The following is a 55,346-nucleotide window of genomic DNA, read 5'->3' as shown; positions in this document are numbered from 1 at the left end:
CAGCACGTCGATCGTGCCCGCACTGGCGGCCTGTACCTTGTATGGTCCTTCGTAATTGGCATAGATGCCCGCCAGGCCGGCGGCATCGATGGACGGCGACGCCGCCGCGGGGATGCCTTCCAGCGCCGCCGGCACGGCCGGAATCGCGCGTGTGGCGGCCAGGGCCCGCAGCAGCACGCCTTCGGCGATGCGCAGCGGCCCGTAGGTGGTGCCGGCCCCCGTCAGCAGCAGGGCCATGCGCTGGTCGGGCAGCACGAAGAACTCGGTCGAGAAGAAACTCGTGCCGCCGTTCTTCTGCCAGGCCTTGATGCCGACACTGTCCAGGCCGGGCTGCCGCACCGAGTCCCAGCCCAGGCCCCAGCGCCATTCGGGACAGGGGTTGATGCGCAGGCCCGTGGTCTGGTCGGTGCCCATTTCCTGGATGGCTGCCTGCGATACCAGGCGCCTGCCCTGGTGCATGCCCAGGTCCAGGAACATCTGCGCCAGCCGCATCATGTCGCCGGGCGTGGAGGCCAGGCCGCCGGTGGCGTAGGCCGATACGAATTCCTGCCCCATGCGCCGCCCTTCGTAGACAGGGTGCACGAAACTGCCTTCGGGGAAGGCCTGTACCGGGTAGGCGGAATGGCCCATGCCCAGGGGTTCGAGGATCTCGCGCCGGACGAACTCGGCGTACGGCTGGCCCGTGACCGCGGCCACCAGGTTCTCGACCATCGTGAAGCCGTCGTTGCAATAGACGGCCAGTTCCCCCGGCTGGTGCTTCAGGTGGAAGTAGGCCAGGCCGTCCTCGGTGTCTTGCGCGTAGCCGGCGATGGGCTCGAACGCGAAGATGTTGCGCCAATTGGTGCCGGGCAGCCCGGACGAATGGCTGAGCAGATGGCGCAGCGTGATCTGGCCGTACTCGCTGGACAGCATCGAGAAGCCGGGCAGATAACGGGCGATGGGCGCGTCCAGCGCCAGCTTGCCCCGGTCGCACAGCACCATGGCGGCCAGCGCGGCCAGCACCTTGCTGACCGAGCCGATATTGAAGCGGGAATCGATGGTGGCGGCGACGTTGCCCTGGGGATCCGCGACGCCGAAGGCTTCCTGCCAGATCACGCCTTCGCTGGTCATCAGCGCGACCGAGACCGCGGTGGCCTGATTCTTCTGCACGGCCTGGCGGATGGCGTCCCGCCCCCACTGGATGGCCTCGGACAGCCGGCCGGCGTCGGGCTTGGGGTCGTCGCCGCCGCAGCCGGGCAGAGCATGGAGCAGGGCGCCGGCGCCGGCGAACTGTATCCAGTGGCGGCGCGAGGGGGAAAGCAGGGGGGCGGCCGTGGCCGGTTGCGCCCCGGTGGGGCAATCCAGATTCAGTTTCTTTGAATGCATCTCGATTACCCCCAGGTGGCCGACTATCGGGAAAATGATTCTATCCCGGCTCGACCGTACGGAGGGGGTGTGTATGTCTTATATAAGATATAAGACAGTTGCGGCTCGCCGCCGCTAGTCCTACAATCCCGGCGATCGCCCTCAATCCCTTCATACCGGGACACCTCCAATGCTTGAATCCTACCGTCAACACGTTGCCGAGCGGGCCGCGCTTGGCATCCCCCCGCTGCCGCTGTCCGCGCAGCAGACCGCCGATCTGATCGAACTGATCAAGAACCCGCCCAAGGGCGAGGAACAGACGCTGCTGGATCTGCTGACCCACCGCGTGCCCGCCGGCGTGGACGATGCCGCCAAGGTCAAGGCCTCCTACCTGGCCGCCGTCGCCCTGGGCAAGGAAGCCTGCCCGCTGATCGATCGCGCCAAGGCCACCGAGCTGCTGGGCACCATGCTGGGCGGCTACAACATCAGCGCGCTGATCGAGCTGCTGGACGACGCGCAGGTCGGCACCATCGCCGCTGACGGCCTGAAGAAGACCCTGCTGATGTTCGACGCCTTCCACGACGTCAAGGAAAAGGCCGACAAGGGCAATGCCAACGCCAAGGCCGTGCTGCAAAGCTGGGCCGATGCCGAGTGGTTCACCAGCCGCCCCGAGGTGCCGCAAAGCCTGACGGTGACCGTGTTCAAGGTGACCGGCGAAACCAACACCGACGACCTGTCGCCGGCTCCCGACGCCTGGAGCCGCCCCGACATTCCGCTGCATGCGCTGGCCATGCTCAAGAACCCGCGGCCTGGCATCGAGCCGCAGGAACCGGGCAAGGTCGGTCCGCTCAAGCTCATCAACGAACTGAAGGGCAAGGGCCACCCGGTCGCCTACGTCGGCGACGTGGTCGGTACCGGCTCCTCGCGCAAGTCGGCCACCAACTCCGTGCTGTGGTGGACCGGCGAAGACATCCCCTTCGTGCCGAACAAACGCTTCGGCGGCGTCTGTCTGGGCGGCAAGATCGCTCCCATCTTCTACAACACCATGGAAGATGCGGGTGCGCTGCCGGTCGAGCTGGACGTCTCCAAGATGGAGATGGGCGACGTCATCGAACTGCGCCCCTATGAAGGCAAGGCCCTGAAGAACGGCGAAGTGGTCTCCGAGTTCGAGATCAAGTCCGACGTGCTGTTCGACGAAGTGCGCGCCGGCGGCCGCATTCCGCTGATCATCGGCCGCGGCCTGACCGCCAAGGCGCGCGAGGCCCTGGGCCTGCCGCCCTCGACCCTGTTCCGCCTGCCCAAGAACCCGGCCGACACCGGCAAGGGCTACACGCTGGCCCAGAAGATGGTCGGCCGCGCCTGCGGCCTGCCGGAAGGCAAGGGCATCCGCCCGGGAACCTACTGCGAGCCGCGCATGACCTCGGTCGGCAGCCAGGACACCACCGGCCCCATGACCCGCGACGAGCTGAAGGACCTGGCCTGCCTGGGCTTCTCGGCCGACCTGGTGATGCAGTCGTTCTGCCACACCGCCGCCTATCCCAAGCCCGTGGACGTCAAGACGCACCACACGCTGCCCGAATTCATGAGCAATCGCGGCGGCATCTCGCTGCGTCCGGGCGACGGCGTCATCCACTCGTGGCTGAACCGCATGGTGCTGCCCGACACCGTCGGTACCGGCGGCGACTCGCACACCCGCTTCCCCATCGGCATCAGCTTCCCGGCCGGCTCGGGCCTGGTTGCCTTCGCCGCCGCCACCGGCGTCATGCCGCTGGACATGCCGGAATCCGTGCTGGTCCGCTTCAAGGGCAAGCTGCAGCCCGGCGTCACGCTGCGCGACCTGGTCAACGCCATTCCCTACTACGCGATCCAGCAGGGCCTGCTGACCGTCGAGAAGAAGGGCAAGAAGAACATCTTCTCGGGCCGCATCCTGGAAATCGAAGGACTGCCCGACCTGAAGGTGGAACAGGCCTTCGAACTGTCGGACGCCTCGGCCGAGCGTTCTGCCGCCGGCTGCACGGTGCGCCTGAACAAGGAACCGATCATCGAATACATCAACAGCAACATCACGCTGCTGAAGTGGATGATCGCCAACGGCTATGAAGACGAGCGCTCGATCGGCCGCCGCATCAAGGCCATGGAAGCCTGGCTGGCCAACCCGCAACTGCTGGAACCCGATGCCGACGCCGAATACGCCGCCGTCATCGAGATCGACCTGGCCGACGTGCACGAACCCCTGGTCGCGTGCCCGAACGACCCGGACGACGTCAAGACCCTGTCCGACGTGGCCGGCGCCAAGATCGACGAAGTGTTCATCGGCAGCTGCATGACCAACATCGGCCACTTCCGCGCGGCATCCAAGCTGCTCGAAGGCAAGCGCGACATCCCGGTCAAGCTGTGGGTCGCTCCGCCCACCAAGATGGACCAGCAGCAACTGACCGAGGAAGGCCACTACGGCGTCCTGGGTTCGGCCGGCGCCCGCATGGAAATGCCGGGCTGCTCGCTGTGCATGGGCAACCAGGCCCAGGTCCGCGAAGGTGCGACGGTGATGTCGACCAGCACCCGCAACTTCCCGAACCGCCTTGGCAAGAACTCCAACGTGTACCTGGGTTCCGCCGAGCTGGCCGCCATCTGCTCGCGCCTGGGCCGTATCCCGACCAAGGAAGAGTACATGGCCGAGACCGGCGTCCTGGCCGAGCACGAGAAGACCATCTACCGCTACATGAACTTCGACCAGATCCCTGATTTCAAGGATGTGGCCGATTCGGTCGGTGTGTGATCGCCACAGGTGATGATGGACGGCCCGTCGGGCTGTCCGGCAGTGCTGAAAAGCGCCCCGTATGGGGCGCTTTTTTCGTTCATGGCAAATCGGTGATGAGGGCGAAGAGGAGGTTTTGCGCAGCGTCGATCTGTGTGACGAAAGTGGGTGAGCTATCATTGCCTGGGCCCAATGATGTTCAAGAATATGCGCACTCAAGACTATCCCATCGATCGCAGCATAGGCTTCCTGCTCGGCAGGACCTTCCGCCGCCTGCGCCCGATCATGGAACAGCAGATCAACAGCGCCGGGATCTCGTATGGCATGTGGTTCTTTCTGCGCGCCCTGTGGGAAAAGGACGGCGTCAGCCAGCGCGAGATCGCCGAGATGGTGGGGCTGACCCAGCCCACCGCGTGGGCGGCGCTGCGCAAGCTCGAGGCGCAGAAGATGGTCACGCTGCAGCCCGACTCCGAGGACAAACGCAAGGTGCTGGTGTACCTGACCGAGAAGGGCAGGAGCCTGGAGGAAGTGCTGCTGCCTCGCGTCGAGAACATCAACGAGGTGGCCTTGCAGGGCATCAGCAAGACCGACCTCGCGACCTTCATGCGGGTGCTGGGCCGGATAGAGACCAATATCGGACCCGGGGAGTGAGGCCAGGCCCGAGGGCCTCGCGGGTCAGATGGCGTTGATGACGCCGCCGTCCACCTGCAGTGCCGTACCGTTGATGTACGAGGCCCGTTCGGAACAAAGAAAGGCGACGGCTCCCGCGATGTCCTCCGGCTGCCCGAAGCGGCCCACGGGAATGCCCGCCAGCTTGCCCGCCGTGTAGGCCTGGCTGTCCGCCGCCAGGTCCTGGCCGCCCTTGAAGCGGTCGGTCATGATGCGTCCGGGCACGATGGTGTTGAGCAGCACGCCGTCGCCGGCCACTTCCTTGGATAGGTACTTGAACAGTCCATTGACGCCCGGCCGGGTGGCCACCGAGGTCACCAGGTCGGGTATCGGTTCGCGCACCGCCCGCGACTGCACGGTGACCACGCGCCCCCAGCCGCGGGCCCGCATGCCAGGCAACGTGCGGGTCAACAATCTGAAGGCGGCGATGACCGACATTTCGAAGGCGTCGCGCAGGTCCTGTTCGGTGATGGCATCGAAGCCGCCGCGCTTGGGTGAGCCGCCGATGGAGACGAGGATGTCGATGCCGCCGTGCCGCCGTTCGGCAGCATCGACCAGCGCGTCGATGTCCCGCGCCGAGGTCAGGTCCGCGGGGATGGCGGTGACTTCGCCGCGCGCCGCGGCCCGGACTTTCTCGGCGGCCAGTTCCAATTGCTGGCGTCCACGCGCGCACATGACGACGTTCGCGCCCTGGCTGGCCAGTTCCATCGCACAGGCCTTGCCTATGCCCTTGCTCGAAGCCGTGATCAATGCCGTGCGTCCCGCGATTCCCAGATCCATGGTGTCATCCTTGCGATGGGGTGGTTGGCCGCGAGCCGGTCATGCCGACAGGCTGCGGTCCAGAAACGTGCGATCCCAGACGTCTTCCAGCCGCAGCGGCGGGCGCGAGCCGTCGGCATACAGGTCGATGACCCGTTGCACGCCGGCCGCGGACGGATGGGGTTGGCGCTGGAAGCGCCGGGAATAGAAGTCGTGCACGGCCAGCGCCTGCGCGTGGTCCAGGAAGCCCAGGTGACGCTGCACGCTGGCCAGGACCCGTTGCGGCTGGTCGTTGAACAGTTCGATGGTGCGCACGTAGGCGGTCACGGCTCGCTGCACGAGGTCGGGGTGCGCCCGGGCGTAGCGCCGGGTCGTGGCGACAATGGGACCCTGGAACTGCAGTTCCTCGCCCAGATCGGCCAGACGGTGCAGGCCGAAGGCGACCGAACCGGCGACGCCGTAGTCGGCGGTCAGCACACCGGCGGCGATGCGGTCATCCTGCAAGGCGCGGTAGATGGCGGGATAGGTACCCAGTTCCACCAGTTCCACGTCGGCGCGAGGCAACGCCCATTTGTCCAGCATGGCGGCGGCGCTGACGCCGGTCTGCCCGGCGGCGCTGAGTACGCCGATCTTCTGCCCCGCCAATTCACGCGGTCCGCCGATGCGGGCGGCGCCGAGCAGGTACATGGCGTTGGTCTGTTCGGCCGCCAGCAGGATGACCGGGTCATGGCCTTCGTAGACGGCCTGCACCAGCGGCACCGCGCCGAATTCGGCCAGGTCGTATTCCCCGGCGACGAGGCCGCGCACGCCCTCGGGCCCGGCGGTTTCCTCGCGCGCGATGACCAGCTCCAGTCCCTGTTCGCGGAAGACGCCGGCATCGCGGCCGATGACGCCCAGGCTTTGCGCCGTCGAGCGCAGGCCCAGCGCCAGCCGCACGGTGGGCAGCGGCGTCATCGTCCGGCTCCGTCGAAGATCGCGACCGCGCAGCCGGTGTCCCAGGCCTCGATCGGCTCGTAGGCCAGCGTACGGGGGCGACGGTCATGGGCCGCGCCCATGGCGGTCACCCACAGCCGCACTTCCCAGGCGCCGAAGCCCGCCTCGTCCAGCCGGGCGGGGGGAATGGACAGGATCGCGTCCAGGTCGCCCCGGTCCAGCATGGACAGAAACTCGCGGTCGAACGCCTCGTCCAGCCGATCGGCCTCGGCGGCGCCGGGCGCGTGGGACAGCCCGCCCGAGCCCAGCACGCCCACGCGCAGGCCGCTGGCGTCGATGGCGGCGCGGATGGCGCGGCCCAGCTCATGGCAGCGGGGCAGGGACATCAGCGGCGGTACCTGGCAGTTCATCATGACCCAGACGACGGGAACATCGAATGCCGGCGTGACCAGCGAGAGCGGAACGATGACGCTGTGTTCCAGCTCGGTCTGCGCGGCGCCCGCGGGTTCGATGCCCCGGCCATAGGCGTGCCGCATGATCAGGTCCGCCAGGCCCGGCGCCCCGGGAACGTCCATCCTGGGCATGCCCAGCCAGTCTTCCACCGGGCCGCTGTAGCGCTCGTTCAGCGAGACGCAGCAGGCGGGCATGTTGCCCATGAAGAAGTTGGAGAAATGATCCGGCGCGATCACCACCATCGCGTCCAGCCTGGCCGCGGAGGCCGCCGTCTTCAAGGCGGCCGCGGCATTGAGGAAGGCCTGCCGCTGCACGGCGGGGGCGGCCTGAGTGAAGGCGGCGATGCCGGGCGCATGGCTCATCGCCGCGGCGAATTCTAGGGATCCCATTCAAGCCTCGCTGTGGCCGTCGAGCCGGTAGTCGCTGGAGAAATGGCGCGCGCCCTTGAGCGGGGCCAGCGCGCGTTGATAGTCGGTGCGGGACAGGCCGGCCATGCGCGAGTACGGCGCGAGCAGCAGGGGGTGGACGCCCATCAGGTAGAGCCCGGCCAGATCCCCGCCGGCCAGGGCGTCGCGCTCCGCCTCGGTCAGGCCGGCATCCCGCAGCGCGGCGTGGGGGTCCGTGCGCAGCAGCGCGGCGCGGGGCTTGTCGTGCTTGAGTTCGAAGATCACTCTCTGGACCGCGTAAAGACTCATGGCGCCATCCCGAAATTAATTAGATAGCAATCTAAATTGTTTGGTGTATAGTGTCAATCAACATCGGAGCCGGGAGGTACCCGTGAGCGCGATTCACCCAGGTGGTCATCCGTGGCGGCTAGGCGCCAGCGAAAGCGCCGCCTTGTTGCGGGCCGGCCGGCTGACCAGCGTGAAGCTGGTCGAATCCGTCCTGGAGCGGATAGGGGCGGGCAATGCGGCGCTCAATGCCGTCGTCGCGCAGGTCGATGCGGAGTCCCTGCTGACCCAGGCCCGCGCCGCCGACCGGCGCTGCGCGGCGGGCAATCCCGGCGGCGCGCTCGACGGCATCCCGCTGACGGTCAAGGACAATCTCTGGGTGCGGGGGCTGCCGGCGACATGGGGCGTGGAGGCGCTGGCCGCCTTCGTTCCCGATCATGACGAACCGGTGGTGGCCCGCGTGCGCGAGGCGGGCGCGATCATATTGGGCAAGACCAACGTCCCGCCCATGGCCCTGGCGGCCACGACCGGCAATGGCGTGTACGGCCCGACGCGCAATCCCCTGGACCCGGCCATGACGCCGGGCGGCTCCAGCGGCGGTGCCGGCGCCGCGCTGGCGTCGGGCATGGGCGCGCTGGCGCTGGCGACCGACGCGGGCGGATCGATACGGCGGCCAGCGGCCTATACCGGCACCGTCGGCTTCAAGCCTTCGGCCGGCGTGGTGCTGTCGTCCTCCGGTTTTCCCCGCACGTCGCTGGATTTCCAGGTGGTCGGCCCCATGGCGCGGTCGGTGGAGGACTGTGCCCTGATGGCCACGGCGATCGCCGTCGACGCGTCGCGTTTTTCCGGAGCCGGGCAGGCGGCCCGGCCCGAGTCCTGGCTGCGCGCGCGGGCGCAGGCCCGGCGGGCGCGCATCGTGGCCGTCTTGCCGCCTGACCAGGGGCAGGAGCCCGTGGTCACGGCCGCGCTGAACGAATGCGTGGAGCGCCTGGCGCGCGCGGGCCATCGGGTCGTCTGGCAGCCGATGCCGTACTCGGTCGCGCAGGTCGACGCCTTCTGGCTGGAGCTCATTCCGCATGGCGTGCGCGCCGCCATCGGCGAACTCGGCCTGGACGAGTCCGCGCTGCCGGCCGCCCTGCGGGATCTCGCGCGGCGTTCGTCGGGCCCGTCGGCCGTGGACGTGTATCGCACCATCGCGCGCCTGCTCGATTGGCGGCAGCGCACGCGGGCGCTTTGGGCCGAGGCGGACGTGGTCCTGTCCCCGGCTTCTCCCTGTCTGGCGTGGCCGCTCGATGCGCCGTATCCGGCCACCATCGATGGCCTCGAGGCGTCGCCGCGGGCCGGCGCCCTGTACGCGACGTTCGCCAACGCGGCCGGGGCGCCGTCGATCTCGGTGCCTGTGCCGTGGCATGCCGGCATCGGCATGCAGTTGACCGGGGCGCCCGGCGATGACGCGCAACTGTTGGCCTGGGCGTGGGAATGCGAGCAGGCGATGTTGGCATGAACCGGTTTTGGTTTTTCTCTTAATAAAACGTTAGCTATCTAATCGATTGCGATGGCCAGCGTCTTGTCCGACAAGGAGGGGAAGGTGAGCGACAAGCAGGATGGTTCCGAACTCGTCCGCGGCGTGCCGCGAGGGTTGGAGCGGGGACTCAGGAACTACTGGTATCCCGTGATGCAAAGCGAGGAACTGCCCGCCGGCAAGCCGGTCGGCGTGCGGTGCCTGGACGAAGACCTGGTGGTGTTCCGCGACGGGGCCGGCGTGCCCGGAGTGTTGTTCGACCGGTGTCCGCACCGGTACGTGCGGCTCTCCAGCGGCCGGGTGCTGGATGGGCAGCTGCAGTGCGCCTACCACGGCCTGCGATTCGATGGCACGGGGGCGTGCACGCTGATTCCGTGGGACACGGAGGCCAGCGCCGGTCAGTTGGAGAAGGCGCGCGCCCGGTCCTATCCCTGTGCCGAACTGGGCGGCTACGTCTGGGCCTATATCGGGGACACCGACCGCTTCCCCGCGCCGCCCATCGAAACATGCGTGCCGGAAGAGCTCCTGCACCCCGACCGCTTCGTGCATTTCCGGCTACCCACCGAGGAATGGGACGCAAACTGGCTGTTGGTGATCGACGGCAGCGATGCCTATCACGCCGTCACGCTGCACATGGAGTCGCAGTATCACGAAGCCGTGGCGCGCTATCTGGGCGACGGGGAGGCGGGCGCCGCGCAGAAGCTGACGCCGCTGGAAGACCGACGGGTGAAGATCGTCGAGACCGACGGCCACGGCCTGCGCGGCATCTCCGTGGACCTGGAAGGGAACATGCTGGACCACGGACATGGCCTGGACAAGATCCAGGGCGAGCGCTTCAACCTGCCGGGCCTGGTGTCCAACGTGCTGCGGCCCAAGGCTGACGCCGCGCCCTATGTGTCGCGGCTGTTCCAGGTGCCCATCGACTATCACCGCACGCGGCTTTTCCGCTACGCGGCGTGGCGTGCCGACACGCCGGAAGCGCGCGAGCGGCTGGCGCAGCATTTCGAAAGCGTGGTCAAGCCCAGGCAGCTCAAGACCTCGGCCGAGGACCGCGAGATGGCGCGCGTGGCGGGCGATCTGGTGGAGTCCCGCGCGAACGAGATCCTGTTCGGCCCGGATCGAGACATGATCCGGATCAGGCGACGTATTGCGGCGGCGTTCGAGGCACAGCAGACTGACGGCCTTCGCGCGCCCGCCGACGAGCCGACGCCCGCGCCGGCCACTTTGGTGTTTCCGGTCTGAGCAGGGTAGTGGCGGTACCGTCTGGCGGCGGCGGTTCTGGTGGACCGCCGGCCGTGTCTTCCGAAGTGCACCCGGCTGCCCGCAGGGGAGCCGCATGGCGTCTAGCAGAGGTGGAGCATGAAGAAGCTTGTGGCAGTCCTGGGAATGGGAGTCGCGGCCGTGATGGCCTGTCCGGCGCATGCGCAGGGGCCTGACTATCCGGCACGAGCGGTAACGCTGGTAATGCCCTATAGCGCGGGGACTGGCATTGATACCGCCACGCGGGCGTTGGCCGAGAAGCTGCGCGCCGGCATGAAGGCGCCATTCATCGTGCAGAACAAGGTTGGCGCGGGAGGCAATATCGGCAGCGAGTTCGTCGCGCGATCGGCGCCGGACGGGTACACCTTGCTGGTGGTCGCCAATACGCTGGCCATGAACCCCAGCCTGTACAAGAACCTGCCCTACGATCCCGTCAAGGATTTCGCGTCCGTGGGCTTGTTGTTCAAGGGGGCGATGGTGCTCGTGGCATCCAGCAAGGTTCCGGCGCGCAATCTCTCGGAGTTCATCGCCGCCGCCGCGAAGGCGCCCGGCCAGTACAACTACGCGTCGTCCGGCGTTGGCACGCCGCAGCACCTGGCCATGGAACTGCTCAAGGAAGCGACGGGCATGAACATCGTGCACATTCCCCACAAGGGAGCGGGCGAGGCCGTGACGGCCATCGCCGGCGGACAGGTAGAAGTGGGTTTCGTACCCATCCAGTCGGCGCTGACGCAGATCGAGGCCGGCAAGATGCATGCCCTGGCGGTATCCAGCCCCGTGCGCCAGGCGGCCCTGCCCAACGTGGCGACCGTGGCCGAATCGGTGGGCAAGCCCTTCGACGTCGATCTCTGGTATGGGCTGTTCGCGCCGGCGGGTACGCCCCCGGCCATTGTCGACAGGCTGCATCGCCAGATGCAAGCGGCGTTGGCCGAGCCGGACATGCAGCAGAGCCTGAAGGCCCAGGGCATGACGAGCGCGGTCAGCACGCCGGCGGAGTTGAGCGCGCTGGTGCGCATGGACCTGGCACGCTGGACCCGCGTGATCGAGGCTCGAGGCATCGCAGCCAACTAATGCGCTTCTTCCACGCTTATCGTCTCAGTATGTGAGAAATTCCGTTGACGCCGGGTACCTGGCGCGGGATAGTTCGCCCAACAGGAATGAAACGCCATGGGTGGAACGAAACAATGGAATTGGGCGCATCGCTGCATCATCTGCATTTGACCTCGCCGGACCCGCAGCGGCTGGCGGATTTCTATGCCCGTACGCACGGGCTGGCCGCGCGCGTCGAAGACGGCCGCTGGGTGTGCGCGGCGCCGGGACGCACGCTCGTGCTGTCGGAAGGGCCGGCCAACCGGCTGGAACACGCGCTGTTCGGTTTCGCGGATGCCGGCCGCTGGCAGGCCTTCAAGGAACGGGTGGGCGCGCGGGCGACGATCGAGGTGCCGCCGCTGCCGGTGGCGTGCGATGAGGCACTGGCGGCGCGCGATCCCGACGGCAACCTGATCGTTTTCGCGCTGCGCCCCGGCACGCCGGCGGGCGTGCCGTCCCGCGACACGCTGCCCGGCGCTCATCTGCAGCACTTCGCGCTGCGTACCCTGGATCCCGCGCCGATGCTGGCCTTCTATGAGGGCGTGCTCGGCTTCACGCTGTCGGATCGCGTCCAGGACGACGAGGGCGTGCTGCGCGCCTGCTTCCTGCGCACGGAAAGCCTGCACCACGCGCTGGCGCTGTTCCGCGCCCCCGTGCGCTGCTTCGACCACCAGTCCTTCGAGACCATGTCGTGGGACGACATGAAGGCCTGGGGCGACCACATGGCCTCCATCCGCGAGACCATCGTCTGGGGCATCGGCCGCCATGGCCCGGGCAACGACGTGTTCTTCATGGTGCGCGACCCGGACGGCAACCTGGCCGAGATCTCGGCCGAGATCGAGGTCTGCCCGCCGGATCGTCCCGCGGGGGTGTGGGTGCACGAAGAGCGCACCCTCAACCTCTGGGGCAAGGCCATCATGCGCGATTGAGTCCATCGTGTCCGAACGCCTGCTGCGCATACTCGAGTCCTTCGACCTCAGCCGCCCGGTGCGCAAGCCGGCCCAGCTCATGGACGAGCTGGGCGTGTCGCGAGCCAGCATCTACCGGGACCTGAAGGCGCTGGAGGAAGCCGGCCTGCTCGAACGGGTGGCCGACCGGGGCTATGCGCTGGGACCGCTGATCGTCGAGCTGGATCGGCAGATCCGGCTGGCCGACCCGCTGCTGCAGGCATCCGGCACCTTGCTGCGCAAGCTGGCCGCGGAGACGGGCGGCACCGTGCTGCTGTGCCGCGTGCATGGCGACAAAGTCCTGTGCATCCACCAGGAGATGCCCTCGGATCCGGTCACGCCGGTCAGCTATGAGCGCGGCCGGGCGATGCCCTTGTACCGGGGCGCGACCTCCAAGGTGATCCTGGCGCACCTGCCCCGCGCCGAACTGGAGCGGTTGTGGAATCGGGACCGCGCCACCATCGTCGCGGCCGGCTTTCCGTCCGGCCTGCAGGGCTTCCTGGCCGAGCTCGAACCGCTGCGCGAGGCCAAGGCCTGCGTGACGCACAGCGAGGTCGACGCGGGCATGGCGGGCCTGGCGGTGGCGCTGCTGGACGGGCAGCGGGTGCTGGGCAGCCTCAGTGTCGTCATCCCGCTGGCCAGGCTGCCCGCCGCGCGCAGCAAGACCGTGCTGTCCAAGGTCTTCTCGGTCGCATCCTCCATCGAATCGACTCTCGAAAACGAACGTCTGCGGGCTCGCAGCAAAAGATAGCAATCATGCACGCAACCTCCCATTATCCGGTCATCGTCCTCGGTGCCGGCCCGACCGGCTTGACCCTCGCGAACCTGCTCGGAGGCTACGGCGTCCGCACGCTGCTGCTGGAACGCAATGCATCGACGGTGGATGAACCCCGCGCCGTGTCGATCGACGACGAGAGCCTGCGCACGGCCCAGGCGGCGGGTCTGATCGACGAGATCCTGCCGTCCATCGTCCAGGGCTACGGAGTCCATTACTTCTCGTGGTCGGGTCGCGAGTTCGCGCGCATCGAGCCGCAATCGACCGAATACGGCTATCCCAAGCGCAATGCCTTCCGGCAGGCCGTGCTGGCGGCGCAGTTGCGCGACGGGCTGCGGCGGTTTGCGCATGTCGAGACGAGGTTCCGGCACGAGCTGCGGCGCTTCGAGCAAATGGGCGACAAGGTGGTGCTGGAGATCGACCACGCCGGCACGCCGGTCACGCTGAGCTGCGACTGGCTGGTCGCGTGCGACGGCGGCCGCAGCGGCGTGCGCGAACAACTGGGGATTCCGCTGTCGGGCAACACCTTCGCCGAGAAGTGGCTGATCGTGGATCTGCTCGATCGCAAGACGCCTTTCCGCCATACGCGGACCTACTGCGATCCGGTCCGGCCGGCCATACGCCTGCCCGGCCCGCAGGGCACGGTGCGCTACGAGTTCATGCTGAAGGAGGGGGAGACCGCCGAGTACGTGCTGGACGAAGCCCGGCTGCGCGGCTGGATCCGTGAGCGCGAGCCGCTGGACGAGGACCTGCCCATCGCCCGCAAGGTGGTCTACACCTTCCATGCCCGCCTGGCCGAACGCTGGCGCGAGGGCCGGGTGCTGCTGGCGGGCGACGCCGCCCACCTGACGCCGCCGTTCGCGGGCCAGGGCATGAACAGCGGCGTGCGCGACGCCACGAACCTGGCGTGGAAGCTGCACGCCGTGGTGCGCGGGCTGTGCGGTCCGGCGTTGCTCGATACCTATGAGCAGGAACGCAAGCCCCACGCCTGGGCGCTGATCGAGATGGCGATACGCATCGGCCGCTACATGCAACCGAAGTCGCGGCTGGAAGCCATGGCCGCCCAATGGGCGCTCAAGCTGTGCAGCCTGTATCCGCCGGCGCGGGACTATGTCCTGCAACTGAAGTTCAAGCCCAAGCCGCGTTTCGGGGACGGTTTCTTCGTGCCCTGCCAGGCGCCGGACACGGCCATCAAGGCGGGGCAACTGATGCCGCAGCCTCGCGTGGAATGGCCCGGGGGCCGGCGGCGCCTGCTGGACGAGGCGCTCGGCCCCGGCTTTGCCTGCCTGTGCCGGGCGGGCCAGCCGCTGGATCCGGAGGTCGAAAGCTGGATGGCGTCGATGGGCGTGCGCCGGGTCGAACTGGTGCCCGCCGAGGATGACTTCCCCTGGCCCGAGACGCCGGAGCGCCTGGTCGTGCGGGACTGCGAAGGCGTCCTGGCGCGGGTGATGGCCGAGGCCGGCGCGCAGGCCATGCTGGTCCGGCCCGACCGCTATGTGCTTGCCTTCCTGTCGGGCGGCAAGGACGACGCGGCGCAACTGCGGGCGCTGCTGGCCCGCTACCGGGCGTAGCGGCGGGTTCCGCGCCCGGGGGAGCCGGGGCCTACCAGGCGATCTGGCTCATCGGATCGCCGTCTTCCTCGCGCCCCACCATCAGTTCTTCCGCGATCTGGTCCCGCACCCAGCGGTGCAGCGGACTCAGGTGCGTGCGGACGTGCCAGGCCATCGCGAACTCGAACTTGGGCAGCGTATAGGGCAGCGGATAGTTCTTGAGCGTGGACATCATGCCGCGCGCCAGCGAGGTCGGAAATACCGAGACGAAGTCCGTGTTGCGCAGCACGCGCTCGGCCACGAGAAAGCTCGGCACGGACACGACGGTCTGCCGCGACAGTCCCATTTCCTTCAGGATCTCGTCGGTGACGTCGTCGAACTCCCCGCCCAGGGGCAGCACGATGACGTGCCGCATGGCGACGAAGTCCTTGAGCGTCAGTTGCTTCTTCCGGTAGGGGTGATCCCAGCGCATGACGCAGACGAAGGTCTCGTCGTGCAGCGGGCGCACGTGCAGCCGGTCGGGAAAGGCCGAACGGCGCGAAATGACGAGGTCCACCTGGCCCGAGGCCATGTGCTGCTCGACGTCCGGCACCGTCGAGCGATTCGCGGTGACGAAGCCTATCTGCACGCCCGGCGCCATATCGGCCAGATTGCCGAACCACTTGGCCAGCCGGCACTGGGTCGCATCGTTGGTGCCGATCAGGATGCTGCCCTGCGCGGTCCTGGGATCGAAATGGTCAGGCTGGACGAGCGCCCGGAATCCGTCCAGCAGTTCGGACAGCCGGGGGGCAAGCTCCAGCGCGCGCGGCGTGGGCGTCATTCCGCGGGCGCCGGGGATCAGCAGCGGATCGTCGAACATGCGCCGCAGCCGCACCAACTGCGCGGATACGGCCGGCTGGCTGCTGTTGAGCTTGACCGCCGCCTTCGTGACGTTCAACTCGTTGAGCAGGGTCTCCAGGGTCAGGAGCAGGTTCAGGTCCACGCGGCCAACCATAATCCAATCCTTATGCCAACAATTCGACTTATTGATTTCAATTATGCCTTCAAAAGGCGCATTATTCCTACACGGTCAATCAAGCAATTAGCACATACCCTTGATTCAGGCTGAAAGATCAACGAGAAAAACGGAGTTCATCATGAAGACCTTTGCATATACCGCCCTGATTGCCGCTTCCCTTATCGGTGCCGCCGCCCATGCCGACCAGGGCAACAACTACGGCAACGATTTCCCCCCTCCCGGAATCTCGACCACGCATGAACTGACCCGCGCGCAAGTGCTGGCCGAGCTGGCCGAGGCCAAGGCCCATGGCGGCATCGTCTACGGCCAGGAAGGTTTCCCCTACGAAACGGCCCAGAAGGCCGCGCCGGTCAGCCGCGCCCAGGTGGTCGAAGAGCTCAAGCGCGCCGAACTGGCTCGCCGCGCGGGCGGCCCGGGCGAATACCCCAACAACCTGTAAGCCACGCCGCGTGCCGGCCGGGGCCGCATCCCCGGCCAGGCCGCGCGCCTGACCAGATCCTGGAGTTCCCGTCATGAAAGCCCAAGTTTCTTCCTTCGTCGCCGCGGCGTTGATCGGCCTGGCGGGCGTCTCGGCTCACGCCGCGTCCACCCCGCCGGACCTGCTGGGTTCGCCGGTCACCGTCGAAAGCGCCGAACGCGCCATCGCGTTGAACGACGGCACGCGCTACGTCAACGTGCAGTACGGCGAAACCGTGCGCTTCGACGTAGACGGCAAGAGTTTCGCCGTGAAGTTCAACGGCATCCGCGGCGCGTTCGACCTGAACGACCTGGCGCCCGCCGGCGTGCTGAACCACACCATCAGGGCCTACGTCAGTCCATCCCCCCTGGACGAGCGCGGCCTCTGATTCCCTCCCGCACCGCGCCATCCCACCCGGACGGCGCGTAGCCCGCAGGCCATACGCCTGCGGGCTTTTTTACGCCGGGCGGCTATTCGAAGCGATAGCCGATATTCGTCAGGAGCAGGGTGTCCGATTTCTTCACCCCCGGCTGCGGATTGCTCATGTACCGGTTCGACAGCGTGACCTTGAGCTCGATCTTCTTGGTGATGGACGTGGTGATGCCCGCGTCGAACTGGATGCGGTACTCGCCGCCGTGGCTGATGTTGGGGTAGAGCGCCAGGCGCTGGTTGAGCGAGGTCGTGTCCGAGATCATGTGGGTGGATTCTTCCCCCAGCAGCAGTTCGGTCGAGTTGCGGGTTTCGGTGGTGAAGCGCTCGTGGTTATACGCCAGGCCCGTGAAGAGGTCGAAGACGGTCTTCTCGGTCTTGATGATGTGCCGCCCGACACCGGCCGCGGCCACGCCGCGCATGTCCAGTTCCTGCAGCTTGTCGTGCTCGATGTCCAGCGAGCCGAAGCCGAAGGTCCGGTCGGTGATGTCGCGGTCGTACTTGCCGCCCATGCGCAGCAGGTTGGCGGTTTCGCTGCTGCTGCCGTTTTCCTTCTTGGTGCCGTAGAGCGCGGTCAGTGTGAAGTTCAGGCGGTCCCGGTCCGTGGCCCGCCCCGCGTTGGCGCCCAGGTTGAACGACGTGGAGTCGGTGTTGCCGGAAGCCAGGCTGGCGCCGGCGTTGATGGAGCCGCGCCACTTGCCGTCGGTCTTCAGCGGAGCCTGCGCCCAGGCTGGCGCGGCTGCGAGGGCGAGGGCGAGGGGGGCGATATGTCGGGTCTTGAACATCGATGCGTTCTCCTTATTGCACCTGGCCGCATGGCGGGCATGCGGCGGGACATCCTCAATGACGGGTTGCCATTCGGAGTGGGGTTGGACGAGTCCGCGGCCGGCAGCGGCGGGGGCTCGAGGGGAATGCGTCGCGAGACGCGGTCGGATACGGAAGCGCGGCGCGGCCGCGTTCCGGGTGGGGCGTGCCGCAAGCTGGGCGCGCCGCCTGGGCGACGATGCGCCCAGCCATCACCTTACACCGCGCATGTGGCCGGTGCCAACGTAGAATGGCGTGATCGCTCATTCCGGCGTATGCCTTTTCGTTTCATGGATGTCATCGTTTCGCTCTGGGACCGGCTGGTGGCGTGGTTCACCGCCTCCGATACTCCCGCCCAGCTGGTGGTGTCGCTGGTGGTGCTGCTTGCCGCCATGTTCGCCACGCGCGCCACCACGCGCTATTACCGGGGCAAGGGCTCGGGCTCGACCGAAGAGCGCCGCACCAGCTACCTGACCGTGCGCAACTCCATCGTCATCGTGACGATGCTGCTGATGCTGTTCATCTGGGGCGGCCAGCTGCGCCATTTCGCGCTGTCGGTGGCGGCGCTGGCGGCGGCGGTGGCCATCGCCAGCAAGGAATACGTGATGAGCGCCCTGGGCTCGCTGATGCGCGCGACCCAGCGGACCTACTCGGTGGGCGACGTGATCGAGATCAGCGGCATGAAGGGCGAGGTGCTGACCATCGATCTGTTCACCACCGCGCTGCTGGAGCAGACGTCGTCGGGCCTGGTCACGGGCCGGGTCTGCCGCTTCCCCAACATGATGCTGCTGCTCAACCCCGTGCGCACGATCTCGGCCATGGGCACCTTCGTGCTGGAGTCGGTGCGGGTGCCGCTGGAGCCGGGGGACGATATTCCCGCGGCCCAGGAGAGGCTGCTGCGGGCGGGCAGGGAGGTGTGCGAACCCTGGCTGGAACAGGCCGACGTGCACTTCCGCCATATCGAGGGCGCCTACCTGATCGCGCTGCCCGCCAGCGAGCCCCTGGCCGTGATCGAGCCCGTGGACCCCAAGCGGCTGGACGTGGTGCTGCGTTTTCCCTGCCCCAGCAACCGGCGCGTGCGCACGGGCCAGGAAGTGCTGGTCCACTACTACCGGCAGTTGCAGGACCAGGCGGCGAAGGGCTGAGCCCGGCGCTGTACACTGGCGCCTGTAGCGTCGTTCCCGTCATGACCCAAGCCCATTCTTCCCAAGCGGACATCCTCGTCGTCGGCACCGGCATCGCCGGGCTGGCCGCCGCGCTCGCGCTGGCCCGCCAGGGGCTGCGCGTGGGCCTGCTCGGGCCGCGCGCGCCGCTGCCGGCGCCCGAGGCGGACCGCTTCGATCCGCGCGTCTACGCGCTGTCGCCGGCCAGCCGCGACCTGCTGGCGGACCTCGGGATCTGGGATGCCCTGCCCGCCGAGCGCATCACCGGCGTGCGGCGCATGGAAATCCTGGGCGATCGACCGGCCTTGGGCGACCAACCGGGGCGGCTGGACCTGTCGGCGTGGCAGGCCGGTTGCGACCACCTGGCCTGGATCGCCGAGTCGCGCGAACTGGAGCGGGTATTGCGGCAGGCCGTGCAATGGTCCGGCATACGCTGGACCACGGAAGATTTCGTCGGGCTCGAGGCCGGGCGCGATGGCGAAGGGGTGACGCTGCGGACCTCCGGCGGCCAGGCGCTACGGGCGCGGCTGGCGGTGGCGGCCGACGGCGCCGACTCGAAGCTGCGCGAGGCCGCCGGGCTCGCCGCGCAGCGATCGGCCTACGGGGCGACAGGCGTGGTCGTGCACCTGGGCGCGGAGCTGCCCCACCAGGAATGCGCCTGCCAATGGTTCACGCCCGACGGCATCCTGGCCCTGCTGCCCATGCCCGATACCCGGGATGGGCCGCAGGTCTCGATGGTGTGGTCGATGCCGGGCGCGCAGGCCGCCGCCTTGCTGGCGATGCCCGAGCCGGACCGCGCGCAGGCGCTGGAGGCCCGCCTGGCCGCGGCCACCGGCGGCCGGCTGGGCGCGCTGCGCGTGCGCAGTCCGCTGTTCGGCTTTCCGCTGGTCCTGCAGCATTGTCCCCAGCTCGCCCACCGGGGCGTGGTCCTGCTGGGCGATGCCGCGCATGTCGTGCATCCGCTGGCCGGCCAGGGGCTGAACCTGGGACTGGGGGACGTGAAGGCGCTGGCGCAGGTGCTGGGAGGCCGCGAGCCGTTCCGCGCCGTCGACGATCCGCGCCTGCTGCGCCGCTACGAACGGGCGCGCGCGGAGCCGCTGCTGGCCATGCGTACCGTCACCGACGGGCTGTTCCATCTGTTCGGCGCCCAGGCTGCGCCGGTCGCATGGCTGCGCAACGCCGGGCTGGATCTGGTGAACCGCATGCCCCTGCTCAAGCGTATGCTGGTGAATGGCGCTTCGGGTACAGGAACTCGCGCCTGACGGGCGCGGTCCGACTGTTGTCTAGGAGATTCGATGAAACGCATGCTGACTTCCCTGTTGCTGACCGCGGCCATGGCCGCGCCCGTGTCCATGGCGTGGGCGCAAGCGGGCGCCAAGGGCGCCCCCACGACCGAGGAGGCGGTCAAGCAGCGCTTCGTGCAGCGTTTCGGCGAGGTGGGCGTCGAGGGCGTGTCGCGCACCCCCTACGGCTTGTACGAGGTGCGCATCGGCGGCGAGCTGGTCTACACCGACGAGAAGGTCAGCTTCGTGCTGGACGGCAACCTGATCGACGCCTCGACCCGCAAGAACGTGACGCGCGAGCGCAAGGAACAACTGCTGGCCGTGAAGTTCGACGAGCTGCCGCTGAACCTGGCCATCAAGCAGGTGCGCGGCAACGGCTCGCGGCGCATCGCGTTGTTCGAGGACCCCAACTGCGGCTATTGCAAGCAGCTGCGCCGTTCGATGGAAGGCATCGACAACGTCACCATCTACACCTTCCTTTATCCCATCCTGTCGCCCGACTCCACCGTCAAGTCGCAGGCGGTGTGGTGCGCGCCGGACAAGGGCAAGGCCTGGGACGAATGGATGCTGAACGGCAAGGCGCCCAAGGCCGGCACCTGCGACGCGCCGCTCAAGGAATTGCTGGCCCTGGGCAAGAAGCTGCAAGTCACCGGCACCCCCACCATCATCTTCGGCGACGACACCCGGGTGGGAGGCGCGATTCCCGCCGACCGGCTGCGCCAGAAGCTCGATTCCCTGGGCAAGCCCAGCTGAAGCCCGGACGTGCTCAATTGGGCCGCAGGCCTGCCTTGGCGATGAACCGGGTCCAGGTGTCCAGCTCGGACCGGATCAGCGTCCCGAATTCGGCCGAGGTGTGAGGGTCGGCGGGCGTCATGCCCAGTTCACGGACCTGCCTGAGCACCTCGGGCTGCGCCATGATCCGGGCCAGCTCGTCATGCCATTTGGCGATCACCGCGGCCGGCGTGCCGGCGGGAGCCACCAGGCCTTCCCATTCCTTCATCCTGAATCCGCGCACGCCGCTTTCCTCCAGCGTGGGGACATCGGGCAGCGTGGCCAGGCGAGTGGGGCTGGTCACCGCCAGCGCGCGCAGCTTGCCGGCCTTGACCAGCGGCACGGCCACCGACGAGGTGGCGAACATGGCCGAGACGTCGCCCGACAGCAGGCCCTGCACCGCTTCGGCCGGCCCCTTGTAGGGCACGTGCAGCATCTCGGCACCGACGAACTGCGCGAAGCCTTCGCCGATCAGGTGCGCCGGGGAGCCGTTGCCGCCCGATGCGTACGTCACGGCGCCCCGCGCGCCCTTGGCCCGCGCGATCAACTGGTCCAGCGTGGCGATGTCCGATCCCTGGGGCACGGCCAGCACGTTGTAGATCCAGACCAGGTTGGAGATGGGCGCGAAGGCGTTGGCGGTGTCGTAGGGCACCTTGCCGAACAGCGCGGGTAGCACCGTGTGGGTCAGGAACATCATGCCCATGGTGTAGCCGTCGGGCTGGGCCTGCGCCACGGCGGCCAGCCCTATCATGCCGGTGGCCCCGGGCCGGTTCTCGACCACCACGGGCTGGTGCCAGGCCGCCTGCAGGCGTTCGCCCACCAGGCGCGCCAGCACGTCGGGCGGGCTGCCCGGCGGCAGGGGGACGATGATGCGCATCGGCCGGGACGGGTAGTCCTGGGCACAGGCCGGGCCCGAGGCCAGGGCGGTCGTCAGCAGGGCCGCGAATACGCTACGTAACGGGGGCATGGCTGGACACTCCGTGGAAGAGGCAACCGGGCGGTCTCAGGCGGCGGCCGAGACCGGGGGCAGGAAGACGACGCCGTACTCGCGCGCCGTCTGCACGACCTCGGCGGGGTTCGACATATTGTGGATGCGCTGGTAGAGCTCGACCAGCCTGCCCGACGGGGCGGCCCAGAACAGCGCCGTCGCGGGAGCGCCGGAGTTGTTGTAGAAGGCATGCGGGATGCCGCGCGGCATGCGCACCAGGTCGCCCGCGCCGGCGCTCTGCTGCCGGCCGTCCAGGATGAGATCGATGCGGCCCGACAGCACGAAGATGTACTCGTCCTGGTGGGGATGCACGTGCGGCGGCACGAAGGTCTCGATCGGGAAGGTGGCGTGCCACGAGAAGCTGTCCTCGGACATCTGCTTGGGCACGTACACCTGGCCAAGGATGTTCCACGACACGCCGTCGATGCCGGTATGGGCGCGGGTGATGTCGGGCGTTTCGTTCCTCATTGCGGGACTCCTTGCTTGCCCGTCAGGCGATCGAGGGTCGATTTGACGAGCGGGTTGGTGGACGAGAACCGGGGCTTGAAGGATTGCCGGGCGCGGGCCAGGTCGTCCTCGTCCCAGTAGCCGATCAGGATGCCGCCCTCGGAGATGCGCGGCTGGACTTCCACCGATTCGATCGCGGCGTCCGGCACGGTCACGCGCTGGCGGGGCCGCAGCGCCCAGCGGAACAGGGCCTCGTGCAGGCGCCGCCGCGCCTGCTCGTGCTCGGGCGCCTGGGAGGCGCCCAGGTCCACGAACTCGTCGGGGTCGGACGCGAGATCGAACAGCATGGGCCGGTAGCCCTCGAACAGCACGTATTTCCAGCGCCCGTCGAAGATCATGCGCATCCAGGCGTCGCGCGGAGCGGTGCCCAGTTCGATGCGGGCGTCCTGGAATGCGTAGTCGTACTCGCACACCACTTCCCGCCGCCAGTCGGCCGGGCGCCGGCCGAACAGCAGCGGGCGCAGCGAGCGGCCGTCCATGACGTGCGGCACCGGCGCGCCGCCGCAGACATCGAGGAAAGTGGGCGCGATATCCACCGCCTCGACCAGGTCGGCGCAGCGCGAGCCGCGGGTGGCGTCGGCGCGCTCGTCGGGATCGTAGACGATGAGCGGAACCCGGATGACGGGCTCGTGGAAGAGATCCTTTTCCCCCATCCAGTGGTCGCCCAGGTAGTCGCCGTGGTCGGAAGTGAACACGATCATGGTCGTATCCATCAGGCCGGCTGCTTCCATGAACGAGAACAGCACCCCCATCTGGTCGTCGATCTGCTTGATCAATCCCATGTAGGCGGGAATCACCGCCTCGCGCACGCCGTCCTGCGAGAAGGTCCGCGACACGCGGTGCCTCATCATGGCGGCATATACCGGATGCGGATCCTGGCGCTCGGCCTCGCTGCGCACCACCGGCGCCACATCCTCCGGACCGTACATCGAAGCGTAGGGCTCGGGCACGATGTAGGGCCAGTGCGGCTTGATGTACGACAGGTGCAGGCACCAGGGCTGGTCGTCGGCCTCCCGCATGAAGTCGATGGCCCGCCGGGTCATGTAGGGGGTTTCGGAGTGCTGCTCGGGCACGCGCGCGGGCAGCCGCGAGTACTTCAGGAACCAGCCCGAGCGCGCCTGTCCGTCGCTGTCGGTGCCGGTGTTGGCCCAGGCCTCCCAGGGGTTGTCGCCGTCGCAGCCGTTGCGCCGCAGGTAGTCGTTGTAGGCGGGGTCGGGGTCGTGGCCCGAGTAGGGGTGGATGCCGTCGTCGCGTTCGTAGGGGTCGAAGCCGCATTCGCCGATCCGCACGCCTACCGTCGAATCGGGGTCTATGCCCAGGCGGGACATGCCGGCAAGGTCGGCCCGCATGTGCGTCTTCCCGACCAGCACCGAGCGCACGCCCAGCGGCCGCAGGTGATCGCCTATGGTCATCTCGCCGGCCTTGAGCGGCACGAAGTTCCAGCTGGCGCCGTGGGCCTGGACATAGCGTCCGGTGTAGTAGCTCATGCGCGACGGGCCGCAGACCGGCGACTGCACGTAGGCCCGCTCGAACAGCACGCCGCGCGCGGCGAGGCGGTCCAGGTTGGGGGTCATCAGGCGCGGGTGCCCATAGCACGACAGGTAGTCGGCCCTGAGCTGGTCGCACATGATGAAGAGAATGTTCTTCACGCGCTTGGACAATTGCGCCTCCGGGAGTAAGGTTTGGCCGTGCTCGTTACGGGCAATCCTAGGCCGCGCCGCGCGGACATGCTCTTCGCTTTTTTTGATATCGATTACTTGGGGTTATCACCCTCCGGACGATGCGCCTTCAACAATTGCAGCTCCTGCTCGTGCTGGCCCAGACCGGCAGCCTGCGCGCCTCGGCCGAGATGTTGCACGTCTCGCAGCCGGCCCTGACCAAATCGCTGCGCCAGCTGGAAGACGAATTCGGGACCACGCTGGTGCTGCGCACCGCCAAGGGGGTAAGGCTGGCGCCGGCGGGCGAGATGCTGGCGGCCCGGGCGGCCACCGTGATGCGCGAACTGGGGCGGGCGCGCGAGGAGATCGCCTGGCACACCGAACATGCCCAGGCCAGCGTCACCGTGGGCCTGTCGCCCGGCGGCGCCATCCTGCTCGGGCCCGGCGCCCTGGCGCGCTTCCGGGCGCGCTGGCCGCAGGTGCGCATACGGCTGGTCGATACGCTGTATCCGCGCATGTTCGCGCAACTGCGGGCCGGGGAACTGGATCTGGCGATCGGGCCGCTGCCGGTCGAAGGCGCACGGCGCGACCTGGCCATCCAGCCCATCTTCACGAGCCGGAACCTGATCGCCGCCCGCTGCGGGCATCCGCTGGCGGACCGTACCCGGCTGGCCGACCTGGCCCAGGCCGCCTGGGTGCTGACGGGACCGGCGGGCGGGCCGGGCGACCCCCGGCGGATGGATTTCGAGTCGCGCGGGCTGCCGGCGCCCGACGTGCGCCTGGAGTGCGAGTCGTTCTCGACGCTGTTGGCGATTCTGCCGGACCTGGACATCCTGGGCGTGGTGCCCGAGGGATTCTTCCAGCGGCATGGGCCGGCGATGAATCTCGTGGCCCTGCCGATCGCGGACGACTTGCCCGCGACCACGATCCACCTGGTGGCACGGGCCGACGCGCCGCTGACCGTCCCGGCCCAGCGGCTGTACGAAGCGTTCGAGCAAGAGGCGCGCGGCCTGCGCGCCGACGTGCAGCCGGCGCGCGCCCGGCGGCGCAGGGCTTAGCGCGCCGGCGCCGGCACCCCTTCGTTCTTCGGCCACAGCACCCACAACCGGGTCGGCTGCTTCATGCGGCCGGCCATTTCCCCGGCCTCGTCGCCGAACCCCCAGAACAGGTCCACCCGGGCCGGGCCCTTGATGGCCGTGCCGGTGTCCTGGGCCAGGGCCACGACGTTCATGGGCTGGCGCGAGGCCGGCTGGGTGGTCGACAGGAACACCGGGCTGCCCAGCGGCACGATGGACGGGTCCACGGCCAGCGAGCGATGCGGCGTCAGGGGCAGCCCCATGGCGCCGCGCGGTCCCTCGGACGGGTCGGCCACGGCTTCCTCGCGGAAGAACACCACGGCCGGGTTGGCGTTGAGCATTTCCTTGACGCGCGCCGGATTGCGCTGGGCCCAGGCCCGTATGCCCTGCATCGATGCCTGCGCCGGCGTCAGTTCCCCTTTGTCGATCAGCCACTTGCCGATCGACACGTAGGGATGGCCGTTGTGGTCGGCATAGGCCACGCGGATGGTGCTGCCCTGGCCGGGGCCGTTGTCGAGCACCGCGCGGCCAGTGCCCTGCACCTGCAGGAAGAAGGCATCGACCGGATCGTTGACCCAGACGATGGCCGGCGGCTGGCGCTCGGGCCGCTCGATTTCCCCGCGCGTGTCGTAGGGAACGACGCGCTTGCCGTCGAGCTTGCCCCGCACGCGCTTGCCCACGAGTTCCGGGTACAGGCCGCCCAGGTCTATGGTCAGCAGGTCGGCCGGGACCGCGTAGAGCGGCCACTGGTAGGCGCCGCCGCGTTCGCGCGAGGCATGCACCAGCGGCTCGTAGTAGCTCGTGGCCAGGCCGGAGGCGACTTCGCCGCCCGGGCCGCGTACCGACCACGGCTGCAGCCACTGTTCCATGAAGGCACGCACCTGGTCCGCCGAGGGCGTGGCCGGCAGCTCGCGCGCGGCCGCGCAGACCTGCTGCCACGCATAGGGGTCGGCCATGGGAGGCGCGGTGTTGGAGACCGGCCGGCCCGTGCGCAGGATGATGGACCGGCAATTGGCCAGGAACGGACGCCAGATCGCCTCGACCGTATCGGTACGCCAGCCCGGCAACTGCTGCCAGGTCCCGCGCACGAAGTGCTTGCTGCTTTGCAGGGCGGGCTTGCTGGCCGGCCGGGGAACGGGCGGGGGCAGCGGCCGCGCGCTGTCGGGCACCGGCGGAGGCGCTACCGTGGCCGGCGGGGCGGTCACGGCGGGCTGGGACGGCGCCGTGCCTGTGTCCTGCGGGGCCTGGCCCGTGCCGGTCGGCTGCGCGCATCCGGCCATGGCCGCGGCCAGGGCGAGCGCGGACAGGGGGAAGCGGTTAAATTGGCGGCAATGCCAGTTCCTGGCAATGAACTCGCGAAGGGACATTATGTGGTTGCTCCTGCTGGAAGCGTTCCTGGCGCTTTCCATACTCATATTCATCGTGGTGTGGACCATGCGAGGCAGGGTCAATCCCCCCCCTACGCGCTCCGCGCGCCCCCCAGGGGGCGATGCGAGCGGACCGGCAAAGCCGGATCCGCCGCATCCTGTGTCCCCACCGTTGCGTTCTGGGACAGATGCCGGCGAGGAGTAGGGGCGCTCATCAGTGCAACGTCCGGGGCATGGCCAGGACGAATTCGGGGATGTCGACCTCGAAGGGCATGCCGTTCTCGCCGACGCAGTGGTAGGTGCCGCGCATGGTGCCCACCGGCGTCGAAAGCGGGCAGCCGCTGGTGTATTCGAAGCTTTCGCCGGGCTGCAGCAGGGGTTGCTGGCCCACGACCCCCAGGCCCCGGACTTCCTGCTCCTGCTGGTTGCCGTCGGTGATGATCCAGTGGCGGCTGATCAGCTGGGCGGGTTCGGATCCGGTGTTGGTGATGCGGATGGTGTACGCAAAGACGTATTGCAGCTTGCCGGGGTCGGATTGATCGGCCAGGTAGCGGGGCTGTACGGTAACCGTCAGTTCATGAGATTTCATGCGTGCGCCATAGGGGTCTGACAAGCTTCTACAATGGGAGGCATCCGGCCGGGCCGGCATCCGCGGGCATGGCGTCCGCCGGGATGCCGGGCGGGCCTGCTCCTGCAAACGGAATATCTTATGCCAGCCTTCACCATTTCCGGGCCCGCTTCCACGCGTATCGCCCCCAGCATTCTATCCGCCGATTTCGCCCGCTTGGGGGAAGAGGTGCGCAATGTCGTGGCCGCCGGTGCGGATTGGATACATTTCGACGTGATGGACAACCATTACGTGCCCAACCTGACCATCGGCCCCATGGTCTGTGAGGCCATCCGCCCCCACGTGCAGGTGCCCATCGACGTGCACCTGATGGTGGAGCCGGTGGATGCGCTGATCCCGATGTTCGCCAAGGCCGGCGCCGACGTCATCACCTTCCACCCCGAGGCCTCGCGCCACGTCGACCGTACCCTGGCGCTGATCCGCGACCACGGCTGCCAGGCCGGGCTGGTGTTCAACCCCGCCACGCCCCTGGACTGGATGGATTACGTGATGGACAAGCTGGACATCGTGCTGCTGATGTCGGTCAACCCCGGCTTCGGGGGCCAGAGCTTCCTGCCTTCCACGCTGGACAAGCTGCGCCAGGCGCGCACGCGGCTGGATCGCTGGCAGGCGGAAACCGGCCGCGTCATCGCGCTGGAGGTCGACGGCGGGGTCAAGGCCGACAACATCGCCGCCATCCGCGCGGCGGGCGCCGATACCTTCGTCGCCGGGTCGGCCATCTTCGGCAAGCCCGACTACGCGGCGGTCATCAAGGAAATGCGTGCGCAGATCGCCAAGGGCGATGCGTCCTACGCCTGAGCCGGACCCGGCAAGCAAGGAGCCAGCATGAGTTTTCGCGCCGTACTGATCGATCTCGACGGGACCCTGGTGGATTCCGTGCCAGACCTGGCGCGCGCGGCGAACGTCATGCGGGTCGAATTCGGACTGGTGCCCCTGCGCGAGGACGTGATCGCCACCTTCGTCGGCAAGGGCATGGAGAACCTGGTGCACCGCGCGCTGTCGGGCAGCCTGGACGGCCGCGCCGGGCAGGAGCGTTTTCCGGAGGCACTGGATGTCTTCCGCCATGCCTACCAGGAGGTCAACGGCGAGACCGCCCGCATCTTCGACGGCGTGCTCGAGGGCCTGCAGGCCATGAAGGCACAGGGCCTGCGCATCGCGGTCGTGACCAACAAGCCGGCCGAGTTCACCGGTCCGCTCCTGGAGCGGATCGGGCTGCGCGCCTATTTCGACGCCGTGGTCAGCGGCGACAGCGTGGCCCGCAAGAAACCGGATCCCGACCCCGTGCTGCATGCGTGTGAATTGCTGGGCGTCACGCCGGCCGAGGCCGTGGTGGTGGGCGACTCCATGAACGATGCGTCGGCGGCCAAGGCGGCCGGTTGCCGCGTGCTGCTCGTCCCCTACGGTTACAACGAGGGGCGGGATGTGCATGCCATCGAGTCCGATGGTATAGTTTCCACGCTCGTCGACGCGGCACAATGGATTTCCCAGTCGCAGGTCCTGTCCCGCACCACGGTGGTTCCGCCGGCGTCGTTCTAGTTTCTTCCCAGGGTCTTTTCCCGCACTATGGTTGCCATGACTCGGTCGTCCGCTCAAACCTGCGCCTGGTGGCGCTGGTGGCGTTCGTCTGCCGGGTGGTGGTGATTCTCTCCGGCCGTAAGCCAGCGCGCTAAGCGGCCCCTAGCAAATCCCGATACGAATCTCCCCGCCCGAGTCCTGCCGGACCGTCGGGGCATGTCTGCTCGTGCGTTCCGGACAGGGGCCGGCGGAACTCCAACATTCCACGCGATACGAGGCAAGCATGACCGAAGTCGAATTCCAGGCCCTGGCTTCCCAGGGATACAACCGCATCCCGCTGGTGTCCGAAACCTATGCCGACCTGGATACCCCGCTCGGGCTCTATCTGAAACTGGCCCAGAGCGGGCCCCGGCGCGGCGCCATGAGCTGCCTGCTGGAGTCCGTGGTGGGCGGCGAGCGTTTCGGGCGCTACTCCTTCATCGGCCTGCCCGCGCGCACCTTCATCCGGGCGCGCGGCCGCAACGTCGAGGTGGTGACCGACGACCAGGTGGTCGAGCGCCACGAGGGCGATCCGCTCGCTTTCATCGCCGAATACCAGAAACGCTTCAAGGTGGCGCTGCGTCCCGGGATGCCCCGTTTCGTGGGCGGCCTGGCCGGCTACTTCGGCCATGACATGGTCCGCCACATCGAACCCCGGCTGGGCCCCTGCACCAAGCCCGACCCCGCCGGCATGGGCGATCCGGTGCCCGACCTGCTGCTGCTGTTGATCGACGAACTGGCCATCATCGACAACCTGAGCGGGCGGCTTTATCTGATGGTCTACGCGGACCCCGGCCAGCGCGAAGCCTATGCCCGCGCCCGCACCCGCCTGCTGGACCTGCGTGCCCAGCTGCGCCGCCCGGCCGAGATCCCGTACAGCCAGGCCAGCATGGTCACCGAGACCCGCCGCGACTTCCAGAAGCCGGACTATCTGGCGGCCGTGCGCAAGGCCAAGGAATACATCGCCGCCGGCGACCTGATGCAGGTCCAGGTGGGCCAGGTCATCGCCAAGCCCTTCCGCGATTCGCCGCTGTCGCTGTACCGCGCGCTGCGCTCGCTCAATCCGTCGCCGTACATGTACTTCTGGAACTTCGGCGATTTCCACGTCGTCGGTTCCTCGCCCGAGATCCTGGTGCGGCAGGAGGCGGTGCAGGAACAGGGCGAGACCCGCAGCCGGGTCACCATCCGGCCGCTGGCGGGCACCCGGCCGCGTGGCGGCACGCCCGAGGAAGATCTGGCACTGGCCGAGGAACTGCGCGCCGATCCCAAGGAGATCGCCGAGCATGTCATGCTGATCGACCTGGCCCGCAACGACGTCGGCCGCATCGCCGAAATCGGCTCGGTGCAGGTGACCGACCAGTTGGCGATCGAGCGCTATTCACACGTCATGCACCTGGTGTCCAACGTCACCGGGCTGCTGCGCCGGGACATGAGTTCCATGGACGTGCTGCGCGCGACCTTCCCGGCCGGCACGCTGTCGGGTGCCCCCAAGGTGCGGGCGCTGGAACTGATCGACGAACTGGAGCCCGTACGGCGCTGCGTATACGGCGGGGCGGCGGGCTACCTGAGCTACGGCGGCGAAATGGACCTGGCCATCGCCATCCGCACCGGCGTGATCAAGAACGGCATGCTGTACGCGCAGGCGGCCGCCGGCGTGGTGGCGGATTCGGAACCCGAGAAGGAATGGCTGGAGACGGAGGCCAAGGCGCGGGCGGTGCTGCGGGCGGCCGAGCAGGTGCAGCTGGGACTGGACGATCCGGTATGAGGATCGTCCGGTGCAAAGGCCGCCCGGTTGGTGAACCGGGCGGCCTGTCTTCGTGGCGGCAGGGCGGCGAACATGGCGCCGATCCCCTGCCGACGAGCCCGCTACCTACGCGAACCTGGATATCAACGCCGCAGTATTGGCCACCCCGGCTCGCTCGAGCAGCTGCGCGCGGTGCTTTTCCACGGTGCGCGGACTGATTTGCAGGGTCCGGGCGATTTCCTTGCTGGTCAGCCCCTTTCTCAGCAGCGCCAGGACCTCTTTCTGCCGCCGGGGCAGGCCGCCCATGCTCGTGTCCTGCTGGGCCGGATAGAGCGCCCATACCATCTTCGCAAAGGGATCCTTGGCGTCCAGGCTGCGGCCGAACGCCTTGATGAGCAGGGCCGAGCCCGTGCGGGTGCGCCAATGGACGATCGTTTCGCAATGCGGCGACGCCGCAAATGCGACGATGCCCTGCCTTCCGCGGGCGTCGTATTCCGATTCATTGTCGTAGAACGAGCGGAGGCTCTGGCCGCTTATTTCGGGAAGCTCGTAGTCCAGTAGTTCGGCGAATCGGTCGTTGCACCACAGAACGCTGCGTCGGGTGGTGAGACAGGTCGGCACCGGGGAGAAAAGGGACGCAAGAGCAGCCAGACTCATCATGTCGGCGACTCCGCGCGGGATGAACTGGGTATTCGTACGACCTTCCATTTGGAGAGCCTCCGTCTAGACTGCACCACTACGCGGATACCACAACATCATACGCGCAAACGAGACAACTGGCCTGTCATCCAGGCCCATAGGTGGTGCTCATGAATCGTCTGTTCAAGCCTTTGTTGCACTTGTTCTCGGCCTCCGTGCTGGTTGCCGGCAATGCCTACGCCGAGGCGTATCCGCAGCGGCCGGTAACGATCATCGTTCCATTCGCCGCGGGCAGCGGGACGGACATCATCGGCCGAATCGTCGCCGAGGAACTCGGCAAGAAACTGGGTGGTTCGTTCATCGTCGACAACAAGCCGGGCGCATCCGGGGCGATCGGCTCGAGCGCGGTGGCGCGCGCCAAGCCGGATGGCTATACGCTGCTGATCACTTCCAGCGGGACGCATTCGGCCGCGCCGTGGCTGGTCAACAAGATCAGCTACGACCCCAAGGCGGATTTTTCCCATGTCACGGTTCTTGTCGAGGCCAACTACCTGTTGCTGGTCGGCGAGACCAGTCCCGCCAAGTCGCTGTCGGAATTCGTGAGTTATGCGGCCAGCAAGGGCGACCGGCTTACCTACGGGTACGGCAGTCCCACGTCGCAGGTCCTGTTTGCCGCCTTTGCGGATCTGCTGGGCATCCATGCCGAAGGCATTCCCTACAAAAGCCAGCCGCAGACCTTGACCGATCTGGTCGGCGGCCGGCTGGACGTGGCGGTGGCCGATGTTCCGGCCGCGCAGCCGTTCGTCGAAGGGAAGAAGGTGCGCCCGCTCGTCATCAGCACGTCGACCCGGCTGTCCGCCGTTCCGACCGTTCCCACGCTGGCCGAGAGCGGCTATCGGCCCCTCGGCATTTCCGGCTGGGTGGGCGTGGCCGCGCCCGCCGGCACGCCGGTAGAGATCGTCGAGCGGTTGAACGCCGCGCTGAAAGAAATCGTGAACCAGGAAAATGTTTCGTCGCGCTTCCTGGGCATGGGCCTGAAGCCGAACTACATGAGCCTGGATGCGGTGACTGCCTTCGTCTCCAGCCAGCTCGAGGCGTGGGGAAACTATGCAAGGAAGGCAGGCATCAAGCCTGAGTGATTCATGACCGGTCCATTGTCCAAGTATCGAATCCTCGACCTCAGCACGATAGGGATGGGGCCTTATGCCACCCAGATCATGGGCGACCTGGGGGCGGATATCATCAAGATCGAGGAGCCCGGCGGCGGCGACATGATGCGCGCGCAGGCGCAAGGCAGAAACCCAGGCATGTCGCCGCTGTTCCTGACGCTGAACCGGAACAAGCGCAGCCTGGTGCTGAATCTGAAGTCCCCGCGGGGCCGCGAAGTCCTGCTCCGGCTGATCCGCGATGCCGACGCATTGATCACCAACATACGCCCCGGCGCGTTGAGCAAGCTGGGCGTGGATTACGAGTCGGTCAGGCACTGCAACCCCAGGCTGGTGTACTGCTCCCTGGTCGGCTTCGGCAGCAAGGGCCGCTATGCCGGCAGGCCGGCGTTCGACGACATCATCCAGGGAGTGTCCGGACTGGCGGGCCTGCACGCGCGCACCCACGGATCGCCGCAGCTCGTGCCGGCCTGGATCGCCGACCAGACGGTCGGGCTGGTCGCCGTCCACACGGTGCTGGCCGCCCTTCTGGAAAGAGAGGCGACGGGGCTGGGCCAGCACGTCGAGGTGCCGATGTTCGAGTCCATGGTGCAGTTCGTCATGACGCCTCATCTGTGCGCGCACACCCTGCAGCCGCCGACGCATCCGGCCGGCTACAAGCGGCTGTTCGAGCGCCGCGTCCACGCCACGAGCGACGGGCACATTTGCGGCGGCCCCTATACGCGCGACCAGTGGCATCGCTTCTTCGACATTGCCGGCCGGCCGGACATGGCGGCGTCGGGCCGCTATGACACGCAGCTGGATATCGCCGGGCATATCGACGAGCTCTACGACGCGTTCGCCGAGGCCTTGTCGCGGGGCTCCACCGCCGAATGGCTCGACAAGCTGCTGGCGGCCGACATCGCCGCCATGCCGATCCATACCCTGGAGTCCATCCAGGACGACCCGCATCTGAAGGACGAGGGATTCTTCGTCGATTCCCGGCATCCGACCGAGGGCCTGATCCGGACGATGAACGTGCCGACGGACTGGTCCCGGAGCGTACCGGAGCACCGGCGCCATGCGCCCAGCCTGGGCGAGCACAGCGAGGAAATCCTGAAGGAGCTTGGCTATGCGCCCGATGACATCCAGGCCCTGTTCGATTGCGGGGCGAGTCATGCGCACCGGGGATCCCCGGGCGCCGGGAACGATCTTTGACCGACGAGAATCAGGACAGGAACCATGAGCGATTTGCCAAGAGCGGTCGAGTTTCACGAGGAAGGGCCGCGCGAGGGTTTTCAGATCGAACCCGCCATTTATCCGCTCGAACAGCGGGCCAGGCTGGTGGAGCGGCTTGCGGCTAGCGGCCTGAAACAGGTGCAGGTCGGTTCGTTCGTGAGTCCGAAGGCGGTGCCCGCGATGGCGGACACGGCCGAATTGTTCGGCGCCATCCGCAAGCGCGACGGCGTCAGGTACACCGCGCTGTGGCTGAACGAAACGGGATTCCGCCGGGCCTCGGCCACGCCGGGCGTCGATCTCGACGGCAAGCTGATCTTCTATACGACCGATACGTTCTGCCTGATGAACAACAACTGCACGGCGGCGCAGCAGCGCGAGCGGCAGGCCGCATGGGCGCGCATGTACGTGGACGCCGGCGTGCCGCTCGAAAAAGCCTATGTGATCACCTCCTTCGGATGTAACTACGAAGGAGCGGTGCCGCTGGAGCGGGTGCTGGAGAACGTGCGCTTCCTGGTCGGGCTTTGCAAGGAGCTGGCCGTTCCGCTGCCGGCGATCTACCTGGCCGACACCGTGGGCTGGGCCGATCCCGAGGCCATACGCCGGGTGGTCGGCGCCGTGCGGACGCTGCTGCCCGAGGCGCGCATCGGCACGCACCTGCACGACACCCGCGGCATCGGCGCCGCCAATGTCCTGGCCGCGCTGCAGATGGGGGTCGACCTGTTCGACAGTTCGGTCGCGGGCCTGGGCGGCTGCCCTTTCGCGAAGCACGCCAATGCGCAGGGCGCCGGCAACATCTGCACGGAAGACATGGCCTTCATGTGCGAGGAGATGGGCATTGCGACGGGCCTGGATCTCGACGCGCTCATCGAGGCGGCGCTTTGCGCCGAGCAGATCATCGGCCGTCCCCTGGCCGGCAAGCTGATGCACGCCGGCCGGCCCGCACGCAAGCAACTGGTTTCCTGAACTGGAGAGATATTCCATGGAACAGCAAGACGATCTCCTCTTCACTGTCGACGAAGGCATCGCCACGGTGACGATCAACAGGCCGAAGCAGCGCAACGCGCTGTCGATCTCGGTCTCGAACGGCCTGGCGAAGCTGTGGCAGAAGATCGACGAGACCCCGTCCATCCGCGTGGTCATCCTGACGTCGGCGGAGTGCGGAACCTTCTGCGCCGGCCTGGACCTGAAGGAAGCCGCACGCATGAAGGCGGAAACGGGGGAGGACATATTGACGTTTCATCGGGACCCGTTCCAGACCCGCATGCGCCGGGTCAGGGTGCCCATCATCGCGGCGATGACGGGGCACGTGGCGGCGGGCGGCATGCTGTTGAGCCTGAACGCCGACATTCGCGTGGGGCTGGCGGGCGCGCGGATCGGCATCACCGAAACGAAGATCGGACGCGGATCGCCGTGGGGCATGCCGCTGGTCTGGATGCTGCCCGAGCCCATACTCATGGAAATGACGATGACCGGCGACATGTATCCGATCGAGAAGCTGGAAAAGCTGGGCTTCGTCAACTATCTCGAACCCGATGCCGCCAGTGTCCACGCGCGGGCCCGGCAGCTGGCGGAGCGCATCCGCGACAATGCGCCGCTTTCGGTGGCCGCGGGCAAGCGCGCGATCCTGACCGCGATGAGCGTCGGCTGCGACAACGCCGCCGAAGCGGCCTTCCACATTTATCGCAACGTGTACGCGAGCAACGATGCGCAGGAAGGGCCGCGCGCGTTTGCCGAAGGGCGTGCTCCCGTGTGGGCGGGCAACTGAGCCAGCACCATGCGGATTCCCAGCCATGATGCGGCCTCTTTCGCCTGGGTGCCCAGCGCGGAACAGATGGCGCGGTCCGTTCTTGCCCGCTTCCTGGGGCACACCGGGATGGCCGATTTCGCCGAGCTCGAACGGCGCGCGGACGCGGACCCGGGATGGCTGACCGAGCAGGTCCTGCGGTTCTGCGACTTTCGCTTCTATCGGCCCTATGCGCGGATTCTGGATACGAGCCGCGGCATCGAGCGCGCCGACTGGTGCGTGGGCGGCACGACGAATATCGTGCTGAACTGCCTGGACCGCCACCGCGGGACGGCCATATGGGACAAGGAATTCCTCGTCTGGGAAGGCGAGGACGGGCAGGTCCGCCGCTTCACCTACGGCGAGTTCGACCGGCAGGTAGGCCGGCTTGCGGCGGCGCTGCTCGCGCTGGGCATACGGCAGGCCGATCGTGTCGCCCTCTATCTGCCCAACATCCCGGAAGCCTTCGTCGCGCTGTTCGCGGTCATCAAGATCGGCGCGATCGCGGTACCCCTGTTCTCCGGCTTCGGCGTCGAGCCGCTGGTTTCGCGCCTGCGGGACGCCGGCGCGCAGGCGGTCATCACCGCCGGCGGCACGTGGCGCCGGGGATCTTTCGTGCCGATGAAAGCGGTGCTCGACGCGGCCCTGGAGGAGGTTCCCGGCGTGTCGAGCGTGGTCGTGGTCGGCCGGCAGAACAGCCCGCAAGCTCCGATGACACCGGGCAGGGACCGCGATTGGGACACGCTGCTCGCCGCCCAGCAGGCCATTCCGGACACCGCCGAGCTGCCCGCGGAGGCGCCCGCGATCCTGCTGTATACCTCCGGAACGACCGGCAAGCCCAAGGGATGCGTCTGGACGCAGGTCAGCTTTCTTGCGTCGATGGCGCTGCGCGACGTGCACATCTGCGGCGACTTTCGCCAGGACGACCGGCTTTTCTTCATGAGCGACATGGGGTGGATGGTGGGGCCGATGAGCGCGCTGCTGCCGTCCTATTTCGGCGCCAGCGTCCTGCTCGCCGAAGGCGTGCCGGACTATCCCCGGCCCGATCGATTCTGGAACCTGGCCGACGGCCATGCGGTCAGTTATCTCGGCGTCTCGCCCACCATCGTGCGCGGCCTCATGCGGTACGGCCCGGAAAGCGTGGACCGGCTTGCGCTGAGCCGTCTGCGCATCACCTGCTCGGGCGGCGAACCGTGGAACGATGCCGCCTGGCTCTGGTTCTTCGAGCACGTCTGCCGGCGCCGGATCCCCATCGTCAATCTGGTGGGCGGTACCGAAGTGTGCGGCTGCAACTTCGTCGGCACCGTGTGCCATCCCATGCAGCCGGGCTCGTTCTCGGCGCGCGGGCTGGGGTGCGGGGTGGATATCGTCGATGAACAGGGGAGCCCCGTGGCGGATGGCGTCGTGGGCGAACTGGTGCTGCGCAACCCCGGCATCGGCATGACCAAGAGCATCTGGGGCGACGACGAGCGCTATCTGGATACCTATTGGCGGACCTTGCCGGGCGTGTGGGTGCACGGGGACCTGGCGGTGCGCGATCGCCACGGCCTTTATTACGTACTCGGCCGCAGCGACGACACGATCAAGGTATCCGGCAAGCGCACCGGCCCGGCCGAGCTCGAATCGGTCCTGACCAACACCGGCGAGGTGATCGAGGCCGCGGTGATCGGCGTCCCGGACGACAAGAGCGGCTCGGCCATCGTCTGCGTCTGCGTGCCGATGAAGGGGGCGGCGGGCGACGAGGCCCTGGGCGCCAGGCTGTCGGATGCGCTGCGCGCCCGCATGGGCGCGGCATATCGGCCCAAGCACGTGTACATCGTGGACGATCTTCCCAGGACGAGAAACATGAAGATCATGCGCCGCGTGGTCAGGGCGGCCTACCTGAGCCTGCCCGTCGGCGACCTGTCGTCCTGCGTGAATCCGGAAAGTGTCGCCGCGCTCGGCCGGTACTTCGGCACGGCGGCGCAAGCGCAAAAAGGAGAAGAGCAATGAACAGGGCAAGCGATACCGGGGCATCTGCGTGGAAGGCCGGGCGGCGGGCGGTCTTCACCGAACTGGGCGAAGATCCCATGGACGCGCTGCAGAACTTCTTGCGGGTCGAGGAACAGCCGCCGCCGGATCCCCGTGGCTGCAAGCCGCATGAAGTCATCGTCCGCATCGAGAGCTCCGCCGTGTCTTGGATCGATCTGGTCATGGCCAGCGGCCAGTATCAGCACCGCTGCCATCCGCCCTACATTCCGGGCGTGGAATACAGCGGCGTGGTCGAGTGGACGGGAGACGAAGTCGATCCGGAGCAAATCGCCGTCGGCGACCGTGTCCTGAGCGATTTCATCGCCGCCGGCCCGCGTTCCAAGACTGATTACCAGAGCGCGGGCGGCTTTGCCGGCTACGCCGTGGTGCCCGCCTCGGCGCTGGCGCGGATCCCGGAAAGGCTGAATTTCGACCAGGCCGCCAACCTGCTCGCGAGCTACGAGACCGCCTACCATTGCCTGATCACGCGCGGCCGCGTGCAGGCGGGCGAGACGGTCCTGATACACGGGGCGTCCGGCGCCTCGGGCCTGGCCGCGGTGCAGATCTGCCGGATGCTGGGCGTTCGCGTCATCGCCACCGGCCGCTCGGATGAAAAGCTGGCGCTGGTCCGGTCCCAGGGCGCGGATGCGGTGATCAACCTGCGCGGCGGCGATCCGTCTTCGGGCCTGCGCCCGTTTCGCGACGAGGTGAAGGATCTGACCGGCGGCCGTGGCGTCGACGCGGTCTACGACGCGGTCGGCGGCGAGGTGTCGCTCGAAAGCCTGCGCTGCGTGGCCTTCGGCGCGCGTTTCCTGATCGTCGGCTGGACGTCGACCCCCGACGTGGCCGACGGCAAGGGTCGCCGCGGGTCGCCGCGCGCCAATCAGCTTCCGACCAATCTCATCCAGATGAAGGGCCTGGATGTGCTGGGCTGCCCGGCCGTCATCACGGTCGAGCGCGACCCGCGAAAGCGCGAGCCCCGCAAGTCCCATATCCTCGAATGGGCCGCGCAGGGCAAGATCGCGCCGCATGTCTCGCGCGTCTTCCCGATCAGCAAGGCCACGGACGCCTTGCGCGCGCGCTGGGACGGCGGCATCGCGGGGGGCTGCGCCGTGCGCCCGTGGGAATTCTGAAGCGGCCGCTCATCGGCCTACGAAAAGGGAAAGAACATGACGTTCCAGGACATCGTCTACGACAAGCGCCAGGGGGTCGCGCGCATCACCATCAATCGGGAAAAGGTGATGAATGCATTCCGCGCCGAGACCGTGGAGGAGATGATCGACGCCTTCCGCGATGCCGACCACGACCCGCAGATAGGCGTGGTGGTGCTGGCCGGCGCAGGCGAACGGGCATTCTGCACCGGCGGCGACCAGAGTTCGCACGAAGGCAGCTATGGCGGGCGGGGCGTGGTCGGCCTGCCCGTGGAGGAGCTGCATTCGGCGATGCGCGACTGCCGCGTGCCGGTCATCGCGCGCGTGCAGGGCTATGCCATCGGCGGAGGCAACGTGCTCGCCACGCTGAGCGACATCACCATCGCTTCCGAGAAGGCGGTGTTCGGCCAGGTGGGGCCCAAGGTCGGATCGGTGGACCCGGGGTGGGGAACCGCCTATCTGGCGCGGCTGGTCGGCGAAAAGAAGGCGCGCGAGATTTGGTACTTCTGTCGCCGCTATACCGCGGTCCAGGCTGAAGCGATGGGGCTCGTGAACGTGGTCGTGCCGCACGACCAACTGGATGCCACCGTGGATGCCTGGTGCGCGGAGCTGCTCGAGCGCAGTCCCACCGCCCTGGCCATCGCCAAGCGTTCGTTCAATGCCGACAGCGACAATATCCGCGGCATCAGCAATACGGGCCTGGAAGCGCTCGCGCTTTTCTACCAGACCGAGGAATCGAAGGAAGGCGCCAGGGCCTTTCGCGAGAAGCGCAAGCCCGACTTCCGGGCCGCGCGCGGCCGGACATAGCGGGATCCGCGGATCTACGGCGAGTGTCATGCCATGAGAGAAGCAGTGATATGCGAGCCGATCCGCACACCGGTCGGACGATATGGCGGTGTGTTCCGCGATGTGCCGGCGGCCGATCTGGGCGAGGCCGTGCTCCGGGCGCTGCGGGACCGCGCCGGATTCGACCCCGCCGCGGTGGACGAGGTCATCTTCGGCCAGTGCTATCCGAACGGCGAGGCGCCGGCCATCGGACGCATCGTCGCCCTGAACGCCGGTTTCGGCGCGCAGACGCCCGGCCTGCAGCTGGACCGGCGCTGCGGCTCGGGCCTGCAGGCGGTGCTGGATGCCGCCATGCGGGTACAGACCGGTGTGGCGGACTTCGTGGTCGCCGGCGGCGCCGAAAGCATGAGCCAGGCTGAGCACTATTCGCTCGGCGCCCGCTGGGGGGTGCGGGGCGATTCGACGCCGTTCTGGGATCGGATCGCGCGCGGGCGGATCACCTCCGGCGGCAAGTATCACCCGGTCCCGGGCGGCATGCTGGAGACGGCCGAGAATCTGCGGCGGGAATTCGGCATCTCCCGGGCAGACCAGGATCGGTTGGCGCTGCGCTCGCATGTGCATGCCGTCCAGGCCCGCGACAGCGGCCGCTTCGACGCCGAGATCGTGCCGGTGACGGTCGAGGGCAGGCGCGGGTCGCACGTGGTGGCGATCGACGAGCATCCCCGCGCGGATGCCTCGCTGGAGGACATGGCGGCCCTGAAGCCTGTCCGGCTTGCCGTGGATGCGCAGGCCACGGTGACCGCAGGCAATGCCAGCGGACAGAACGACGGCGCCGCCGCGTGCATCGTCACCACGCGCGAGAAGGCCGAAAGCCTGGGGATCCGTCCGCTTGCGCGGCTGGTCGCCTGGGCGGCCGCGGGCGTCGAGCCCGAGCGCATGGGCATCGGGCCGGTTCCCGCGACGGAGCGGGCGCTGCGGCGCGCGCGCTTGTCCCTGAAAGACATGGACCTGATCGAGCTGAACGAGGCCTTCGCGGCCCAGGTGCTGGCGTGCACGGCCGCGCTGTCGTTCCAGCCGGGCGATTTCGATCGCTTGAACGTCAATGGTTCCGGCATATCCCTGGGGCACCCGGTCGGCGCCACGGGCGTGCGCATCCTGGCGACGATGCTGCGCGAGCTGGATCGCCGGGCAGGGCGCTACGCGCTGGAAACCATGTGCATCGGCGGCGGCCAGGGGCTCGCGGCGATATTCGAACGATTGGCCTGAACGCCTGCCGGGATCACGGTTCGCCGTCGAATCCCCGCAGGAGCTTTTCCAGCCGCGCCGCCGCCTCGATCAAGGCCGGGGCGATGCGCCTGCGTTCGGCTTCGGCGGCCCTGGGCCGCAACAGCACTTTTCCGCAGCTCAGCGCCAGGAGGATGCGCCGGCGGCCGATGGCGACCGGCAATGCCACGGCGTAGGCGTCGCGCTGGTAGTCGCCCAGCACGGCGCAGGTTCCGGTAGCGTCGAGCTCCGTGAAACTGGCGTGGATCCGCGCCTTCAGGCGGGCCGGATCGGCGGCCTGTTTCTGCAATGCCCGGACGAGCGACGCGCGCTGCCTGGCGGGCAGGCCCCACAGGTAGGCGTGGCCGATGGCCGTGCGCCCCATGGGCAGCAGCGAACCCAGGCCCATCCTTAGCGTGGCCACCTTGTGGCTGGCCCGGTATCCCAGATAGAGCATGTCGAGCTGGTCGCGCGCGGCCAGGGCGACCGACACGTCGAGCCGGTCGGCAAGGTCCTGGAGCAGGGGGTTCGCAAGGCCGATGAGTTCGCTCGACGAGACGTAGGCGTGGCCGATGCCGAGGGGCATGGGCCCCAGTTCGAACGTCCGCCGGCCGGGCGACTGCCGCAGGAATCCCGTTTGCAGCAGCGTGCTGGTCAGCCGGGACACCGTCGCCTTGGGCAGGCCCGTGCGGCGCACGAGTTCGGCGTTGGAAAGCGCCTGGCGGTCCGAGCGGAACGCGCGCAGCACCTGCAGGCCCCGCGCGACGGTCAGCAAGGCGGGCTCGCCGGTTTCCCGGTCGGGGTGGGGGGCGTTCATGGCGTCAGAAGCGACTGGCAGATTTCTCTGCTCATGGCCGCGAGGTGCGGCCCCAGTTCCCGCTCCACGCGGATGCGCGACAGGCGGGCGGCCGGGCCGATGCACGACAGCACGAGCGGCGCCTGGCCGACCGCCGCGAGCGGTGCGGACACGATGCCCAGGTTCGGATCCCACTGCGCCGGGCCGGCGCAGAAGCCCTTGTCGTGGACTTGCGAGATGGATTCGCCCAGCAGGCGCCTGAGCGTCTGCCAATCGCGCCGCGCGCGCCGCTCGATCTTTTCGAACAAGTAGTAGCGCTCGGTTTCGGGAAGCGCCGCGAGCAGGGTGCCGCCTATCGGAAACGAGGCGAGGCCGACCCGCATGCCTGCCTCGAGGAGCGGCGGGGCGGAGGATGGCGCAGGCTGGAAGCGCCCGACCAGGACCATTTGCAGGCGATCGCGCGCGTGCAGCGTCACGAGGGTGTCGTGCCGAGCGGCGAAGGCCTGCATGCGCGGCGCCGCCGCCTGCGGGATGTTCGAGTCCGCGGCGGCGCCGTAGCCCAGGGACAGCACGGCGGGCGCCAGGCGGTACCGGCGCGCCGGCCCGTCGTGCAGCAGGTAGCCCAGGGCCAGGAGCGTTCGCGTGATCCGGCTTACCGTTGAGGGCGGCAGGCCGGTGCGCGCGGCCAGTTCCCGGTTGCCGAGCGCGCGGTCGCGGATGCCGAACGCGGCCAGCACGTCCAGCGCCCGGGCCAGGGGCGCGACGAACGGCCGCGGGCCCCGCGAGCGCGGAATGTCAGGCGCGCTCAACGATGGCGGCGAGGCCCTGGCCCCCGCCGATGCACATGGTTTCCAGCGCATACCGGCCCTTGCGGCGCCGCAGTTCGTGCAGCAGGGTCGTCATGATGCGCACGCCCGTGGCGCCGACCGGATGCCCCAGGGAAATGCCGGAGCCGTTGACGTTGAGCCGGTCTTCGAGTTCGTCCATCGAACGGCCCCAGCCCTGGACGCAGGCCAGCGCCTGGCAGGCGAATGCCTCGTTCAGCTCGATCAGGTCCATCTGGTCCAGGCCGAGGCCAGTGCGCGCCAGCACCTTCCGGGTCGCCGGCACCGGCCCGATGCCCATGCGGGACGGTTCGCAGCCGGCGGCGGCCCAGCCGACCAGCCAGCCCATGGGTTCCAGCCCGAATTCGCGCAGCTTGTCTTCGGCCACGATCAGGCAGGCCGAGGCCGCGTCGTTCTGCTGGCAGGCGTTGCCCGCCGTGACGACGCCGTCGCGCAAGATGGGCTTGAGCCGGGCCAGGTCCTCGGCGGTGGTGCCGCCGCGCACGCCTTCGTCCCGTTCGACGATCACCGGATCGCCCTTGCGCTGGGGCACGGCCACGGGAACGATCTCGTCCCTGAAGTGGCCGGCTTCCCAGGCCGCCGCGGCCCGCCGGTGGCTGCGCGCGGCGAACCGATCGCACGCTTCGCGGCCGATGCCGTAGTCGCGCGCCAGGTTCTCGGCGGTTTCTATCATGCCGCTGATCCGGCCGAAGCGGTGTTCCGGCTGGGAGCGCTCGCGCCCGCGGTCCAGCCGGTCGTGCAAGCGGACGGACCCCGCCCGGCTGCCCCAGCGCATCCGCGTGGTGTAGTACTCCACGTTGCTCATGCTTTCCACGCCGCCGGCCATGACTACGTCGGCCGCGCCGGTCTGCACCATCATGGCGGCCGTGGCGATGGCCTGCAGGCCGCCGCCGCAGCGCCGGTCCAGCTGCATGCCGGGCACGTCGACCGGCAGGCCCGCCTGCAGGGCGATCCAGCGGCCCGTGCAAGGCGTTTCGCCGCTCATGTAGCTGTGCGCGAACACCACGTCGTCGAGGCGTTGCGGATCCAGGCCCGTGCGCTCGACGATGGCGCGGGCGACGACGGCGCCCAGTTCCTCGACCGGGACGGTTCTGAACGCGCCGCCGAACGCACCGACGGGGGTGCGCAGCGGGGAAACGATGGCAGCTCTTCTCATGCTCGAATTCCCTGGGGATCAGCCGAACCGGCCGCCCGTGACGTGCAGGACCTCGCCGCTGATGAATCCGGCCCTTTCGCTGGCCAGGAACGCCACCGCGTCGGCGACGTCGCCGGGCTGCCCGGCGCGCTTGATGGGCTGCATCTGGACGGCCCGCTCCTTGATGATGTCATAGGTCGGCAGCGCCTGCACCATCTCCGTTTCCATGAAGCCGGGCGCCACGCAGTTGACCGTGATGCCGTAGCGCCCCTCTTCCATGGACAGGGCCTTGGCCATGCCGATCAGGCCGGCCTTGGCCGCGGAGTAGTTGGCCTGAGTGGGATTGCCCAGGTGGGCGCGCGAGCTGATGTTGATCACGCGCCCCCAGCCTTGCGCGATCAGGTGGGGCATGACCGCGCGCGAGGCGAGAAACGCGCCCTTGAGCATGACCTCCATGACCCGGTCCCAATCGTCTTCGCTCATCTTGACCAGGTGCTTGTCGCGCGGAAAGCCGGCATTGTTGACCAGGATGTGGACGCCGCCGAAGGTGGCCACGGTTTCGTCCACCAGGCGCTGGACGTCGCCGGGCCGGGTGATGTCGCCGATGACGCAGTGCGCCGCCAGCCCCGCGTCGCGCAACGATGCCGCCGTCGCCTCGGCCAGTTCGCCCTGGATGTCGGTCACGACCACCCGCGCGCCTTCCTCGGCCAGGCGCCTTGCGGCGGCCGCCCCCAGGCCGCGCGCCGAGCCGGTCACGATGGCCACTTTGTCTTTCAATCCCAGATCCATGATGTCTTCCTTGGCGTCAGTCGAGGGTGGCGCAGGCGTTGTCGAGCACGGCGACGCCGCGCTCGATGGCGGTGGTGCGCAGCGAGATGACGCGGCCGTCCGCCCACATCTCGGTACGCAGGGTGTCGCCGGGAAAGGCGGGGGCCGTGAACCGCACCCGCATTCCCGTGAGCCGGCCGGCGTCGTAGCCCAGCCACGTGCGCAGGACCGCGTGGGCGGCAACGCCCATGGTGGCCATGCCATGCAGGATGGGCCGGTCGAAGCCGGCCGCGCGCGCGGCGTCGGGCGCCGCATGCAAAGGATTGGAATCGCCGCTCAAACGGTAGATGAGGGCGGCCTGCGGCAGCGTGGGCAGGTCGCACACGGCGTCGGCGGGGCGATCCGGCATGGCGTGCGCCGGCGGCGGTCCGCCTGCGCTGCCGCCCTGGCCGAAGCCGCCGTCGCCCCGCAGCAGGCTGAGCTGGGTCACGGTGGCCAGCAGCCGGCCGCTGGCCGCGTCTCGGATATCGCGGCGCTGTTGCAGGAAGGCGCCTTTGCCTGCGCCCCGGTCCCAGAGCCCGCTGACCTGGTTGGTCCCCAGCACCCGGCCGCTCGCCGGCAGGGGAGCGTGCCACTCGATGGCCTGCTCCGCATGGACCACCCTGCGCCAGTCGATGCCGGTGTCGGGTTCGCGCGCCCAGAAGCCCGGATAGGCCAGCACGTTCGCCAGGGTGGGCATGGCCTTCAGGGCGAGGCCGTCCACGCCCTCGTAGACGTAGTCCAGCTGGCCGGCATCGAGCGGGTCGAAGCCCATGCCGATGCCGAGCGCGTAGAGCTGGGTATCACGGGCCGTGTAGGCATGTTCCATCGTGCCGAACCGGCGCGACAGAAGCGCGGTGGGGGAGATCGAGGTAGGCATCGTCGAGGTGTCCGCAGCAGGCCCCCACCTTGCGGCCGACCCGCGGGCATCGTCAATGAGGCCGTTCCCTTTGTTCCGTACGTCGGAATTACGGCGCAAGACGGAAGCGTGGGCGCATCGATGGCCCGGGGGGCGCTCCGGGCCGCGCAAACCGATGTACGGAACATGATCGGATGGAGCATTGACGCCATCGCGCCGGCCCGCCCAGGATGCAGCGTTCCCACCGAATCCGTTGGCCACCATGATCCGCGATCAAGAAACCCTGAACGGCCTGCTCGGCACCATTGCCCGTTTCGTGCGCGAGCGCCTCATTCCCAACGAGGACATCGTCGCCGAGACCGATGAAATTCCCGCGGACATCGTTGCCGACATGAAGTCCATGGGCCTGTTCGGGCTGACCATTCCCGAACGCTTCGGCGGCCTGGAACTCACGATGGAAGAAGAGGCGCTGGTCGTGTTCGAGCTGTGCCGCGCCTCGCCGGCGTTCCGCTCGCTCATCGGCACCACGGTGGGCATCGGTTCGCAGGGCATCCTGTTCGACGGCACGCCCGAGCAGCAGCAGAAGTACCTGCCGCGCCTGGCGACCGGCGAGCTGGCCGCCTCTTTCGCGCTGACCGAGCCCGAGGCCGGCTCCGACGCGGCATCGCTGCGCACCACCGCCATCCGGGAGGGCGACCATTACGTGGTCAATGGCACCAAGCGCTTCATCACCAACGCGCCGCAGGCCGGCATCTTCACGTTGATGGCGCGCACCGATCCCGCCGACAAGGGGGCGCAGGGCGTGTCCGCCTTCATCGTCGATGCGGACTCGCCCGGCATCGGCTTCGGCAAGCGCGACAGGAAAATGGGCCAGAAGGGCGCGCACACCTGCGACGTCATCTTCGACAACGTGCGCGTGCCTGCCGGGAACCTGATCGGCAAGGAAGGCCAGGGCTTCAAGACCGCCATGAAGGTGCTGGAAAAGGGACGCATCCACATCGCCGCCGTCTGTGTCGGGGTGGCCGAGCGCATGCTGGACATGGCGCTCGGCTATGCCATGGAGCGCAGGCAGTTCGGCCAGCCGATCGCCGGTTTCCAGCTGGTGCAGGCCATGCTGGCCGACAGCAAGGCCGAGATCTATGCCGCCCGCTGCATGGTGCTGGACGCGGCCCGCCGCCGGGACGACGGACTGCCGGTAAGCACCGAGGCGTCGTGCGCCAAGATGTTCGCCTCGGAGATGTGCGGCCGCGTGGCCGACCGCGCCGTGCAGATATTCGGCGGCGCCGGCTACATGAGCGAATACGGCATCGAACGCTTCTACCGCGACGTGCGGCTGTTCCGCATCTACGAAGGCACGACGCAGATCCAGCAGACCGTCATCGCGCGCAACATGGTCCGCGCGATGGGCGGGCGCTGAGGCGCCCGCGCGCGATCGATCCCGTGACCGCCGCCATGGAGCCCGCCGTGTTCGACCTCGCGCCGCACATCCGGCCCGGGGACACCGTGCTGTGGGGGCAGGCGCAGGCGCAGCCCCTGACGCTGATCCGCGCGCTGGTGGAGCAGCGCCGCCGCGTCGGGCGGGTGCGCGTCTTCCTGGGTATCGGCCATGGCCTCGAGCCGGTCCTGGCGCCCGAGCTGGCGGACGACATGGATTTCGTCGGATACTGCGGCGCGGGCTCCAACCGGACGCTGCTGCGCTCGGGCGTCATGGACATCCTGCCGGCGCACTACTCCGAGATGGACCGGATGATTCGCGCAGGGCGGCTCAAGGTCGACGTGCTGTTCCTGCAGTTGTCGAAACCCGACGAGGCGGGGCGCTACAGCCTGGGGATGGCCCGCGACTACCTGGTGTCCGCGCTGGACGCGGCCCGGACGGTGATCGCGGAAGTGGACGAGGACGTGCCCTGGACCTTCGGCGGCCCTTATCTGCGCGAAGGCGACGTCGACCTACTGGTGCCTGCTTCGTGCGGACCGGCGGTGCCCGGAGCGCCGGCCGAACCCGACGCAACGGCGCAGCGGATCGGCCGCCACGTGGCCGGCCTGGTGCCGGACGGCGCCACGATCCAGACCGGGATCGGCACGATTCCCGATGCCGTCCTGGCCGCGCTCGGGGATCACCGGGACCTGGGCGTCCACTCGGGCAGCCTGAGCGAGCGCATGGTGTGGCTGACCGAGGCTGGCGTGATCACCAACCGGCGCAAGCCGATCGACACCGGCGTGACTGTGGGCGGCCTGTTGTTCGGCGGAGAGCGGGTGCGGCGCTTCGTGCACAAGAACCCGGCGGTGCGGTTGCGCGAGACAGGCTACACCCATGCGGGCCCGGTCCTGGACCGCCTGGGCCGGTTCGTCGCCATCAACTCCGCGGTCGAGGTGGATCTGACCGGCCAGGTCAATTCCGAGGTGGCCGGCGGCCGCTATGTCGGCGCGGTGGGGGGGATAGCCGACTTCATGCGGGCCGCCGGCAGGAGCCGGGACGGGGTCCCCGTCATTGCGCTGCCCGCGACGGCGGGCGGGGCCAGTCGTATCGTCGCGAGCTTGTCCGGCCCCGTCACCCTGCCCAGAAGCGACGCCGGCATCGTCGTGACCGAGCACGGCGCGGCCGACCTGCGCGGATTGACGCTGCGCCAGCGGGCGCAGCGCATGCTGGCGATCGCGGCGCCCGAGCATCGCGAGGCCCTGGCCCGGGCAGCGGGCATTTGACGGGCCGGGCCTGCGGGGCCCGTGGCCGCCGATTGTTCCGTCCCCATTTCTTCCGTTCGACAAGCGAATCGCGGTCGCGATAGAATCGCCCCGGAGCAGAAACGCGCAACCTTGCCGCGGCTCCCAACTCGCGCCAGAAAGACATGAACCGCATCGTTCCGAATCAAGCAGCTCAGTGGTGGCGCTTCCGCTAGGAAGCGGCACGTCGTTGCGGTTCGAAACTGCACCCTGCCGCCGTACCCGGTGGCAGGTCGCGAATTCACACAGCTCCCCGGCACGGCGGCTCCCGATCCAGGAGATTGCCCGTGCATCCAGCAGTACTTCCCCTTGCTAGCCGAACCCCCGCGCATGCCTGCCGCGGCTCGTCGTTCGCGTGGCGGCGCCCGTTCGCGGACGGCGCGATCGCCGATGTGTTCCCGGCCCATGGCCGGCTCGATTCCAAGGGATGACCGACATGCTGCTGATGATCGACAACTACGATTCATTCACCTACAACCTGGTCCAGTATTTCGGCGAACTGGGCGCCGACGTGCGGGTGTTCCGCAATGACCAGATCACGCTCGACGAAGTCGCGGCCCTGGCGCCCGAGCGCATCTGCATCTCGCCCGGGCCGTGCTCGCCGGCCGAGGCCGGCATCTCGGTGCCGCTCATCCAGGCCCATGCCGGCAAGGTGCCCATCCTGGGCGTGTGCCTGGGCCACCAGTCCATCGGCGCTGCGTTTGGTGGCAAAATCGTCCGCGCGCGGCAGATCATGCACGGCAAGACGTCGGCCATCGCCCATGGCGGCAGCGACGTGTTCCGGGACTTGCCGTCGCCCTACACGGTCATCCGGTATCACTCGCTCGCCATCGAACGCGAGAGCCTGCCCGATTGCCTGAAGGTGACGGCGCAGACCGACGACGGGGAAATCATGGGCGTGCGCCATCGCAGCCTTCCCGTCTACGGCGTGCAGTTCCATCCCGAATCCGTCCTGAGCGAGCACGGCCATGCCTTGCTGCGCAATTTTCTGCAATTGAACGTATGAACCGGTCGCAACGATTGCCCAAGGAGTCCATGGTGTCCATTACCCCTACCGAAGCGCTGGTTCGCTGCATCGAACACCGCGAGATCTTCCACGACGAGATGCTGTCGCTGATGCGCATGCTGATGCGCGGCGAGATGGAGCCCGTCACCGCGGGGGCCTTGATCATGGGCCTGCGCGTCAAGAAGGAGACCATAGGCGAGATCACCGCCGCGGCGCAGGTGATGCGCGAGTTCGCCGACGGGGTGAAGGTGGCCGATGCCGACAGCCTGGTGGACCTGGCCGGCACCGGCGGCGACGGCGCGCACACTTTCAATATTTCCACGGCGGCCATGTTCGTGGCCGCGGCCGGCGGCGCCAGGATCGCCAAGCACGGCAACCGCGGCGTGTCGTCGTCGTCGGGCAGCGCCGACGTGCTGGAGGCGCTGGGCGCCAACGTCATGCTGCCGTCCGAAGCCGTGGCCGAGTGCATAGAGGCCACCGGCATCGGTTTCATGTTCGCCCCCATCCACCATTCGGCCATGAAGAACATCGCGCCCATCCGCAAGGAACTCGCGGTGCGCACCATCTTCAACCTGCTGGGGCCGCTGACCAATCCCGCCGGCGCCGCCAACCAGCTGATGGGCGTGTTCCATCCGGACCTGGTCGGCATCCAGGTCCGGGTGCTGCAACGCCTGGGATCCAGGCACGTGCTGGTGGTCTACGGCAAGGACGGCATGGACGAGGCCTCGCTGGGCGCGGCCACGATGGTGGGCGAGCTGCGCGACGGCGAGGTCCACGAATACGAGATTCATCCCGAGGACTTCGGCCTGCAGATGGTGTCGAATCGCAGCCTGAAGGTCGCCAATCGCGATGAGTCGCGTGAACTCGTGCTGGAGGCCTTGTCCAACGTGCCGGGCCCCGCGCGCGACATCGTCGCCTTGAATGGCGGCCTGGCGATGTACGCCGGCAATACCGTGTCCTCGGTCGCCGAGGGCATACGCAAGGCTTTCGAGCTGATCGCCAGCGGCGCGGCGCGCGCGCGGCTGGACGAATTCGTATCGTTCACCAGGCGGGCGGCCGCGCGCTAGGCCCCGCATACGAATCTTCATGGGTGGGTCATGAGTGACATTCTTCAACGCATACTGGATGCGAAGACCGAAGAGGTCGCCACCGCGCGGCTGCTTCGCAGCGAATCCGACCTGCGGCGCGAAGCCGAGGCGCGGCAGGATGTAAGGGGCTTCGCGCAGGCGATCGAGGCCAAGGTGGCGGCGGGGCAGTCCGGCGTCATCGCCGAGATCAAGAAGGCCTCGCCCTCGAAGGGCCTGCTGCGCGAGAACTTCCAGCCCGACGGGATCGCGGCGTCGTACGCCTCGCATGGCGCGGCCTGCCTGTCGGTGCTGACCGACGTGCAGTTCTTCCAGGGTTCGCTCGATTATCTGCGGCGCGCCCGTGCCGCCTGCCCGCTGCCGGTGCTGCGCAAGGACTTCATCGTCGATTCCTACCAGGTGATCGAGGCGCGGGCGATGGGCGCCGACTGCATCCTGCTGATCGTGGCCGCGCTGGAGTCCTCGCAATTGCAGGACCTGGAGGCGCTGGCCATGGATCTCGGCATGGACGTGCTGGTGGAGGTCCACGATGCGGCGGAACTGGATACGGCCCTGCGACTGCGCAGCAATCTGCTGGGCATCAACAACCGCAACCTGCGGACTTTCGAGGTTTCCCTGCAGAACACCATCGATCTGCTGCCGCGGATTCCCGCCGGCAAGCGGGTCGTCACGGAAAGCGGCATCCTGGGCCGGGCTGAAGTCCGGCAGATGCGCGAGCACGGGGTCCATGCCTTCCTGGTGGGCGAAGCCTTCATGCGGGCGCCCGATCCGGGTGCCGAACTGGCCCGATTGTTCGCGTGACCCCCGATCTCTTCGCCCAGGGACCGGACAATCGCTTGAACGAGCCGATGCAGGCGCACGTCGATCGTCTGCCGGCTGCCTGGCGCGAGCTGTTGGCCGGGACGCTGGCCAGTCCCGCGTTCGAGGCCCTGCTGCGCTTCGTCGACCGGCGCCGGGAAGAGGGCGCCGTCGTCTATCCGGTCCTGCCGTTTCGCGCGCTGGACCTGGCCACGCCGGCTTCCACCCGGGTCGTGATCCTGGGCCAGGATCCCTATCACGGTCCGGGGCAGGCGCAGGGGCTGGCGTTTTCCGTGCCCGACGGCTTTCGGCGGCCGCCCAGCCTGCGCAATATCTTCAACGAGGTAGCGGCCTGCGTGGGCGGCGACCCCGCCGCCTTCGGCAACGACCTCGAGCGATGGGCCAGGCAGGGCGTGCTGCTGCTCAATACGTCGCTTACCGTGGAAGACGGCGCCCCGGCCTCGCATGCGAAGCGGGGCTGGGAAGCGTTCACCGATGCGGTCATCGCCGCGGTGGCGCGCGAGCCCGCGCCCAAGGTCTTCATGCTGTGGGGCGCCCATGCGCAGGCCAAGCAGGCGCTGCTGCCGTCCGGCGGCAGGCATCTGGTGCTGCTGGCCAACCATCCCTCGCCCTTGTCGGCCCGGCGTCCGCCCGTGCCGTTCCTGGGCTGCGGGCATTTCGCCCAGGCCAATCGCTGGCTGGCGGAGCAGGGGCGCGAGCCCGTCGTCTGGTAGGCCGGCCCTCGCGCGCTCGGTTCGGCGCTATTTCCGTCCCGCCGGGGCGGGGCTCGCGGCCGGTTCGATCGTGCATTCCGTTGCCGGCGCCGGATCCAGCTTCAGCCTGAAGCGGCGCAGTTCGTCGCGGCGGAAGGCGTGGATTTCCACCAGGTCGCCCGGGCGATAGCGCGCCAATAGTTTGTCGAGGTTGCCGTTCTGCACGCGTAGGCCGTCCATGGCCACCAGCACGTCCTGCGCCGACAATCCGGCCCGGTGAGCCGCCCCCCGTTCGTACACCGTCGCCAGGCGCAGGTCCTCTGCCTGGCGTGCCGTCTTCACTCCCAGCGACGGCAGCGGCGACGCCGCCTTCCACGTCAGGGCAAGGCCGTGGTGCGCAAGCAGTTCCGCCAGCGGTACGTCCTCGCGTCCATAGGCATGGCGGCGCAGGAAGTCCCGTGCGTCCACGCCGGTGGCTTCGCGGATCAGCTCGGGCATGGCGTCTTCTTCGACCCCCCGCGCGCCGCCCCGGTAGAAATCGCGGCCATAGCGTGCCCACAGCAGCCGCATCACGTCGTCCAGGCTCCGCCGCCCATCCGTCTCGCGCCGTAGCAGCAGGTCCAGCCCCAGGGCGACCAGCGAGCCCTTGGTGTAATAGCTGACGATGGCATTGGGCGAGTTCTCGTCCTGCCGGTAGTAGCGCGTCCAGGCGTCGAACGAGCTTTCGGCCACCGATTGCTTGAAGCGGCCCGGCGCCGCATGCACCGAGGAAACGGTCCTGGCCAGCGTGCGCAGGTAGTCCTGCTGCGTGATCAGCCCGGCGCGCAGTACGAACAGATCGTCATAGTAGGAGGTGAAGCCTTCGAACAGCCACAGGAGCCGGGTGTGGTTCTCGCGGTCCAGGTCGTAGGGGGCGAAGGCCGCCGGCTTGATGCGCTTGACGTTCCAGGTGTGGAAATATTCGTGGCTGACCAGGCCCAGGAAATTGCGGTAGCCGTCGGTCTGTTCTGGCCGCCCGCGCACGGGCAGGTCCGAGCGCGAGGTCATCAGGGCGGTCGACGCGCGGTGTTCCAGGCCGCCGTAGCCGTCGCCGGTGACCATGGTCATGAAGACGTAGCGGTTCGAGCTGTCCAGGAACGGCGCGCGGCGCGTGCGGGGCTCGAAGAAAACGATCTGCTTCTCGCATATTTTGCGGATGTCGGCGACCAGGCGGTCGAGATCCAGATTGGGAACGTCGCCCGTGAAGACCAGTTCGTGCCGGGCGCCGCAGGCCTCGAAGCCGGCGGTCACGGGCGTGCCCATTTCGATCGGATGGTCGACCAGCGCGTCGTAGTCCGGCGCCCGGTACATGCCGAAGCCGTGGCGCGGCGCGCGCTGCGGATGGCCCTCGGCCTCGGGCAGGCTGGTGTAGACCTTCCAGTCGAGGCCGCGCGGCGCCACCAGCTCCAGCAGGCAGGGCGCGTCCTCGTGGCCGGCGGCGCGCAGGAATACGCTGGTGCCGTTGAAGAAACCGTGGCTTTCGTCCAGGTGGGCGGCCCGCACCGACAGGTCCCAGGCATAGACCACGCAGACGATCTGCAGCGGGCCCCGGCAGGGCGCCGCCTGCCAGCTTTGCTTGTCCAGCTTGGTCAGTTCGATCTTGCGGCCCCAGGCGCGCGCCTCGATGCTTTCGATCTGGCGCGCGAAATCCCGGATCATGTAGCTGCCGGGGATCCAGGCGGGCAGGCTGACGCATTGTCCGGTGGGGTCGGGGTCGGGGATGGACATCGTGACCCGGCAACGGTGCCCGGCCGGATCGAGGAGTTCCAGGCGATACGAGATGGCTTCGGTCATGGATGAGACGGGTTGGGCCGCGCGCCGGCGCGGCGGTCTGTGAACGATGTCCTGCTATGTTAGGCCAGGAGCGTGGGGCCCGCCGCCAGGTCGTCCGGGGTGTCGACGTCGCGCACGCAGCCGGGGTCGTCCACCGGTACGGGCGTGACCTGGCCCGATATGAGGCCGCGCGCGCCTTGGTCGCCCCGCAGTTGCGCCAGCGCGGACGACCACGCCGGCCCGAACAGCACGGGATGGCCCCGCATCTGGCGATGAACCGGAGCCAGCACGGCCCGTTCGCGCCGCGCGGGCGGCAGCGCCAGCCAGGCGTCGCGCAGGGCGGCCACGGTGTGCGGGTGCAGCCACGGCATGTCGGCGGGCATGACGCACCAGGCGGGCGCCTCGTTCCCCGCCGCGCGCTCGCGCGCGGACAGCCACGAGACGGCCTGCGCCAGCGTGCCGCCCATGCCTTGGGCGGCCCGGTCGCAGACGATGACCTCGCAGCCGGCATGGCGCAGGGCATCGGCCACCGCCGGCGCGGCCGGAGAAGTGGCCGCGGCCACGCGGGACAACGCGCCCCGCAGGGACTGCGCCGCGGCGGCGCACACCGGGCGGCCGTCGATGGCGGCCAGCAGTTTGTTCGCGCTGCCGTCCGCCGAAAAACGCGAACCGCGCCCCGCCGCCAGCAGCAGCCCGATGATGCTGCGACCGCCGCCTGCTCCTGATGTCATGCCGGTGTCCTGAAAGGATGGAACCGACGATGGTGCGCCTCGGGCGGGCGAAACTCAAGCCGCCGGCGCGGGGTATGCTTGAGGCGTCGCCGGCGCGCCGGTTCATGGACAGCCTTCGCGGCCAGGCGGTGCGGGGGCGGGTGTCCTGCGCATATATAGGAGTGTGGTGTGAGCGAAGCTCTGGTTTTGGTCGAACGTCGGGGCCGGGTCGGCCTGCTGACGCTGAATCGCCCCAAGGCGCTGAATGCGCTGAACGATGCCTTGATGGACGAGCTGGGCGCCGCGCTGCTGGCCTTCGACGCCGACCCCGACATCGGCGCCGTAGTCATCACCGGCAGCGAAAAGGCCTTTGCCGCCGGCGCCGACATCGGCGCGATGAAGGACCTTTCCTATATGGATGCCTACGCCTCGGACTTCATCACCCGCAACTGGGAGACCCTGCGCCGGATCCGCAAGCCGGTCGTCTCGGCCGTGGCCGGCTACGCCCTGGGCGGCGGCTGCGAATTGGCCATGATGTGCGACATCCTGGTAGCCGCCGAGACCGCCCGCTTCGGCCAACCGGAGATCAAGCTCGGCATCATTCCCGGCGCGGGCGGCACCCAGCGCCTGCCGCGCGCCGTCGGCAAGGCCAAGGCCATGGACCTGATCCTGACCGGACGGCTGATGGATGCGGCCGAAGCCGAGCGCGCGGGGCTGGTGGCGCGCGTGGTGCCCGCCGACAAGCTGCTGGACGAGGCGATCGAGATCGCGACCGTCATCGCCTCGATGTCGCTGCCTTCGGTCATGATGGCCAAGGAAGCGGTCAACCGCGCTTTCGAGACGCCGCTGGCCGAAGGCATGCAGTTCGAACGCCGCTTGTTCCATTCGCTGTTCGGCACACAGGACCAGAAGGAAGGCATGGAGGCTTTCGTGGCCAAGCGGCCTCCTTCTTTCCGGCACGAATAGCGGCGCATGGTGTTGCGGCGGCATCGCAAAAATGCCCCCAGGCTAGGCCCTGCGGGCCGCCGCTCCCCCCAAGGGGCGTTTTTTGCCTTGGGACGGCCCAGCGGGAAAAAAATTCTTGGCGCTGCGAAATGGCGATACGGCGCGGTTTTCGCACCTTATCGATCCCGAAACGGCCGGTTTCCGGTCACGAAACTGACAAGAAGGCGTGGATCGATTTGCGTGCCGATTTCAATGCATGCTATAGTCACTTTCTCGACGCAACAAACGCAACGCAGCGGAGCATTCTGCGGTGGGGTGGAAGGAAGCGGCGGGTGAGGCAGGCAGGTTCGGCGGCAGTTACGCGTGAAGCGGATGCGGCGAACGGGTCGGCCAAAAAAGAAGGGTCTTGCGGCAGGGTGGTAGCGCGGCAAGGGTCTGACGAATGGCGGGGGGTGCGCAGTAAACAGTCCCGGGCCGATTTGACAGACGTAAAAAACTTCTTCATAATCTCGTTTCTCTGCTGATCACGCAGCGCCGGCAAGACAGCGCAGCGAACGGCAGGTAAGCGAAGCAGTTGGTGGTAGCAGTTTTCGCAGTACCGCTCTTTAACAAATCAACAGCCGATAAGTGTGGGCACTTGGTTGGGCGCGAGACGGTTGGGTCGGGTAAAACCGGTCTGGTCGATCGACGCAAAATGAATCAAGTGCTCATATAAAGAAGTTTGTAGGTAAATCATTTATCTGCAATTTCTTTGAGTACGCAAGCGATCGTGCCATGGGTTTCGACCCATAGTACGAACAAAATCTAGAGATTGAACTGAAGAGTTTGATCCTGGCTCAGATTGAACGCTAGCGGCATGCCTTACACATGCAAGTCGAACGGCAGCGCGGACTTCGGTCTGGCGGCGAGTGGCGAACGGGTGAGTAA

Annotated in this window: 52 protein-coding genes and 1 rRNA gene (1 of these 53 running past the window's edge); 33 read left to right on the top strand and 20 right to left on the bottom strand. The window is 68.1% G+C overall.

Annotated elements, in window-relative coordinates; genetic code table 11:
- On the bottom strand, window positions 1-1,365 hold the 5' portion of the coding sequence (locus tag CDO46_RS21850; protein WP_087840709.1) for a serine hydrolase. The gene continues 513 nt to the left of window position 1, outside the view; the window shows 1,365 of its 1,878 coding nt (coding positions 1-1,365); it begins with the start codon at window positions 1,363-1,365; its stop codon lies off the left edge, out of view.
- Between the two features lie 169 nt (window positions 1,366-1,534).
- Between CDO46_RS21850 and acnB the strand changes: the two genes are divergently transcribed.
- Window positions 1,535-4,120: a bifunctional aconitate hydratase 2/2-methylisocitrate dehydratase gene (gene acnB / locus CDO46_RS21845; RefSeq protein ID WP_087840708.1), complete on the top strand. Its 2,586-nt coding sequence runs from the start codon at window positions 1,535-1,537 to the stop codon at window positions 4,118-4,120.
- 186 nt (window positions 4,121-4,306) lie between these two features.
- On the top strand, window positions 4,307-4,750 hold the full coding sequence (locus CDO46_RS21840; protein ID WP_165963315.1) for a MarR family winged helix-turn-helix transcriptional regulator: 444 nt from the start codon (window positions 4,307-4,309) through the stop codon (window positions 4,748-4,750).
- 24 nt (window positions 4,751-4,774) lie between these two features.
- Here CDO46_RS21840 and CDO46_RS21835 read toward each other — a convergent pair whose 3' ends face one another.
- Genes CDO46_RS21835 through CDO46_RS21820 form a run of 4 tightly spaced genes read right to left on the bottom strand, consistent with a single transcriptional unit; the run spans window position 4,775 to window position 7,608 of the window.
- A complete protein-coding gene (locus CDO46_RS21835; protein WP_087840706.1) occupies window positions 4,775-5,548 on the bottom strand; it encodes an SDR family oxidoreductase in 774 nt (257 codons plus the stop codon).
- A 39-nt stretch (window positions 5,549-5,587) separates the two neighbouring features.
- Window positions 5,588-6,481 (bottom strand): ABC transporter substrate-binding protein, encoded by an 894-nt coding sequence (locus CDO46_RS21830; protein WP_087840705.1) that lies wholly within the window; start codon window positions 6,479-6,481, stop codon window positions 5,588-5,590.
- Entirely contained in the window at window positions 6,478-7,302 is an 825-nt protein-coding gene (locus tag CDO46_RS21825; protein WP_087840704.1) for a hypothetical protein, read from the bottom strand. Before CDO46_RS21825 ends, CDO46_RS21830 begins: the two co-directional genes overlap by 4 nt.
- Window positions 7,303-7,608 carry a hypothetical protein gene (locus CDO46_RS21820; protein WP_087840703.1) on the bottom strand — a complete coding sequence of 102 codons (306 nt, stop codon included), beginning with the start codon at window positions 7,606-7,608 and terminating at the stop codon, window positions 7,303-7,305.
- Between the two features lie 82 nt (window positions 7,609-7,690).
- On the opposite strand from CDO46_RS21820, the gene CDO46_RS21815 reads away from it, so the two are divergent.
- From CDO46_RS21815 to CDO46_RS21790, 6 genes are all read left to right on the top strand, one after another.
- Window positions 7,691-9,088, top strand: a complete 1,398-nt coding sequence (locus tag CDO46_RS21815; RefSeq protein ID WP_165963316.1) for an amidase — start codon at window positions 7,691-7,693, stop codon at window positions 9,086-9,088.
- 84 nt (window positions 9,089-9,172) lie between these two features.
- Window positions 9,173-10,348 carry a Rieske 2Fe-2S domain-containing protein gene (locus CDO46_RS21810; RefSeq protein WP_165963317.1) on the top strand — a complete coding sequence of 392 codons (1,176 nt, stop codon included), beginning with the start codon at window positions 9,173-9,175 and terminating at the stop codon, window positions 10,346-10,348.
- A gap of 117 nt (window positions 10,349-10,465) precedes the next feature.
- The gene (locus CDO46_RS21805; protein ID WP_087840700.1) at window positions 10,466-11,437 is read left to right on the top strand and encodes a tripartite tricarboxylate transporter substrate binding protein; all 972 of its coding nucleotides are present in this window, start codon (window positions 10,466-10,468) and stop codon (window positions 11,435-11,437) included.
- Between the two features lie 113 nt (window positions 11,438-11,550).
- Complete coding sequence (locus tag CDO46_RS21800) at window positions 11,551-12,384, top strand: VOC family protein (RefSeq protein WP_087840699.1); 834 nt, start codon at window positions 11,551-11,553, stop codon at window positions 12,382-12,384.
- 7 nt (window positions 12,385-12,391) lie between these two features.
- Window positions 12,392-13,153: an IclR family transcriptional regulator gene (locus CDO46_RS21795; RefSeq protein WP_243724657.1), complete on the top strand. Its 762-nt coding sequence runs from the start codon at window positions 12,392-12,394 to the stop codon at window positions 13,151-13,153.
- A gap of 5 nt (window positions 13,154-13,158) precedes the next feature.
- A complete protein-coding gene (locus CDO46_RS21790) occupies window positions 13,159-14,748 on the top strand; it encodes a bifunctional 3-(3-hydroxy-phenyl)propionate/3-hydroxycinnamic acid hydroxylase (protein WP_087840698.1) in 1,590 nt (529 codons plus the stop codon).
- 31 nt (window positions 14,749-14,779) lie between these two features.
- Here CDO46_RS21790 and CDO46_RS21785 read toward each other — a convergent pair whose 3' ends face one another.
- Window positions 14,780-15,721, bottom strand: coding sequence for a LysR family transcriptional regulator (locus tag CDO46_RS21785; protein ID WP_087840697.1), 942 nt, complete (start codon window positions 15,719-15,721; stop codon window positions 14,780-14,782).
- A 142-nt stretch (window positions 15,722-15,863) separates the two neighbouring features.
- Here CDO46_RS21785 and CDO46_RS21780 point away from each other — a divergent pair, with 142 nt between their 5' ends.
- Window positions 15,864-16,184: a DUF4148 domain-containing protein gene (locus tag CDO46_RS21780; RefSeq protein WP_087840696.1), complete on the top strand. Its 321-nt coding sequence runs from the start codon at window positions 15,864-15,866 to the stop codon at window positions 16,182-16,184.
- Between the two features lie 73 nt (window positions 16,185-16,257).
- Window positions 16,258-16,590: a CzcE family metal-binding protein gene (locus CDO46_RS21775; protein WP_087840695.1), complete on the top strand. Its 333-nt coding sequence runs from the start codon at window positions 16,258-16,260 to the stop codon at window positions 16,588-16,590.
- A gap of 82 nt (window positions 16,591-16,672) precedes the next feature.
- On the opposite strand, the gene CDO46_RS21770 is transcribed toward CDO46_RS21775, so the two are convergent.
- Window positions 16,673-17,416, bottom strand: a complete 744-nt coding sequence (locus CDO46_RS21770) for a YdiY family protein (protein ID WP_087840694.1) — start codon at window positions 17,414-17,416, stop codon at window positions 16,673-16,675.
- A 309-nt stretch (window positions 17,417-17,725) separates the two neighbouring features.
- Here CDO46_RS21770 and CDO46_RS28110 point away from each other — a divergent pair, with 309 nt between their 5' ends.
- From CDO46_RS28110 to CDO46_RS21755, 3 genes are all read left to right on the top strand, one after another.
- Window positions 17,726-18,580, top strand: a complete 855-nt coding sequence (locus CDO46_RS28110; protein ID WP_165963318.1) for a mechanosensitive ion channel family protein — start codon at window positions 17,726-17,728, stop codon at window positions 18,578-18,580.
- A 41-nt stretch (window positions 18,581-18,621) separates the two neighbouring features.
- Entirely contained in the window at window positions 18,622-19,860 is a 1,239-nt protein-coding gene (locus tag CDO46_RS21760) for an FAD-dependent monooxygenase (RefSeq protein WP_087840693.1), read from the top strand.
- Between the two features lie 90 nt (window positions 19,861-19,950).
- Entirely contained in the window at window positions 19,951-20,634 is a 684-nt protein-coding gene (locus CDO46_RS21755) for a DsbC family protein (RefSeq protein ID WP_243724663.1), read from the top strand.
- Between the two features lie 13 nt (window positions 20,635-20,647).
- Here the strand turns inward: CDO46_RS21755 and CDO46_RS21750 are convergent, their stop codons facing one another.
- The 3 genes from CDO46_RS21750 to CDO46_RS21740 are packed head-to-tail and all read right to left on the bottom strand — an operon-like array spanning window position 20,648 to window position 23,808.
- Window positions 20,648-21,619 carry a tripartite tricarboxylate transporter substrate binding protein gene (locus CDO46_RS21750; protein ID WP_087840691.1) on the bottom strand — a complete coding sequence of 324 codons (972 nt, stop codon included), beginning with the start codon at window positions 21,617-21,619 and terminating at the stop codon, window positions 20,648-20,650.
- 36 nt (window positions 21,620-21,655) lie between these two features.
- Entirely contained in the window at window positions 21,656-22,108 is a 453-nt protein-coding gene (locus CDO46_RS21745; protein ID WP_087840690.1) for a cupin domain-containing protein, read from the bottom strand.
- On the bottom strand, window positions 22,105-23,808 hold the full coding sequence (locus CDO46_RS21740; protein WP_087840689.1) for an alkaline phosphatase family protein: 1,704 nt from the start codon (window positions 23,806-23,808) through the stop codon (window positions 22,105-22,107). Before CDO46_RS21740 ends, CDO46_RS21745 begins: the two co-directional genes overlap by 4 nt.
- Before the next feature lie 134 nt (window positions 23,809-23,942).
- On the opposite strand from CDO46_RS21740, the gene CDO46_RS21735 reads away from it, so the two are divergent.
- Window positions 23,943-24,863: a LysR family transcriptional regulator gene (locus CDO46_RS21735; RefSeq protein WP_165963319.1), complete on the top strand. Its 921-nt coding sequence runs from the start codon at window positions 23,943-23,945 to the stop codon at window positions 24,861-24,863.
- Here the strand turns inward: CDO46_RS21735 and CDO46_RS21730 are convergent.
- Together CDO46_RS21730 and apaG are read right to left on the bottom strand one after the other, a co-directional pair.
- Window positions 24,860-26,248 (bottom strand): murein transglycosylase A, encoded by a 1,389-nt coding sequence (locus tag CDO46_RS21730; RefSeq protein WP_176400813.1) that lies wholly within the window; start codon window positions 26,246-26,248, stop codon window positions 24,860-24,862. The two genes, CDO46_RS21735 and CDO46_RS21730, sit on opposite strands and share 4 nt — an antisense overlap.
- A 214-nt stretch (window positions 26,249-26,462) precedes the next feature.
- Window positions 26,463-26,837: a Co2+/Mg2+ efflux protein ApaG gene (gene apaG, locus CDO46_RS21725; RefSeq protein WP_087840687.1), complete on the bottom strand. Its 375-nt coding sequence runs from the start codon at window positions 26,835-26,837 to the stop codon at window positions 26,463-26,465.
- Between the two features lie 120 nt (window positions 26,838-26,957).
- On the opposite strand from apaG, the gene rpe reads away from it, so the two are divergent.
- The 3 genes from rpe (at window position 26,958) to CDO46_RS21710 (ending at window position 30,195) form a co-directional block, all read left to right on the top strand.
- Window positions 26,958-27,674 (top strand): ribulose-phosphate 3-epimerase, encoded by a 717-nt coding sequence (gene rpe / locus CDO46_RS21720; RefSeq protein WP_087840686.1) that lies wholly within the window; start codon window positions 26,958-26,960, stop codon window positions 27,672-27,674.
- Window positions 27,675-27,701: 27 nt separating this feature from the next.
- Window positions 27,702-28,412: a phosphoglycolate phosphatase gene (locus CDO46_RS21715; RefSeq protein WP_087840685.1), complete on the top strand. Its 711-nt coding sequence runs from the start codon at window positions 27,702-27,704 to the stop codon at window positions 28,410-28,412.
- A 262-nt stretch (window positions 28,413-28,674) separates the two neighbouring features.
- Window positions 28,675-30,195, top strand: a complete 1,521-nt coding sequence (locus CDO46_RS21710; protein WP_087840684.1) for an anthranilate synthase component I family protein — start codon at window positions 28,675-28,677, stop codon at window positions 30,193-30,195.
- Window positions 30,196-30,300: 105 nt separating this feature from the next.
- Here CDO46_RS21710 and CDO46_RS21705 read toward each other — a convergent pair whose 3' ends face one another.
- Entirely contained in the window at window positions 30,301-30,882 is a 582-nt protein-coding gene (locus CDO46_RS21705; protein ID WP_087840683.1) for a LuxR C-terminal-related transcriptional regulator, read from the bottom strand.
- Window positions 30,883-30,983: 101 nt separating this feature from the next.
- Between CDO46_RS21705 and CDO46_RS21700 the strand changes: the two genes are divergently transcribed.
- The 8 genes from CDO46_RS21700 to CDO46_RS21665 all read left to right on the top strand — a co-directional run bounded on the left by CDO46_RS21700 (window position 30,984) and on the right by CDO46_RS21665 (window position 40,193).
- Window positions 30,984-31,952, top strand: a complete 969-nt coding sequence (locus CDO46_RS21700) for a tripartite tricarboxylate transporter substrate binding protein (RefSeq protein WP_132980532.1) — start codon at window positions 30,984-30,986, stop codon at window positions 31,950-31,952.
- A gap of 3 nt (window positions 31,953-31,955) precedes the next feature.
- Window positions 31,956-33,176, top strand: coding sequence for a CaiB/BaiF CoA-transferase family protein (locus tag CDO46_RS21695; RefSeq protein ID WP_087840681.1), 1,221 nt, complete (start codon window positions 31,956-31,958; stop codon window positions 33,174-33,176).
- A gap of 24 nt (window positions 33,177-33,200) precedes the next feature.
- Complete coding sequence (locus CDO46_RS21690) at window positions 33,201-34,160, top strand: hydroxymethylglutaryl-CoA lyase (protein WP_087840680.1); 960 nt, start codon at window positions 33,201-33,203, stop codon at window positions 34,158-34,160.
- A 16-nt stretch (window positions 34,161-34,176) separates the two neighbouring features.
- Window positions 34,177-34,962 carry an enoyl-CoA hydratase/isomerase family protein gene (locus CDO46_RS21685; RefSeq protein WP_087840679.1) on the top strand — a complete coding sequence of 262 codons (786 nt, stop codon included), beginning with the start codon at window positions 34,177-34,179 and terminating at the stop codon, window positions 34,960-34,962.
- A gap of 66 nt (window positions 34,963-35,028) precedes the next feature.
- Window positions 35,029-36,972 (top strand): AMP-binding protein, encoded by a 1,944-nt coding sequence (locus tag CDO46_RS21680; RefSeq protein WP_254914652.1) that lies wholly within the window; start codon window positions 35,029-35,031, stop codon window positions 36,970-36,972.
- Window positions 36,969-38,123 (top strand): NADPH:quinone oxidoreductase family protein, encoded by a 1,155-nt coding sequence (locus CDO46_RS21675; RefSeq protein WP_087840677.1) that lies wholly within the window; start codon window positions 36,969-36,971, stop codon window positions 38,121-38,123. Before CDO46_RS21680 ends, CDO46_RS21675 begins: the two co-directional genes overlap by 4 nt.
- Before the next feature lie 36 nt (window positions 38,124-38,159).
- Window positions 38,160-38,948 carry an enoyl-CoA hydratase-related protein gene (locus tag CDO46_RS21670; RefSeq protein WP_087840676.1) on the top strand — a complete coding sequence of 263 codons (789 nt, stop codon included), beginning with the start codon at window positions 38,160-38,162 and terminating at the stop codon, window positions 38,946-38,948.
- Between the two features lie 33 nt (window positions 38,949-38,981).
- Window positions 38,982-40,193 carry an acetyl-CoA C-acetyltransferase gene (locus CDO46_RS21665; RefSeq protein WP_087840675.1) on the top strand — a complete coding sequence of 404 codons (1,212 nt, stop codon included), beginning with the start codon at window positions 38,982-38,984 and terminating at the stop codon, window positions 40,191-40,193.
- 13 nt (window positions 40,194-40,206) lie between these two features.
- Here the strand turns inward: CDO46_RS21665 and CDO46_RS21660 are convergent, their stop codons facing one another.
- The 5 genes from CDO46_RS21660 to CDO46_RS21640 are packed head-to-tail and all read right to left on the bottom strand — an operon-like array spanning window position 40,207 to window position 44,653.
- A complete protein-coding gene (locus tag CDO46_RS21660; protein ID WP_087840674.1) occupies window positions 40,207-41,007 on the bottom strand; it encodes an IclR family transcriptional regulator in 801 nt (266 codons plus the stop codon).
- Window positions 41,004-41,795: an IclR family transcriptional regulator gene (locus tag CDO46_RS21655; RefSeq protein WP_165963320.1), complete on the bottom strand. Its 792-nt coding sequence runs from the start codon at window positions 41,793-41,795 to the stop codon at window positions 41,004-41,006. The genes CDO46_RS21660 and CDO46_RS21655 overlap by 4 nt, the downstream gene beginning before the upstream one ends.
- A complete protein-coding gene (locus CDO46_RS21650) occupies window positions 41,782-42,987 on the bottom strand; it encodes an acetyl-CoA C-acetyltransferase (RefSeq protein WP_087840673.1) in 1,206 nt (401 codons plus the stop codon). Before CDO46_RS21650 ends, CDO46_RS21655 begins: the two co-directional genes overlap by 14 nt.
- 18 nt (window positions 42,988-43,005) lie before the next feature.
- Window positions 43,006-43,755: an SDR family NAD(P)-dependent oxidoreductase gene (locus CDO46_RS21645; protein ID WP_087840672.1), complete on the bottom strand. Its 750-nt coding sequence runs from the start codon at window positions 43,753-43,755 to the stop codon at window positions 43,006-43,008.
- A gap of 16 nt (window positions 43,756-43,771) precedes the next feature.
- Complete coding sequence (locus CDO46_RS21640) at window positions 43,772-44,653, bottom strand: MaoC family dehydratase (protein WP_087840671.1); 882 nt, start codon at window positions 44,651-44,653, stop codon at window positions 43,772-43,774.
- Window positions 44,654-44,894: 241 nt separating this feature from the next.
- Here CDO46_RS21640 and CDO46_RS21635 point away from each other — a divergent pair, with 241 nt between their 5' ends.
- From CDO46_RS21635 to CDO46_RS21610, 6 genes are all read left to right on the top strand, one after another.
- A complete protein-coding gene (locus CDO46_RS21635; RefSeq protein WP_087840670.1) occupies window positions 44,895-46,049 on the top strand; it encodes an acyl-CoA dehydrogenase family protein in 1,155 nt (384 codons plus the stop codon).
- 23 nt (window positions 46,050-46,072) lie between these two features.
- Window positions 46,073-47,332, top strand: coding sequence for an acetyl-CoA hydrolase/transferase family protein (locus CDO46_RS21630; protein ID WP_243724658.1), 1,260 nt, complete (start codon window positions 46,073-46,075; stop codon window positions 47,330-47,332).
- 454 nt (window positions 47,333-47,786) lie between these two features.
- Window positions 47,787-48,356, top strand: coding sequence for an aminodeoxychorismate/anthranilate synthase component II (locus tag CDO46_RS21625; RefSeq protein WP_087840740.1), 570 nt, complete (start codon window positions 47,787-47,789; stop codon window positions 48,354-48,356).
- Between the two features lie 32 nt (window positions 48,357-48,388).
- The gene (gene trpD / locus CDO46_RS21620; protein WP_087840739.1) at window positions 48,389-49,423 is read left to right on the top strand and encodes an anthranilate phosphoribosyltransferase; all 1,035 of its coding nucleotides are present in this window, start codon (window positions 48,389-48,391) and stop codon (window positions 49,421-49,423) included.
- Between the two features lie 30 nt (window positions 49,424-49,453).
- Window positions 49,454-50,242 (top strand): indole-3-glycerol phosphate synthase TrpC, encoded by a 789-nt coding sequence (trpC, locus tag CDO46_RS21615; protein ID WP_087840668.1) that lies wholly within the window; start codon window positions 49,454-49,456, stop codon window positions 50,240-50,242.
- A 47-nt stretch (window positions 50,243-50,289) separates the two neighbouring features.
- The gene (locus tag CDO46_RS21610; RefSeq protein WP_087840667.1) at window positions 50,290-50,973 is read left to right on the top strand and encodes a uracil-DNA glycosylase; all 684 of its coding nucleotides are present in this window, start codon (window positions 50,290-50,292) and stop codon (window positions 50,971-50,973) included.
- Window positions 50,974-51,000: 27 nt separating this feature from the next.
- Here the strand turns inward: CDO46_RS21610 and CDO46_RS21605 are convergent, their stop codons facing one another.
- Together CDO46_RS21605 and CDO46_RS21600 are read right to left on the bottom strand one after the other, a co-directional pair.
- Window positions 51,001-52,785: a M61 family metallopeptidase gene (locus CDO46_RS21605; protein WP_087840666.1), complete on the bottom strand. Its 1,785-nt coding sequence runs from the start codon at window positions 52,783-52,785 to the stop codon at window positions 51,001-51,003.
- Window positions 52,786-52,844: 59 nt separating this feature from the next.
- Window positions 52,845-53,495 (bottom strand): NTP transferase domain-containing protein, encoded by a 651-nt coding sequence (locus CDO46_RS21600; RefSeq protein WP_087840665.1) that lies wholly within the window; start codon window positions 53,493-53,495, stop codon window positions 52,845-52,847.
- 168 nt (window positions 53,496-53,663) lie between these two features.
- On the opposite strand from CDO46_RS21600, the gene CDO46_RS21595 reads away from it, so the two are divergent.
- The gene (locus tag CDO46_RS21595) at window positions 53,664-54,440 is read left to right on the top strand and encodes an enoyl-CoA hydratase (RefSeq protein WP_087840664.1); all 777 of its coding nucleotides are present in this window, start codon (window positions 53,664-53,666) and stop codon (window positions 54,438-54,440) included.
- A gap of 792 nt (window positions 54,441-55,232) precedes the next feature.
- A 16S ribosomal RNA gene (locus tag CDO46_RS21590) occupies window positions 55,233-55,346 on the top strand; the annotation flags it as partial.

Source organism: Pigmentiphaga sp. NML030171 (assembly GCF_002188635.1).
Classification (GTDB): domain Bacteria; phylum Pseudomonadota; class Gammaproteobacteria; order Burkholderiales; family Burkholderiaceae_B; genus Pigmentiphaga; species Pigmentiphaga daeguensis.
The sequence above is the reverse complement of the archived record's forward strand: the minus strand, read 5'-3'. Positions and strand labels throughout refer to the sequence as shown.

What these genes read in the sequence shown, in the direction of transcription:
- CDO46_RS21835 (WP_087840706.1), bottom strand. Translation starts at nt 5,548, where the DNA reads ATGGATCTGGGAATCGCGGGACGCACGGCATTGATCACGGCTTCGAGC.
- CDO46_RS21840 (WP_165963315.1), top strand. Translation starts at nt 4,307, where the DNA reads ATGCGCACTCAAGACTATCCCATCGATCGCAGCATAGGCTTCCTGCTC.
- CDO46_RS21715 (WP_087840685.1), top strand. Translation starts at nt 27,702, where the DNA reads ATGAGTTTTCGCGCCGTACTGATCGATCTCGACGGGACCCTGGTGGAT.
- trpC (WP_087840668.1), top strand. Translation starts at nt 49,454, where the DNA reads ATGAGTGACATTCTTCAACGCATACTGGATGCGAAGACCGAAGAGGTC.
- CDO46_RS21625 (WP_087840740.1), top strand. Translation starts at nt 47,787, where the DNA reads ATGCTGCTGATGATCGACAACTACGATTCATTCACCTACAACCTGGTC.
- CDO46_RS21790 (WP_087840698.1), top strand. Translation starts at nt 13,159, where the DNA reads ATGCACGCAACCTCCCATTATCCGGTCATCGTCCTCGGTGCCGGCCCG.
- CDO46_RS21800 (WP_087840699.1), top strand. Translation starts at nt 11,551, where the DNA reads ATGGAATTGGGCGCATCGCTGCATCATCTGCATTTGACCTCGCCGGAC.
- CDO46_RS21760 (WP_087840693.1), top strand. Translation starts at nt 18,622, where the DNA reads ATGACCCAAGCCCATTCTTCCCAAGCGGACATCCTCGTCGTCGGCACC.
- CDO46_RS21670 (WP_087840676.1), top strand. Translation starts at nt 38,160, where the DNA reads ATGACGTTCCAGGACATCGTCTACGACAAGCGCCAGGGGGTCGCGCGC.
- CDO46_RS21805 (WP_087840700.1), top strand. Translation starts at nt 10,466, where the DNA reads ATGAAGAAGCTTGTGGCAGTCCTGGGAATGGGAGTCGCGGCCGTGATG.
- CDO46_RS21755 (WP_243724663.1), top strand. Translation starts at nt 19,951, where the DNA reads ATGGCGTGGGCGCAAGCGGGCGCCAAGGGCGCCCCCACGACCGAGGAG.
- CDO46_RS21690 (WP_087840680.1), top strand. Translation starts at nt 33,201, where the DNA reads ATGAGCGATTTGCCAAGAGCGGTCGAGTTTCACGAGGAAGGGCCGCGC.
- CDO46_RS21745 (WP_087840690.1), bottom strand. Translation starts at nt 22,108, where the DNA reads ATGAGGAACGAAACGCCCGACATCACCCGCGCCCATACCGGCATCGAC.
- CDO46_RS21600 (WP_087840665.1), bottom strand. Translation starts at nt 53,495, where the DNA reads ATGACATCAGGAGCAGGCGGCGGTCGCAGCATCATCGGGCTGCTGCTG.
- CDO46_RS21770 (WP_087840694.1), bottom strand. Translation starts at nt 17,416, where the DNA reads ATGTTCAAGACCCGACATATCGCCCCCCTCGCCCTCGCCCTCGCAGCC.
- CDO46_RS21685 (WP_087840679.1), top strand. Translation starts at nt 34,177, where the DNA reads ATGGAACAGCAAGACGATCTCCTCTTCACTGTCGACGAAGGCATCGCC.
- CDO46_RS21710 (WP_087840684.1), top strand. Translation starts at nt 28,675, where the DNA reads ATGACCGAAGTCGAATTCCAGGCCCTGGCTTCCCAGGGATACAACCGC.
- CDO46_RS21635 (WP_087840670.1), top strand. Translation starts at nt 44,895, where the DNA reads ATGATCCGCGATCAAGAAACCCTGAACGGCCTGCTCGGCACCATTGCC.
- CDO46_RS28110 (WP_165963318.1), top strand. Translation starts at nt 17,726, where the DNA reads ATGGATGTCATCGTTTCGCTCTGGGACCGGCTGGTGGCGTGGTTCACC.
- CDO46_RS21680 (WP_254914652.1), top strand. Translation starts at nt 35,029, where the DNA reads ATGGCGCGGTCCGTTCTTGCCCGCTTCCTGGGGCACACCGGGATGGCC.
- CDO46_RS21605 (WP_087840666.1), bottom strand. Translation starts at nt 52,785, where the DNA reads ATGACCGAAGCCATCTCGTATCGCCTGGAACTCCTCGATCCGGCCGGG.
- acnB (WP_087840708.1), top strand. Translation starts at nt 1,535, where the DNA reads ATGCTTGAATCCTACCGTCAACACGTTGCCGAGCGGGCCGCGCTTGGC.
- CDO46_RS21695 (WP_087840681.1), top strand. Translation starts at nt 31,956, where the DNA reads ATGACCGGTCCATTGTCCAAGTATCGAATCCTCGACCTCAGCACGATA.
- CDO46_RS21775 (WP_087840695.1), top strand. Translation starts at nt 16,258, where the DNA reads ATGAAAGCCCAAGTTTCTTCCTTCGTCGCCGCGGCGTTGATCGGCCTG.
- CDO46_RS21820 (WP_087840703.1), bottom strand. Translation starts at nt 7,608, where the DNA reads ATGAGTCTTTACGCGGTCCAGAGAGTGATCTTCGAACTCAAGCACGAC.
- apaG (WP_087840687.1), bottom strand. Translation starts at nt 26,837, where the DNA reads ATGAAATCTCATGAACTGACGGTTACCGTACAGCCCCGCTACCTGGCC.
- CDO46_RS21645 (WP_087840672.1), bottom strand. Translation starts at nt 43,755, where the DNA reads ATGGATCTGGGATTGAAAGACAAAGTGGCCATCGTGACCGGCTCGGCG.
- CDO46_RS21730 (WP_176400813.1), bottom strand. Translation starts at nt 26,248, where the DNA reads ATGTCCCTTCGCGAGTTCATTGCCAGGAACTGGCATTGCCGCCAATTT.
- CDO46_RS21700 (WP_132980532.1), top strand. Translation starts at nt 30,984, where the DNA reads ATGAATCGTCTGTTCAAGCCTTTGTTGCACTTGTTCTCGGCCTCCGTG.
- CDO46_RS21610 (WP_087840667.1), top strand. Translation starts at nt 50,290, where the DNA reads ATGCAGGCGCACGTCGATCGTCTGCCGGCTGCCTGGCGCGAGCTGTTG.
- CDO46_RS21825 (WP_087840704.1), bottom strand. Translation starts at nt 7,302, where the DNA reads ATGGGATCCCTAGAATTCGCCGCGGCGATGAGCCATGCGCCCGGCATC.
- CDO46_RS21750 (WP_087840691.1), bottom strand. Translation starts at nt 21,619, where the DNA reads ATGCCCCCGTTACGTAGCGTATTCGCGGCCCTGCTGACGACCGCCCTG.
- rpe (WP_087840686.1), top strand. Translation starts at nt 26,958, where the DNA reads ATGCCAGCCTTCACCATTTCCGGGCCCGCTTCCACGCGTATCGCCCCC.
- CDO46_RS21705 (WP_087840683.1), bottom strand. Translation starts at nt 30,882, where the DNA reads ATGGAAGGTCGTACGAATACCCAGTTCATCCCGCGCGGAGTCGCCGAC.
- CDO46_RS21650 (WP_087840673.1), bottom strand. Translation starts at nt 42,987, where the DNA reads ATGAGAAGAGCTGCCATCGTTTCCCCGCTGCGCACCCCCGTCGGTGCG.
- CDO46_RS21665 (WP_087840675.1), top strand. Translation starts at nt 38,982, where the DNA reads ATGAGAGAAGCAGTGATATGCGAGCCGATCCGCACACCGGTCGGACGA.
- CDO46_RS21830 (WP_087840705.1), bottom strand. Translation starts at nt 6,481, where the DNA reads ATGACGCCGCTGCCCACCGTGCGGCTGGCGCTGGGCCTGCGCTCGACG.
- CDO46_RS21640 (WP_087840671.1), bottom strand. Translation starts at nt 44,653, where the DNA reads ATGCCTACCTCGATCTCCCCCACCGCGCTTCTGTCGCGCCGGTTCGGC.
- CDO46_RS21660 (WP_087840674.1), bottom strand. Translation starts at nt 41,007, where the DNA reads ATGAACGCCCCCCACCCCGACCGGGAAACCGGCGAGCCCGCCTTGCTG.
- CDO46_RS21780 (WP_087840696.1), top strand. Translation starts at nt 15,864, where the DNA reads ATGAAGACCTTTGCATATACCGCCCTGATTGCCGCTTCCCTTATCGGT.
- CDO46_RS21675 (WP_087840677.1), top strand. Translation starts at nt 36,969, where the DNA reads ATGAACAGGGCAAGCGATACCGGGGCATCTGCGTGGAAGGCCGGGCGG.
- CDO46_RS21785 (WP_087840697.1), bottom strand. Translation starts at nt 15,721, where the DNA reads ATGGTTGGCCGCGTGGACCTGAACCTGCTCCTGACCCTGGAGACCCTG.